General features: G+C 71.9%; 43 protein-coding genes and 1 tRNA gene (1 of these 44 running past the window's edge). 30 read left to right on the top strand and 14 right to left on the bottom strand.

All coding sequences use genetic code 11. The annotated features are described in order from the left end of the window. Positions 1-696: 696 nt before the first annotated feature. The 5 genes from ABEE00_RS30945 to ABEE00_RS30965 form a co-directional block, all read right to left on the bottom strand. The gene (locus ABEE00_RS30945; protein ID WP_345749068.1) at positions 697-2,970 is read right to left on the bottom strand and encodes a heavy metal translocating P-type ATPase; all 2,274 of its coding nucleotides are present in this window, start codon (positions 2,968-2,970) and stop codon (positions 697-699) included. Further along, entirely contained in the window at positions 2,967-3,185 is a 219-nt protein-coding gene (locus ABEE00_RS30950) for a heavy-metal-associated domain-containing protein (RefSeq protein WP_345749069.1), read from the bottom strand. The genes ABEE00_RS30945 and ABEE00_RS30950 overlap by 4 nt, the downstream gene beginning before the upstream one ends. Positions 3,186-3,437: 252 nt before the next feature. Beyond that, positions 3,438-3,632 carry a helix-turn-helix transcriptional regulator gene (locus tag ABEE00_RS30955; protein ID WP_345749070.1) on the bottom strand — a complete coding sequence of 65 codons (195 nt, stop codon included), beginning with the start codon at positions 3,630-3,632 and terminating at the stop codon, positions 3,438-3,440. Between the two features lie 192 nt (positions 3,633-3,824). Continuing rightward, positions 3,825-4,850 carry a Gfo/Idh/MocA family protein gene (locus ABEE00_RS30960; RefSeq protein WP_345749071.1) on the bottom strand — a complete coding sequence of 342 codons (1,026 nt, stop codon included), beginning with the start codon at positions 4,848-4,850 and terminating at the stop codon, positions 3,825-3,827. Between the two features lie 159 nt (positions 4,851-5,009). After that, on the bottom strand, positions 5,010-5,927 hold the full coding sequence (locus ABEE00_RS30965) for a sugar phosphate isomerase/epimerase family protein (protein ID WP_345749072.1): 918 nt from the start codon (positions 5,925-5,927) through the stop codon (positions 5,010-5,012). A 224-nt stretch (positions 5,928-6,151) separates the two neighbouring features. On the opposite strand from ABEE00_RS30965, the gene iolC reads away from it, so the two are divergent. From iolC to ABEE00_RS31000, 7 genes are all read left to right on the top strand, one after another. Further along, on the top strand, positions 6,152-7,123 hold the full coding sequence (gene iolC, locus ABEE00_RS30970; protein ID WP_345749073.1) for a 5-dehydro-2-deoxygluconokinase: 972 nt from the start codon (positions 6,152-6,154) through the stop codon (positions 7,121-7,123). Positions 7,124-7,261: 138 nt separating this feature from the next. Beyond that, positions 7,262-8,143: a Cgl0159 family (beta/alpha)8-fold protein gene (locus ABEE00_RS30975; protein WP_345749074.1), complete on the top strand. Its 882-nt coding sequence runs from the start codon at positions 7,262-7,264 to the stop codon at positions 8,141-8,143. A 37-nt stretch (positions 8,144-8,180) separates the two neighbouring features. Continuing rightward, complete coding sequence (gene iolB, locus ABEE00_RS30980; RefSeq protein WP_345749075.1) at positions 8,181-9,092, top strand: 5-deoxy-glucuronate isomerase; 912 nt, start codon at positions 8,181-8,183, stop codon at positions 9,090-9,092. Continuing rightward, positions 9,089-10,972, top strand: a complete 1,884-nt coding sequence (gene iolD, locus ABEE00_RS30985) for a 3D-(3,5/4)-trihydroxycyclohexane-1,2-dione acylhydrolase (decyclizing) (protein ID WP_345749076.1) — start codon at positions 9,089-9,091, stop codon at positions 10,970-10,972. The genes iolB and iolD overlap by 4 nt, the downstream gene beginning before the upstream one ends. 85 nt (positions 10,973-11,057) lie before the next feature. Continuing rightward, positions 11,058-11,780 (top strand): ABC transporter ATP-binding protein, encoded by a 723-nt coding sequence (locus tag ABEE00_RS30990; protein WP_345749077.1) that lies wholly within the window; start codon positions 11,058-11,060, stop codon positions 11,778-11,780. Beyond that, positions 11,777-13,414 carry a hypothetical protein gene (locus ABEE00_RS30995; protein WP_345749078.1) on the top strand — a complete coding sequence of 546 codons (1,638 nt, stop codon included), beginning with the start codon at positions 11,777-11,779 and terminating at the stop codon, positions 13,412-13,414. Before ABEE00_RS30990 ends, ABEE00_RS30995 begins: the two co-directional genes overlap by 4 nt. A 175-nt stretch (positions 13,415-13,589) precedes the next feature. Beyond that, positions 13,590-16,031: an FUSC family protein gene (locus ABEE00_RS31000; protein ID WP_345749079.1), complete on the top strand. Its 2,442-nt coding sequence runs from the start codon at positions 13,590-13,592 to the stop codon at positions 16,029-16,031. A 69-nt stretch (positions 16,032-16,100) separates the two neighbouring features. Here ABEE00_RS31000 and ABEE00_RS31005 read toward each other — a convergent pair whose 3' ends face one another. Next, positions 16,101-16,700 carry a superoxide dismutase family protein gene (locus ABEE00_RS31005; protein ID WP_345749080.1) on the bottom strand — a complete coding sequence of 200 codons (600 nt, stop codon included), beginning with the start codon at positions 16,698-16,700 and terminating at the stop codon, positions 16,101-16,103. Between the two features lie 143 nt (positions 16,701-16,843). Between ABEE00_RS31005 and ABEE00_RS31010 the strand changes: the two genes are divergently transcribed. After that, the gene (locus ABEE00_RS31010) at positions 16,844-18,169 is read left to right on the top strand and encodes a DUF4185 domain-containing protein (RefSeq protein ID WP_345749081.1); all 1,326 of its coding nucleotides are present in this window, start codon (positions 16,844-16,846) and stop codon (positions 18,167-18,169) included. Between the two features lie 4 nt (positions 18,170-18,173). Here the strand turns inward: ABEE00_RS31010 and nhaA are convergent, their stop codons facing one another. Together nhaA and ABEE00_RS31020 are read right to left on the bottom strand one after the other, a co-directional pair. After that, positions 18,174-19,598, bottom strand: coding sequence for a Na+/H+ antiporter NhaA (gene nhaA / locus ABEE00_RS31015; protein WP_345749082.1), 1,425 nt, complete (start codon positions 19,596-19,598; stop codon positions 18,174-18,176). Between the two features lie 183 nt (positions 19,599-19,781). Beyond that, positions 19,782-20,597, bottom strand: coding sequence for a class I SAM-dependent methyltransferase family protein (locus ABEE00_RS31020; protein ID WP_345749083.1), 816 nt, complete (start codon positions 20,595-20,597; stop codon positions 19,782-19,784). Between the two features lie 280 nt (positions 20,598-20,877). On the opposite strand from ABEE00_RS31020, the gene ABEE00_RS31025 reads away from it, so the two are divergent. Beyond that, complete coding sequence (locus ABEE00_RS31025; RefSeq protein ID WP_345749084.1) at positions 20,878-23,265, top strand: protein kinase domain-containing protein; 2,388 nt, start codon at positions 20,878-20,880, stop codon at positions 23,263-23,265. Positions 23,266-23,314: 49 nt separating this feature from the next. Here ABEE00_RS31025 and ABEE00_RS31030 read toward each other — a convergent pair whose 3' ends face one another. Beyond that, positions 23,315-28,045 (bottom strand): FtsK/SpoIIIE domain-containing protein, encoded by a 4,731-nt coding sequence (locus ABEE00_RS31030; RefSeq protein WP_345749085.1) that lies wholly within the window; start codon positions 28,043-28,045, stop codon positions 23,315-23,317. A gap of 278 nt (positions 28,046-28,323) precedes the next feature. Between ABEE00_RS31030 and ABEE00_RS31035 the strand changes: the two genes are divergently transcribed. From ABEE00_RS31035 to ABEE00_RS31060, 6 genes are all read left to right on the top strand, one after another. Then, positions 28,324-28,623, top strand: coding sequence for a WXG100 family type VII secretion target (locus ABEE00_RS31035; RefSeq protein ID WP_345749086.1), 300 nt, complete (start codon positions 28,324-28,326; stop codon positions 28,621-28,623). A 205-nt stretch (positions 28,624-28,828) separates the two neighbouring features. Beyond that, entirely contained in the window at positions 28,829-29,125 is a 297-nt protein-coding gene (locus ABEE00_RS31040) for a hypothetical protein (protein ID WP_345749087.1), read from the top strand. A gap of 95 nt (positions 29,126-29,220) precedes the next feature. Beyond that, positions 29,221-30,459, top strand: a complete 1,239-nt coding sequence (locus tag ABEE00_RS31045; protein ID WP_345749088.1) for a hypothetical protein — start codon at positions 29,221-29,223, stop codon at positions 30,457-30,459. 44 nt (positions 30,460-30,503) lie between these two features. Continuing rightward, on the top strand, positions 30,504-30,938 hold the full coding sequence (locus ABEE00_RS31050; protein ID WP_345749089.1) for a hypothetical protein: 435 nt from the start codon (positions 30,504-30,506) through the stop codon (positions 30,936-30,938). Then, a complete protein-coding gene (locus ABEE00_RS31055) occupies positions 30,935-31,621 on the top strand; it encodes a hypothetical protein (protein WP_345749090.1) in 687 nt (228 codons plus the stop codon). Before ABEE00_RS31050 ends, ABEE00_RS31055 begins: the two co-directional genes overlap by 4 nt. Next, positions 31,608-32,240 (top strand): hypothetical protein, encoded by a 633-nt coding sequence (locus ABEE00_RS31060; protein WP_345749091.1) that lies wholly within the window; start codon positions 31,608-31,610, stop codon positions 32,238-32,240. Before ABEE00_RS31055 ends, ABEE00_RS31060 begins: the two co-directional genes overlap by 14 nt. A 219-nt stretch (positions 32,241-32,459) precedes the next feature. On the opposite strand, the gene ABEE00_RS31065 is transcribed toward ABEE00_RS31060, so the two are convergent. Both ABEE00_RS31065 and ABEE00_RS31070 read right to left on the bottom strand, forming a co-directional pair. Beyond that, entirely contained in the window at positions 32,460-33,506 is a 1,047-nt protein-coding gene (locus tag ABEE00_RS31065) for a hypothetical protein (protein ID WP_345749092.1), read from the bottom strand. Next, complete coding sequence (locus tag ABEE00_RS31070; RefSeq protein ID WP_345749093.1) at positions 33,503-34,156, bottom strand: hypothetical protein; 654 nt, start codon at positions 34,154-34,156, stop codon at positions 33,503-33,505. Before ABEE00_RS31070 ends, ABEE00_RS31065 begins: the two co-directional genes overlap by 4 nt. Before the next feature lie 499 nt (positions 34,157-34,655). On the opposite strand from ABEE00_RS31070, the gene ABEE00_RS31075 reads away from it, so the two are divergent. The 10 genes from ABEE00_RS31075 to ABEE00_RS31120 all read left to right on the top strand — a co-directional run bounded on the left by ABEE00_RS31075 (position 34,656) and on the right by ABEE00_RS31120 (position 44,977). Next, positions 34,656-35,351, top strand: a complete 696-nt coding sequence (locus tag ABEE00_RS31075) for a hypothetical protein (RefSeq protein WP_345749094.1) — start codon at positions 34,656-34,658, stop codon at positions 35,349-35,351. 29 nt (positions 35,352-35,380) lie between these two features. Continuing rightward, complete coding sequence (locus ABEE00_RS31080; RefSeq protein ID WP_345749095.1) at positions 35,381-36,592, top strand: hypothetical protein; 1,212 nt, start codon at positions 35,381-35,383, stop codon at positions 36,590-36,592. Continuing rightward, positions 36,589-37,899 carry a TadA family conjugal transfer-associated ATPase gene (locus ABEE00_RS31085; RefSeq protein ID WP_345749096.1) on the top strand — a complete coding sequence of 437 codons (1,311 nt, stop codon included), beginning with the start codon at positions 36,589-36,591 and terminating at the stop codon, positions 37,897-37,899. The genes ABEE00_RS31080 and ABEE00_RS31085 overlap by 4 nt, the downstream gene beginning before the upstream one ends. 5 nt (positions 37,900-37,904) lie before the next feature. Continuing rightward, positions 37,905-38,837, top strand: a complete 933-nt coding sequence (locus tag ABEE00_RS31090) for a type II secretion system F family protein (protein WP_345749097.1) — start codon at positions 37,905-37,907, stop codon at positions 38,835-38,837. Further along, positions 38,834-39,763, top strand: a complete 930-nt coding sequence (locus ABEE00_RS31095) for a type II secretion system F family protein (RefSeq protein WP_345749098.1) — start codon at positions 38,834-38,836, stop codon at positions 39,761-39,763. Before ABEE00_RS31090 ends, ABEE00_RS31095 begins: the two co-directional genes overlap by 4 nt. A 102-nt stretch (positions 39,764-39,865) precedes the next feature. Further along, positions 39,866-40,120, top strand: coding sequence for a hypothetical protein (locus ABEE00_RS31100; RefSeq protein ID WP_345749099.1), 255 nt, complete (start codon positions 39,866-39,868; stop codon positions 40,118-40,120). Between the two features lie 164 nt (positions 40,121-40,284). Continuing rightward, a complete protein-coding gene (locus tag ABEE00_RS31105; RefSeq protein ID WP_345749100.1) occupies positions 40,285-40,662 on the top strand; it encodes a TadE family protein in 378 nt (125 codons plus the stop codon). Next, complete coding sequence (locus tag ABEE00_RS31110) at positions 40,659-41,087, top strand: TadE/TadG family type IV pilus assembly protein (RefSeq protein WP_345749101.1); 429 nt, start codon at positions 40,659-40,661, stop codon at positions 41,085-41,087. The genes ABEE00_RS31105 and ABEE00_RS31110 overlap by 4 nt, the downstream gene beginning before the upstream one ends. Before the next feature lie 83 nt (positions 41,088-41,170). After that, a complete protein-coding gene (locus tag ABEE00_RS31115) occupies positions 41,171-41,653 on the top strand; it encodes a Tad domain-containing protein (protein ID WP_345749102.1) in 483 nt (160 codons plus the stop codon). A gap of 123 nt (positions 41,654-41,776) precedes the next feature. Further along, positions 41,777-44,977: an AfsR/SARP family transcriptional regulator gene (locus ABEE00_RS31120; RefSeq protein WP_345749103.1), complete on the top strand. Its 3,201-nt coding sequence runs from the start codon at positions 41,777-41,779 to the stop codon at positions 44,975-44,977. A 124-nt stretch (positions 44,978-45,101) separates the two neighbouring features. On the opposite strand, the gene ABEE00_RS31125 is transcribed toward ABEE00_RS31120, so the two are convergent. Both ABEE00_RS31125 and ABEE00_RS31130 read right to left on the bottom strand, forming a co-directional pair. After that, on the bottom strand, positions 45,102-45,863 hold the full coding sequence (locus tag ABEE00_RS31125) for a transglycosylase family protein (protein ID WP_345749104.1): 762 nt from the start codon (positions 45,861-45,863) through the stop codon (positions 45,102-45,104). Between the two features lie 338 nt (positions 45,864-46,201). Further along, positions 46,202-47,110 (bottom strand): cation diffusion facilitator family transporter, encoded by a 909-nt coding sequence (locus ABEE00_RS31130; protein ID WP_345749105.1) that lies wholly within the window; start codon positions 47,108-47,110, stop codon positions 46,202-46,204. Positions 47,111-47,403: 293 nt separating this feature from the next. On the opposite strand from ABEE00_RS31130, the gene ABEE00_RS31135 reads away from it, so the two are divergent. Next, the gene (locus ABEE00_RS31135) at positions 47,404-48,450 is read left to right on the top strand and encodes a baeRF2 domain-containing protein (protein ID WP_345749106.1); all 1,047 of its coding nucleotides are present in this window, start codon (positions 47,404-47,406) and stop codon (positions 48,448-48,450) included. A gap of 286 nt (positions 48,451-48,736) precedes the next feature. On the opposite strand, the gene ABEE00_RS31140 is transcribed toward ABEE00_RS31135, so the two are convergent. Beyond that, a tRNA-Arg gene (locus ABEE00_RS31140) sits at positions 48,737-48,812 on the bottom strand. Between the two features lie 350 nt (positions 48,813-49,162). Between ABEE00_RS31140 and ABEE00_RS31145 the strand changes: the two genes are divergently transcribed. From ABEE00_RS31145 to ABEE00_RS31160, 4 genes are all read left to right on the top strand, one after another. Beyond that, on the top strand, positions 49,163-50,905 hold the full coding sequence (locus tag ABEE00_RS31145) for a dynamin family protein (protein ID WP_345749152.1): 1,743 nt from the start codon (positions 49,163-49,165) through the stop codon (positions 50,903-50,905). Positions 50,906-51,718: 813 nt separating this feature from the next. After that, the gene (locus ABEE00_RS31150) at positions 51,719-53,818 is read left to right on the top strand and encodes a GTPase (protein ID WP_345749153.1); all 2,100 of its coding nucleotides are present in this window, start codon (positions 51,719-51,721) and stop codon (positions 53,816-53,818) included. A gap of 728 nt (positions 53,819-54,546) precedes the next feature. Continuing rightward, positions 54,547-55,584, top strand: coding sequence for a single-stranded DNA-binding protein (locus tag ABEE00_RS31155; protein WP_345749107.1), 1,038 nt, complete (start codon positions 54,547-54,549; stop codon positions 55,582-55,584). 552 nt (positions 55,585-56,136) lie between these two features. Then, positions 56,137-57,671, top strand: the 5' portion of a protein-coding gene (locus ABEE00_RS31160) for an LAETG motif-containing sortase-dependent surface protein (protein ID WP_345749108.1). Its footprint extends 127 nt past the window's final position; 1,535 of the gene's 1,662 nt are visible here — the first part of the coding sequence; the start codon lies at positions 56,137-56,139; its stop codon lies beyond the right edge, outside the window.

Consider the following 57,671-nt stretch of genomic DNA (forward strand, 5'->3'; position numbering starts at 1 on the left):
AGCCCCGCTGCGGGGCTCCAACTGAGGTGGCGAGCGCCGATTCGGGTCACGTATGGGCCCGGTCCTGTGGGACCGGGCCCTTCCGTATGTGCAGATCTGTGAGGAGACGTAGGTCACAGCAATCGAGGGGTAACCATTGCGGGGGGTCGAGGGTCTAACCGGGTGGCGTGGGCCTCCCGGCGGAGGCCTTCGCCACTCGCCGAGTGCGTCTTTGGGGGACGCGCCCGGCGGCAGCAGGGGTGAGCGTGCAGCACGGGGAGCTTTGAGCGGCCCTCCCGCGTACGTGCAGCCGGCAAACGCCCGGCCAGGATCCCGTGGGGGGAATCCATGACCGGGACAAGAAAACGCCCCGTCGCCGGGCCCGTGGGGGGACCGCGAGCGACGGGGCGTTTTCCCTTGCGGGTCGTTGCGCTTTTGCCCTGCCGGGCCGTTGCGCCTGTGGTCGTCTCAGCCTTTGACCGCCGGTCGGCTGCGCTTCTTGTTGCTTCCCGCTGCGGCGGGATGTGTGTGGGTGGTTGCGACTGCCTTGTGAGTCTCCGGGCTGCCTCCGACGCTTCGCGCCTGCGGCTGCCAGTGCCCCCTTACGAGCTGTGGGCAGTCGTTCCGCAGGGGCGGAACGGGTTGGCACAGCGGACCGGCAGCCGCCGCACCTGCCCCGCCCCGCACCCGACGTGGCACCGGGGCGGAGCCCCGGAGTCAGCGGAAGCGGCGCAGGCGCAAGCTGTTCGTGACCACGAAGACCGAGGAGAACGCCATCGCTGCGCCCGCGATCATCGGGTTCAGCAGGCCCGCCGCCGCCACCGGCAGCGCCGCCACGTTGTAGCCGAAGGCCCAGAAGAGGTTGCCCTTGATCGTGGAGAGGGTGCGGCGGGAGAGGCGGATCGCGTCCGCCGCGACCCGGAGGTCGCCCCGTACGAGCGTGAGGTCGCCCGCCTCGATCGCGGCGTCCGTCCCCGTACCCATGGCGAGGCCGAGGTCCGCCTGCGCCAGGGCGGCGGCGTCGTTCACGCCGTCGCCGACCATCGCCACCGTGCGCCCCTGCTCCTGCAGCTTCCGCACCTGCGCGACCTTGTCCTCCGGCAGTACCTCGGCGATCACCTCGGGAATCCCGACGGCACGCGCCACGGCCTCGGCCACCGCCCGGTTGTCCCCGGTCAGCAGCACCGGCGCCAGCCCCAGCGCACGGAGCCGCTCGACCGCCTCGGCGCTGGTCTCCTTCACCGCGTCGGCCACCGTGAGCACGCCGCGCACCGCGCCGTCCCAGGAGACGGTCACCGCCGTACGCCCCTCGGCCTCGGCCGCCGCCTTCGCCTCGGCCAGGGAGGACGGGAGCTCGCCCGCGCCCCGCCCGACCTGCACCTCGTGACCCTCGACCGTGCCGCGTACGCCCACGCCCGCCGTATTGCGGAAGTCCTCAGCCGCGGGGAAGTCCCCCACCCGGGAGCGCGCACCCTCCGCGATCGCGCGGGCGATCGGGTGCTCGGAGGCGTCCTCCAGCGCGCCCGCGTACCGCAGCAGCCGCGACTCGTCGGTGCCCTCGGCCGCGTACACCTCGCTCAGCGTCATCCGGCCCGTGGTGACCGTGCCCGTCTTGTCCAGGACGACGGTGTCCACCCGGCGGGTGGATTCGAGGACCTCGGGGCCCTTGATCAGGATGCCGAGCTGGGCGCCGCGCCCCGTGCCGACCATGAGCGCGGTCGGCGTGGCCAGCCCCAGCGCGCAGGGGCAGGCGATGATCAGTACGGCGACGGCCGCGGTGAAGGCGCCGGTCACACCGCCGGAGCCGAACAGCAGCCAGCCCGCCAGCGTGCCCAGCGCCAGCAGCATCACGACCGGTACGAAGACGGCCGACACCCGGTCGGCGAGCCGCTGCACCTCGGCCTTGCCGCTCTGCGCGTCCTCCACCATCCGCGCCATGCGCGCGAGTTGGGTGTCCGAGCCGACGCGGGTGGCCTCGACCACGAGGCGGCCCGAGGTGTTCACCGTCGCGCCCGTGACCGTGTCGCCCGCGCCGACGTCCACCGGCACCGACTCGCCGGTCAGCATCGACGCGTCGACCGCCGAGGAACCCTCGACGACGGTCCCGTCGGTGGCGACGGTCTCGCCGGGCCGCACCACGAACCTGTCGCCGACCGCGAGCCGTTCGACGGGGACCCGGGTCTCGACGCCGTCCCGCAGCACGGCCACGTCCTTGGCGCCCAGCGCCATGAGCGCCCGCAGGGCGGCTCCGGCGCGCCGCTTGGAGCGGGCCTCCAGGAAGCGGCCGAGCAGGATGAACGTGGTGACGCCCGCGGCCACTTCGAGATAGATCGCGGAGGACGCCTCGCCCGGCGAGGCGGTGAGGTCGAAGCCGTGCCGCATGCCCGGCATCCCCGCGTCGCCGAGGAACAGCGCCCACAGCGACCAGCCGAAGGCGGCCATCGTGCCGACCGAGATCAGCGTGTCCATGGTGGCCGCGCCGTGCCGCGCGTTGGTCCACGCGGCGCGGTGGAAGGGCAGCCCGCCCCACACGATGACCGGCGCGGCCAGCGTCAGCGAGAGCCACTGCCAGTTGTCGAACTGGAGGGCCGGGATCATCGCGAGCAGCACCACGGGTACCGAGAGCACCAGGGAGACGAGGAACCGCTGCCGTACGGCGGCGAGTTCACCGTCCGGCGCCTCTCCGCCCTGCTCGCCCGCGGTCTCGTCCGAAGGGTCCGCCGCCTCGGGGGGCGCGGGCGGCGCCGGCCGCTCCGCGGAGTAGCCGGTGCGCTCCACGGTGGCGATCAGGTCGTCGACGGACACCCCCGCCCCGTACGCCACCTTGGCCTTCTCGGTGGCGTAGTTGACGGTGGCCGAGACGCCGTCCATCCGGTTGAGCTTCCTCTCCACGCGGGCCGCGCAGGAGGCGCAGGTCATGCCGCCGATGGACAGCTCGACATCCGCGGTCTCCCGCTCCGCACCCGCCGGTGCCTCCGGCGCGGTCGTCATGACCGGCCTGCCAGCTCGAAGCCCGCCTCGTCCACGGCGGCGCGCACCCGCTCGTCGTCCGGCTCGCCGGCCGAGACGACGGTGACCTCGCCGGTGGCGGCGACGGCCTTCACCGACTCCACGCCCTCGATCGCGGAGATCTCCTCGGAGACCGCGCCCTCGCAGTGCCCGCAGCTCATGCCGGTGACCTTGTAGGTGGTGGTGACGTTGCTCATGGGTCATCTCCTCACGCTCGTGCTGCCCTGCGTATCTCTACGAGGGGAACACTATACCCCCCCTAGGTATTCCCGGGACCCCGCTCGGGTTCCCGCGCGCGGCCCTCGTACACGGGTGTCCCGAGGTCCCGGCGGGCCGCACGCGAAGCGGCTCCGGCCGCCTCGCGTGCGGGGGTGCGAGGCGGCCGGAGCCGGTTGGGGCAGCGGTGTGCGGCGGGGTATTCGGTGACCGGGGTTCCCGGCTGACACGGGCTAGCGTCCGCCGCGGTGGCCGGGCCTGCGGGCCACCCAGTCGCGGATGGTGTCAGCGAACCAGTACGGCTTTCCGCCCTCCACCAGGTCGGGTTGGGGCAGCAGACCGTGTTTCCGGTACGAGCGCACCGTGTCCGGCTGGACGCTGATGTGCGCGGCGATCTCCTTGTACGACCAGAGCCTTCGGTCGGCCATGCTCAGCACCTCCCACAGGGGTGGCTTGATGATCAAACACCCTGTGCTCGGTGAACGACGGAGCGTGACAGGAGGGAGGGGCTGTTGAACGCCTGTGACGCGGCGCCCGAGTAATGGTGACGGTCGTGACGGTTCTCCTACGCTCGCGAGGGGGCGGGAGCGCCGTTCCAGCCCGCCACGTACGCTCAGGCGTCAGGCGTACAGGGACGGGCGCTCCGTCATGGAGACCGGCGTGCGCTCGCCGGAGGACTGGGCGCGCACGCCCGCCTCGCACACCGCGGCGGCGGCGTAGCCGTCCCAGGCGCTGGGGCCGCGGGTCTCGCCGCGGCGCGCGGCGTCGGCCCACTGCTGCACCTCCAGGTCGTACGCCTCCTCGAAGCGGGCGACGAAGTCCTGGGTGATCTCGCCGCCCCAGCGGCCCCCGGTGTTGGTCATCAGCGCGTGGCCCTCGCCGATGCGGGCCGTGCCGCCCTCGCAGACGGCCTCGACCTGGACCTGGTAGCCGAAGCCGCAGGTCGCGAAGATCTCGGTGTTCACCAGGGAGCCGCCGTCGGTCTCGAAGACGACGAGCTGCGGATCGCTCAGGTCGCGCGGGGAGTTGGCTGAGGGCTTCGGGCGCAGCACGGTCACCGAGGTGATCTCCTGCTCCAGCAGCCAGCGCGCGCAGTCCATCTCGTGCACGACCGAGTCGTTGATCAGCATCTCGTTGGTGAAGTAGTCGTGCACCGAGACGTTCCTGTGCCGGCAGTGGAGCATCAGCGGGCGGCCCAGGGAGCCGCCGCCGAGGAGCTTCTTGAGCTGGACGTACTCCTTGTCGTAGCGGCGCATGAAGCCGACCTGGATGCGGCGGTGCCCGAGCTTCTCCTCGGCCTCCAGCACGCGCAGCGCGCTGTCCGCGTCCGGCGTCAGCGGCTTCTCGCACAGCACGGGCAGGTCGCGCTCCAGCGCGTCGAGGAGCTGGGCCTCGTGCGCGGGTCCTGGGGATGCGAGGAGCACGGCGTCGACGGCCGGATCGTCCATCGCCTGCCGGTGATCGGTGTACGGGGTGCACCCCGGGGTGCCGTCGGCCAGCTCCTTGGCGCGGCCCTCGTCGATGTCCACCACGGCGGCCACACGGGCCCCGCTGACGACGTCCCTGATCCGCCGCACGTGATCGGCCCCCATCTTCCCGGTACCGACGACGGCGACGCCAAGTGTGGTGGTGCTGTGCTGAGTCATGTGGTCCCTCGACTGTGAGAGTGGAGCGGCTTGCCTGGTCCGGCTGCTTCGGGTCCGCTGCGGCGGAAGGGGGTTTCGCGGCGTGCCGTGTGCCGCGCCCGGCGGGGACCGAACGGGCCCGGCCGGGCGGGTGGTTGCCGGCTTGGGGCGGAGCGGGACTCACGCCCCGCACGTGCGCAGAAAGCGCCGCGTGCGTTCCGCGATCGGGAGCGGGGTGTCCGGGGCGCACGGGTACATGTCCTGTTCGACGATGGCGAAGAGGTCGACGCCCAGGCCCTGCGCGGCCCGGAGCACCGGCTCCATCGCGGGGACGCCCAGGGGCGGTTCGCACATGACGCCCTTCTTCACCGCGGGGCCGAAGGGGATGCCGTCCCGTACGACCTCCTCCAGGATCTCCGGGTCCACCTGCTTGAGGTGCAGATACCCGATCCGCTCCCCGTACGTCTCGATCAGCTTCACGCTGTCGCCGCCGCAGTACGCGTAATGCCCGGTGTCCAGGCACAGGCCCACCGCGTCGGAGTCGGTGCCGTCGAGGAAGCGGGCCACGTGCTCCTCGGTGTCGATGTGGGTGTCGGCGTGCGGGTGCACCACGATGTCCAGCCCGAAGTCGTCCCGCACCCGGCGGCCCAGCCGGTCCATGCCGCTGGTCAGATGCCCCCACTGCTCGGCGGTCAGCTCGCGCGGCTCCAGCTCCTCCGCGGTCTTGTCGTCCCTCCAGAAGGAGGGGATGACGACGAGGTGCCCCGCGCCCATCGCCCGTGTCAGCCCGGCCACTTGGGACACGTGCTCCCACGTGGCGTCCCACACGCCGGGCCCGTGGTGCAGCGAGGTGAACACGGTGCCGGCGGAGACCTTCAGGCCGCGCGAACCGGTCTCCTCGCGCAGCGCCGCGGGGTCGGTGGGGAGATAGCCGTACGGGCCGAGCTCGATCCACTCGTACCCGGACTGCGCCACCTCGTCCAGGAAGCGCCGCCACGGCACCTGCCGCGGGTCGTCGGGGAACCAGACGCCCCAGGAGTCGGGCGCCGAGCCGACGCGGAGGCGGTCGAGGGAGGGGGACTCGGTCGGTGCGGGCATGGCGGATCTCCTCGGGGAGTGGTGGGGAGGCGGCCGTCGCTGTGAGCCAACTCGCCGCGCACGGCGACTGTCAAGGGTTTGTCAGGACAACACTTCATCCGCACGTGGCATGCCTCGCGTGGCAGTCAGTATGTCCAGACAAAGTCTTGACAGGCTTTCGCGGCGGCCACAACGATGAGGGAACCGCCGAGGCACCGCCCCGCCGACGAAAGGGCACCGCACCCATGGCAGCCGACCGCAGCAGCGCCCCGTACAGCGCGCCGTACGACGTACTCACCATGGGCCGCATCGGGGTGGACATCTACCCACTGCAGACCGGTGTTCCGCTGCCGCAGGTGGAGACCTTCGGGAAGTTCCTCGGCGGCACGGCCACCAACGTCGCGGTCGCCGCCGCCCGGATGGGCCACCGCAGCGCGGTGATCAGCCGCACCGGGGACGACCCCTTCGGCACGTACATCCACCAGGCGCTGCGGGAGTTCGGGGTGGACGACGGGATGGTGACGGCGGTGCCGGAGTACCCGACGCCTGTCACCTTCTGCGAGATCTTCCCGCCGGACGACTTCCCGCTCTACTTCTACCGGCAGCCCAAGGCGCCCGACCTCGAAATCCACCCGCACGAACTGGACCTGGGCGCCGTGCGCGGGGCCCGGGTGTTCTGGATGACCGGCACGGGGCTGTGCGAGGAGCCCAGCCGCTCGGCGACGCTGGCCGCGCTGGAGGCGCGGGGCGGGGAACGGTTCACGGTGTTCGACCTGGACTGGCGGCCGATGTTCTGGGACGACCCGGAGCGCGCCCGCACCGCGTACCGGCAGGCGCTGGAGCACGTCACCGTCGCCGTCGGCAACGTGGACGAGTGCGAGATCGCCACCGGCACCCGCGACCCGCGCGGCTGCGCCGACGCGCTGCTGGAGGCCGGCGTCGAGCTGGCCGTGGTGAAGCAGGGCCCGAAGGGCGTGCTCGCCGTGCACCGCGACGGGAGCAGTGCCGAGGTGCCGCCGCACCCCGTGGAGGTGGTCAACGGCCTGGGCGCGGGCGACGCGTTCGGCGGCGCGCTGTGCCACGGGCTGCTGGCGGGCTGGGACCTGGAGCGGCTGATGCGGTACGCGAACGCCGCGGGAGCCCTGGTCGCGGGGCGGCTCGCCTGCTCCTCCGCGATGCCCACGGAGGACGAGGTCGCCGCGCTGCTGGACGGCTGACCGGCCCTGTGCGGCTGGCCTGCTCCGTACGACTGGCCTGCTCCGTACGGCCGACCGGCCCTGGACGGCTGACCGGCCCGTGGCGCCGCCTCGCGAAGGGCCCTTCCCTCCCCTCAACTGCCATGAAAGCGAGCCCCCTTGAGCAGCATCAGCATCCCCGGACTCGTCGAGGTGCGTGCCCGGCATCCGGAGGCGATCGCGGAGGCGGCGGCGCGGCGGGCGCGGCGCCCGCTGGTCGGTGACGGCGGGCGGCTGATGATCGTCGCAGCCGACCACCCGGCGCGCGGCGCGCTCGCGGTCGGCGGCGAGAAGCTCGCCATGGCCAGCCGCATCGACCTGCTGGAGCGGCTGACCCTGGCGCTCTCGCGGCCCGGCGTGGACGGCGTGCTGGCCACCGCCGACGTCCTGGAGGACCTGCTGCTCCTGGGCGCGCTGGAGAACAAGGTGGCGATGGGCTCCATGAACAGGGGCGGTCTCGCCGGCGCCTCCTTCGAGCTGGACGACCGCTTCACCGGGCACCGCGCGCAGGACATCGAGCGGCTGCGGTTCGACGCGGGCAAGCTGCTGCTGCGGGTGGACTACGACGACCCGGGCTCGCTGAGCACGCTGGCCGCCACGGCGCGCGCCGTGGACGAGATGGCGGAGCGGCGGCTGCCGGTGTTCGTCGAGCCGTTCATCTCGCGGCGGGTGGACGGGGCGGTGCGCAACGACCTGAGCGGCGAGGCGGTGGCCCGCTCCATCGCCATCGCCTCGGGGCTCGCCGGGACCTCCGCCTACACCTGGCTGAAGCTCCCCGTGACCGAGAATCCGGACGACATGGCCTGGGTGTGCGAGACCTCCACGCTGCCGGCGGTGCTGCTGGGCGGCGAGGTCGGCGGCGACAGTGACGGGACGTACGAGAAGTGGCGCAAGGCGCTCCGGCTGCCCACGGTGCGCGGCCTGGTGGCGGGCCGCTCGCTGCTGTACCCGGCGGACGGAGACGTGGCGGGCGCGGTGGACACGGCGGTCGGACTGCTGTGACCGGGCTGCTGTGAGGACGAGTGGTGAGGGGCGAAGCATGACGGACAGTGAGTTCTACGTACCGGCGGGGAGTGCCGCTTCCGGCCCGTACGCGCTCGACATCGACCCCAAGCGTGCCGGGTGGGGGTATTCCTCGCTGCGCGTGCTGGAACTGGAGCCCGGCGGCGCGCACACCTTCGCCACCGGCGAGAGCGAGTGGATCGTGCTGCCGCTGAGCGGCGGCTGCACGGTGGAGTGTGACGGGGAGCGCTTCGAACTGCGCGGCAGGGAGAGCGTGTTCAGCGGGGTCAGCGACTTCGCGTACGTGCCGCGGGACGCGCGGGTGACGGTGTCCAGCGACGGGGGCGGCCGCTTCGCGCTCACCGGCGCGGTCTGCTCGCGGCGGCTGCCCGCGCGGTACGGGGCGGCCGAGGGCGTGCCTGTGGAGCTGCGGGGGAGCGGGAACTGCTCGCGGCAGGTCAACAACTTCGGCGCCGCGGGCGTCTTTGCGGCGGACAAGCTGATCGCCGTTGAGGTGCTCACCCCGGGCGGCAACTGGTCCTCGTACCCGCCGCACAAGCACGACGAGTGCCGGCCCGGCGAGGAGGCCGAGCTGGAGGAGATCTACTACTTCGAGATCGCCCCGCACGACGGCATCCCGGGCAGCGGCTACCAGCGGGTGTCCCCGTCCGGGCGCGGCCGCAACACCGACGTGCTCGCCGAGGTCCGCACCGGCGACGCCGTGCTCATCCCGGACGGCTGGCACGGGCCCTCGATGGCGGCGCCCGGCAACCACATGTACTACCTGAACGTGATGGCGGGCCCCGCCGAGGAGCGCGCCTGGCTCATCTGCGACCACCCCGAGCACGCCTGGATCCGCGGCAGTTGGGAACAGCAGCGGGTGGACGCGCGACTGCCCCTCTACACCGCGCCGGACAGCGCGCAGACCCCGGAAGGAGAGGTCCGTTGACGACCACCAGGCGGCTGACCGTCGCGCAGGCACTCGTACGGTTCCTCGGCGCGCAGTACACCGAGCGGGACGGGCAGCGGCACCGGCTGGTCGACGCGTGCTGGGGCATCTTCGGGCACGGCAACGTCGCCGGGCTCGGGCAGGCCCTGCTGGAGAACGGCCAGGGCCCAGAAGCACCGCTCCGCTATCTCCAGGGCCGCAACGAGCAGGCCATGGTGCACGCCGCCGTCGGCTACGCGCGGCAGAACAACCGCCTCTCCGCGCAGGCCGTGACCACCTCCATCGGCCCCGGCGCCACCAACCTCGTGACCGGCGCCGCGCTGGCCAGCGTGAACCGCCTGCCGGTGCTCCTGCTCCCCGGCGACATCTTCGCCACCCGCGTCGCCGACCCCGTGCTCCAGCAGCTCGAAGTCCCGTACGCGGGCGATGTGTCGGTGAACGACGCGCTGCGCCCGGTGTCCCGCTGGTTCGACCGCGTCATGCGGCCCGAGGCGCTGATGACCGCCGCGCTCCAGGCGATGCGGGTGCTGGCCGACCCGGTGGACACCGGCGCCGTGACGCTCGCGCTGCCGCAGGACGTGCAGGCTGAGGCGTACGACTGGCCGGAGGAGTTCTTCGCCGAGCGGGTGTGGCGGGTACGCCGTCCCGTACCGGAGTCCGGGGAGACCGCGGAGGCGGTCACCGCGATCCGCGCGGCACGCCGTCCCCTCCTGATCGCGGGCGGGGGCGTGCACCACAGCGAGGCCGAGGACGCGCTGCGGGCCTTCGCGGAGGAGACCGGCATCCCCGTCGCCTCCACACAGGCGGGCAAGGGCTCGCTGCGCCACGACCACCCCTGCGACGTGGGCGGCATCGGGCACACCGGCACGGCCGTCGCCGACGAACTCGCCCGCGCCGCCGACCTGGTGATCGGCGTCGGCACCCGCTACACCGACTTCACGACCGCCTCGGCGACCCTCTTCGCCGAGCCCTCGGTCCGCTTCCTCAACCTGAACATCGCGGGCCACGACGCGCACAAGCTCGGCGGCGCGACGGTGGTGGGCGACGCGCGGGCCACCCTGGAGACGCTCCGCGAGGCGCTCGCGGGACACCGGGTCCCGGAGGCGTACGAGGAGAAGTACGCGGCGGGCAAGGCCGCGTGGGAGCGCGTCGTGGACTCGGTGTACGCCGCCGAGGACCCCGCCGTGCGCCCCACCCAGACCCAGGTGCTCGGCGCCCTGGACTCCGTGGTCGGCGACGCGGACGTGGTGATCAACGCCGCGGGCTCGCTCCCGGGTGACCTGCACAAGCTGTGGAGGGCGCGCTCGCCCCGGCAGTACCACCTGGAGTACGGCTACTCCTGCATGGGCTACGAGATCCCCGCCGCGATCGGCGTGCGGCTCGCGGCGCCTGACCGCCCGGTGTGGGCGCTGGTCGGCGACGGCACCTATCTGATGCTGCCCGGCGAGATCGTCACCGCGGTCCAGGAGGGCGTGAACATCAACGTCGTGCTCCTCCAGAACCACGGCTACGCCTCCATCGGCGGCCTCTCCGAGGAGACGGGCGCCGAACGCTTCGGCACGGCCTACCGCTTCCGCGATCCTTCCGACGGCACGTACACCGGCGACCCGCTCCCGGTCGACCTCGCCGCGAACGCCGCCTCGCTGGGCATGGACGTGATCCGCGCCGAGTCGGTGGCCGAGCTGCGCGAGGGCTTGGCCGCCGCCCGCGCCTCCTCGCGCCCGACCTGCGTTTACGTGGAGACCGACACCTCTCCGACGGCGCCGCCGCCCGAGGCGTGGTGGGACGTGGTCGTCGCGGAGACCTCCGAGCGCCCGGCGGCGCGCAAGGCCCGCGAGAACTACGAGCGGCACGCGGCGCAGAGGCGGCGCCACCTCTGAGCTGAGGCTGAGCCGAGGCTGAACGGAGGCGGGTATTCCGGGGGTTGCCGGACACCACAGGCCAGGTGCCCCTTAGCCTGCCGTAATGCCCGCCCCCGCCTCGTCCGCCCCCGTCTCACCTGACCCTCCGATACCCGCTCCCGCGCTGCTCGCCGTGGAGCACGTCGCGCACGGCTACGGCCCCCAACAGGTGCTGCACGGCGTCTCGTTGAGCGTCGCACCCGGCGAGTGCGTGGCCGTGACCGGGCACAACGGGTGCGGCAAGTCCACCCTGCTGCGGCTCGCGACCGGCTCGGAGCGGCCAATGTCGGGGAGGGTGCTCTTCGACGGCGTACCGGTGCGCGAGGACCACGCCGCGACCCGCGCCCGCATCTCCGCGGTGCTGGACAGCGCCTCGTACTACCCGGATCTGACGGTGCGGGAGCACCTGATGTTCGTGGCGGTGGCGCACGGTCTGGGCGACGGAGCGGGGGAGGCCGTCGACGAGGCGCTGTCCTCGCACCGGCTGACCGCGGGCGCCGATGCGCTGCCCGCCGCGCTCTCCTCGGGCCAGGCGCAGCTCCTGCAACTGGCCGCCGCGCTGCTGCGCCCGCACGACCTGCTGGTGCTCGACGAACCCGAACAGCGCCTGGACACACGGGCGCGCGCCGAGCTCGCGGCGCGGCTGCGCGCGCGGAAGGAGGACGGCGCGGCCGTACTGCTCGCCACCCACTCCGGCGGACTCGCGGAGGAGGTGGCCGACCGCACCCTGCGGCTGGAGTCCGGCAGCCCGGCGGAGGGCGGGGCCGGCGCGGGGGAGGAGGCGTGACGCGCACGGAGGCCGCGGCCCGGGAGGGCGGCGGTACGTGGGAGGAGTCCACCTCCGAGGCGCTGGCCTATCTGCGGGCGACGCTGCGCGAGCGCGGCGGCCGCGGCAGGCTCCGTGACCGGGCCACCACGCTCTACACGCTCGCGCTCGTCGCCGTCTTCCTCGGCGTCCCCTACCTCGCCTCGGCCGCGCGCTCGGCGCCGGACGGCCCCTGGCGGCGCGGCATCGCCGAACACACCCTCGCCGTCCTCCCGTCGGCCGCGCCGCTCCTGCTGCTCACGCTGCTGTACGCGGCGCTGCGCAACGCCCGGTGGCAGGGCCCCGTCGCCGTGGACGCGGCCACCGCGTCCTGGGCGCTGCCCCAACCGCTGCTCAGGGAGCGCCTGTTGCGTCCGCGCCTGCTGACGGCCGGGGCCCTGTGGGGCGGGCTGGGCGCGGTGGCCGGCGCGGTGTGCGGCTTCCTCCTGTCCACCCAGGGCAACGGCGCCCGGCCCGCGACCACAGCGGCGGGCGCGTGGGCATGCGGAACGGTCCTGCTGCTGGCAGCGGCGTGCGCCACGCTGGCCCAGCGGTACGAGCGCACCGTGCCCCGCGCCTTCGCGCTGCTCCTCGCCGGGCTGTACGCGGTGCTGCTGACCGGCGCCTTCGTGCCGTGGACGCCCTCCTGGTCCACCGGGCTCGTGCTCTGCTCGGGCCCGTGGGGCTGGGCGGCGCAACCGCTGGCCGCGGCCGCGGGAGCGCCCGGCATCTGGTCCGCGACCTGGCCGTACGCCGTCGTGCTCCAGCTCGTCGCGGTGGCGGTCGCGGCGCGGGCCGCCTGGCGCGCCGCCCCGTACATCCCGGCCCCCGTGCTGGCCCGTAGCGCCCGCATCCGCCGGACCCTCGCGGCATCCCTGGTCACCCTGGAACTCCGGCAGGCCAGGTCGGCGCTCCCCGGGCCCCTCCACCGCGGCGCGCGCCTCCGCCTCCCGGTCCCCGCCTCGCCCCGGCTGCTGGTGCCCTGGCGTGACCTCACCGCGCTGCTCAGGGCGCCGGCGCGCCCGGTCCGCGCGCTGTTCTGGCTGGCCGCGGCCCTCGCGCTGACCGCCGCCGCTCCCGCGCCCGCTCCCCGTACCGGTGCGCTCTGCGCGGTGCTCGCGCCGGCCGCCGCATACCTGGCCGCCGCCCAACTCGCCGAGCCCGCGCGCCTGGACGCCGACGATCCGCGCCGTGCGGCGGCCCTCCCGTACACCCGCGGCGCGCTGGCCCTGCGGCACACCGCCGTACCCGGCGCCCTCCTCCTCGCCGGGCTGGCCGGCGGCGCCGCAGCGCTCGCCGCGGCGGGGCTGTGGCATCCCGCGCTGCTGGCCCTGTGCTGCTGCGCCCCGGCGCTGCTCGGCGCCGCGCTGGTGAGCGCCTACCGGGGCAGCATGCCGCCGCGCGTCGCCATCGGGACCGAGACGCCGCTGGGCAACACGGCGCCCGCGCAGATGGCGGCGTGGTACGCGCGCGGCCCCCTGACGGCCCTGGCCTGCGCAACGCCCGCGCTCCTGGCGACACTCCACGCCGGAGCGCCGCTCCTCCCCGTCTGCCTGTGGCTCCTCGCCGCGGGAGCGGGGCTGCTGTGGTGGGGGTGGCGGAGGGCGGGGAGGTAGGCGCGTACGGCGTGGAGCGGCAGGCGCTTGCGGTGCGGGGCAGCGCAACGCGGCGATGGGGTGCGGCGCGGAGGCGTCGGGCGGTGCGGCGCTGTGGGGGCACATTCCGCTCTGCGGAGAACGGCCCGCGCGCGGGGTTCCCGCACGTCACACGCGTCCCTTTATTCTCGGGGGCATGACGCCGCTGCCCTGGCTCCGGGCGCTCAAGGAGACCGCGCGTTCCGGACTCATGATCGAACGCGCCGCGATGACGCCGCTGCTGGCGCTGCGCGGCGCCTGCGGTGTGGCCATCGTCATCGGGCTGGCGCTGGGGCTGGGGTCACCGCAGCTCGCTGTGGCCTCCGCGTTCGGCGCCTTCGCCTCGGGCGTGGCCACGTTCCAGCGCAGTTGGCGCCCGCGCCCCGTGCTGGCGCTCGCCGCCGCCGCAGGACTCGCCGTGTCCACCTTCCTCGGCTATCTGCTGGCGGCCTGGCCGCCGGCCTTCGTGGTGCTGCTCGCCGTGTGGTCCTTCGGCGCGGGCATGGCGTGGAGCGTCGGGCCCACCTCGGGGGTGGTCGCCGCGCTGACCATCGCGGTGATGCTGGTGACCGTCACGCTGCCCACCACGGTGGCGGGCGCGCTGGTGCACGCGGCGCTGATCGCCATGGGCGGCGTGGTGCAGGCGCTGCTCATCGTGCTGTTCCCGATCAGGCGCTGGGGCGACGCGCGGGACGCGCTGGCCGACGCGCTGGCCGGGGTCGCCGACTACGCGCGCAGGCTGCGGCACGACCCGACCGCGCCCTTCGACCCCGAGCCGCTCATCGAGGCGCGCAAGGCGGCGGCCGTCACCCCGCGCCAAGCGCGGCGCAGGCCGCGGCAGTTGCGCGGCTACCGCGCGATGGCCGAGCGCTTCCGCCCCGTACTCGCCTCGCTCGCCGACCCGGTGGTGGGCGGTGCGCCCACCGAGGGCCCGGAGCGCGACCGGGTCAGGGAACTCCTCGCCGCCGCTGCCACCGTGCTGGACGCCACCGCGCACGCCATCCGGCACGGCGAGCGGGTCAGGGTCCCCGAGGAGGCGCTGAACGTGCTCCAGGTGCCGGAGTCCGGACCGGTGCTCAGCGGCCCCGCGCGGCGCGCCGCGATGCGGCTGATCGCGCTCACCGACGACGCGGTGGACGCGGCGGAGGAGCCGGTCGAGGTGACCAGGCCCAACCCCGTGCTCCCCAACCCGATCCCGCAGCGCAGCGCTTGGCACACGCTCTCGGAGACCTCGGGCATCGACCTCACCGCGACCGGCGGACTCCGCAAGCTGGGCAAGAACGAGAAGGGCGGCCACGGCGACGGGTCCAGCGGCAGCAATGGCAAGGCCGGCGACGGCGGGAAGCCCAGGAACACCGGCAGCGTCGGCGGCGCAGGCCGCTTCGACAGCAGCGAGACCACGGGCTCCATCCCGCTCCCGCCCAAGGGCGCCGCGCCCGCCGAGGGCGCCTCGGCCGAGGGCTCGGCCAACGGTTCGGCCGACGGCTCGACGACCGGTTCGCACCGCGCCGTACGCCGTCCCCGGCACCTCTACAGGCCGACCCTCGCCGGCATGATCCCCGTCGCGATGCGCGCGTACCGCCGGGAATTCCGGCTCTCCTCGCCCATCTTCCGGCACGCGCTGCGCACCTGCGCCGTCACGACGCTGGGCTGGATCATCGGCAAGCTGCTGCCGCCCGAGCACGGCTACTGGATCGCGCTGACCGCGGTGATGGTGCTGCGCCCCGACTTCTCCCGCACCTTCGAACGCGGGGTGGCCCGCTTCGCCGGGACCCTGGTCGGCGTGGCGATCGGCGCCGCCGCCACCGCGCTGCTCGCCCCCGGCGCCTGGGCCAGCGCGGGCCTCGCCGTGCTCTGCCTGGGCCTCAACTACCTGCTGATGAAGGCGGGTTACGCGATCAGCTCGGCGTGCATCGGCGCGTACGTGGTCTTCCTGCTCGGCATCGCGGGCTCGGTGTGGTCGCAGACCGCCGTGGAGCGGATCGGCCTGACCGCGCTCGGCGGAGTGCTCGCGATGCTCAGCTACGCGGTCTACCCCGCGTGGGAGACGCCCCAGCTCAGGGACCGCCTGGCCGACTGGCTCGCGGCGAACGGGCGGTACGCCGTCGCCGTGCTCGACCGCTTCGCCGACCCCGCGGGCGGCACCTCGCGGCAGGTGCGGGAGGCGCTGCTGGACCAGCGCGCCGCGCGCCAGGAGTGGGACCAGATGCTCTCGCGCGCCGACGCGGAGCCGGTGCGCCACCGCGGCCGCCTCTCGCACCGCGCGGCGGCCGAGGCGCAGTCGGCGATGCTCACGATGGGCCGGGTGACCATGCTGCTGGAGCCTCACCTGCCGGGCCGCACCGCCGAACCCGACCCGGACGCGGAGGACTTCGCCGCGACCTTCGGTCCCTCGGTCGAGGAGGCGGCCCGCGCGGTGCGCGAGGGCGGCGCGGTGGACTGGGCCCCCGTGCACGAGGCGCTCCAGCGCTGGTGGGACCGCGTGGAGGAGCCCCCGCCCGTGGCGCTGCGCACCGCCGACCTGCTCGCCGACGCGCTGGACGACCTGGCGGGGGCGGTCAACCCGCGCACCCGGACCGAGTCCCGCAAGGACGGCTGAGCCGAGTCCCGCAAGGGCGGCGGAGGGCCGGGCCGTCCAGCGGCGTCGTGTGTGCTGTACTGCCTGCGCTCAGTGCTTGAAGCCGACGTTCACGCAGGCCAGCCGGTCGCCGGCCTCGCCCGCTTGCCCTGGCCCCGTGTGCGTGCGGTGCGCGTGCAGCACGACCGACTTGGCCTGGCCAGGACGGAAGCGCCAGTTGACGTCCGCCGAGCTGCGGCCGTTCCCGTTCGGGTCGGTACGCAGGTCGAGCCACACCTCGTTGCGCGGGTTCGCGTACGCGGGATTCGTGGACGGCTTGCCGTGCGCGGCCGCCGGGTCCTTGCGGTTCTGGTAGTGCGGGCCCGAGGCGTCCGGCTTGGCGCCGCAGGCTTCGGAGTGCACGTGCGCACCGAAGGCGCGGTTCGGCTGGAGCTCGTGCACCCGGAGGCCGACCTGCGTACCGCCGTTGCCCGCGCGGCCCCCGTGGGTGCGCTGGGTGACCTGGATGCGGCTGAACTCCGGTACGGCGGCGCGGTCGTACGTGACGGCCGCGGACCTGGCGTTGTGTGCGGGGGACTGGAAGACGCCCTGGGTGACGGTCACGGAGGTGGGGGAGGGGGCGAACGCCGTCGTCGCGGCGATCGCTGCGGCCACGGCTGTGGCCGCGGCGGTTCTCATGGCGATGGACATGCGCTCAAGGTAAGGAGCGCCGCGCGGGGCCCCGCCGCACCACGCGCGCACCGGTACGAACTACCGCCCGCACGGCCCCGTAAGGGCTCCCGAACCCGTAAGGGCCAGGACAGAGGGGACGGACTGTTCCTAGGGTGGCGCCCATGGAGGAGCACAGGCCGCGCGGTGCGCGCGTGCGGAGGCGTCGCGGCGCGGGGATCGGCCTGCTCATCGGCCTGGCGGTGCTCGCCGCGCTGCTCGTCGTGCCGGGCGACGAGGGCGGCGAGGAGGGCAAGGGCCCCTCCTGCGAGGGGGTGCGCGCGGTGGGCTGGCGCCAGGACCCCGCCATGACGGAGGAGTTCGCGCGCTACGGGGACGACAACGGGCGGCTCGACGACTGGACCGGCGGCGACGGCACCCGCTCCGTCCGCCTCCCCGACGGGCGCACCCTGTGGATGTCGGCCGACACCTTCCTGGACCAGGTGCACGGGGGCCGCACCCGTAACGGCAATCCCGTATGGGTGCGCAACGCCGGGCTGGTGATGTCCCCTCAGGGGCGCATCGAGCGCACCCTCCTGGGCTCGGCGGGCGGCCGCCCCTCCGCGCTGTTCCCCGGCTCCGCCACCGCCGACGGCCGGGAGATCTGGCACTGGCCCGTGCAGGCCGTGGTGGAACCGCGCGCCCCCGGCAGCTCGGAGAAGGTCGTACGGGTGCTGCTCTGGCAGCGCGAAGCGGGCTCGGGGCCCTGGGTGTTCGGGGTGCCGCGCGCCACCGAGGTCGCCACGCTCTCGCTGCCCGACCTGCGCGTGGAGAGCGTGCGCACGGTGCACTCCGCCACAGACCAGCCGAAGCTGGAACACCGCGTGCTGTACGGGACGTCGGCCGTCACCCACGACGGCTGGACGTACGTGTACGGCGCTGACGAGGGCAGCGTGCGCGGTCAGGCGTCCCGCGCACACCTCGCGCGGGTGCCGGAGGGCAGGCTGAGCGAGCCCGGCGCCTGGCGGTTCTGGGCGGGCCGGCACCACGGGGGCTGGCAGCGCGATCCGGACCGCTCGCGCCCGATACTCGTCGGCGGCACCTCGCAGCGCGGCGCCACCGGCACCTATTCGGTGGTCCGCGACGCCGGCACCGGGAGCTGGCTGCTGCTGACCATGGACGCGGGCGGCCCGCACGGACAGGGCATGTCGGACGTCGCCTCGTACTGGTCCTGCGGCCCGACAGGCCCCTGGCACGGACCCTCACGCGTGGCGAAGCCGCCGCTGCCGAAGGGCGGACAGCAGGCGGGCGCCGTCCCCTACAACCCGCAGGGGCACGGGGAGTTCGGCACAGGCGCCGTGGGCGCCACGGGCGCGGGCGGCTCGGGCGGCGACTCGCTGCTGATGAGCTACGACGTGAACGTGCTGGACGACACCTCGGCCATCCACCGCGACGTGTCCCTCTACCGGCCGCGCTTCCTGCGGCTGCGGCTGGCGCCGGCCGGGAAGTGAGGGGTCAGGTGCTCGGGTCTTCCCGCTCCGCCGTGCGCCGTGCCGCCTCGGCCGGGCGCCGCAGGGAGTCCTCCGGCTGGTCGATGTCGGGTACGGAGTCGGCGTCCTCGTCCCGTGTCTCCTCCTCGCACAGCGCCCGGTACTTGGCGTCCCGCAGCTTGAGCAGCACGCACGCGACCAGCGCCGAGAGCAGGGAACCGATCAGCACCGCGGCCTTCACGTGCTCGGTCGTCCCCGCGTCGTCGAAGGCCAGCTCCGTCACCAGCAGCGAGACGGTGAAGCCGATCCCCGCGAGCATGGCGACCCCGGCAAGGTCGGGCCAGGTCAGATCGTCGCTGAGGCGGGCGCGGGTGAAGCGCGCGGTCAGATACGTACCGCCGAAGACCCCCAGGAACTTGCCCGCGAACAGGCCCACCACGACCCCCAGCGCCTCCGGCTGCCGGAAGGTCCCGGCGAGCGCGGGCCCCGACACCGCGACCCCGGCGGAGAAGAAGGCGAAGAGCGGCACCGCCACCCCGGCGGACAGCGGCCGCACCAGATGCTCGACCCGCTCCGCGACGGAGGGCGCGTCCTGCTCGGGGTCGGGGCCGGCTCCGTTCTCGCCGTCGTCCCCGTCGCGGCTCTCGTCGCTGCTCCCGTCCTTCTTCCGGTCAGGCAGCACCCGCAGAAGCATGCCCATCGCCACTCCGGAGATGGTCGCGTGCACGCCGCTGTTGTACATCAGCGCCCAGATGACCAGCGCCAACGGCACGTACACGTACCAGCCGCGCACCCGCAGATCGACGTGCAGCACCCGGAAGAGCACCAGGCCGGCGAACGCGCCCGCCAGCGCCCACCAGTTGAGCCCCGAGGTGTAGAAGACCGCGATCACCAGGATCGCGCCCAGGTCGTCGACGATGGCGAGGGTGAGCAGGAACGCCCTGATCCCGGACGGCAGGTTGGTGCCGATCACCGCGAGCACGCCGAGCGCGAAGGCGATGTCGGTGGCCATCGGCACGGCCCAGCCGTTCAGCTCGCCGTCCCCCGCGAAGGCCGTCCCCGCGTAGAACAGCGCGGGCACCGCCATCCCGCACAGCGCCGCCACCACCGGCAGCGCCGCGGCCGCTGGCTTGCGCAGCTCGCCCGCCACCAGTTCGCGCTTCAGCTCGATGCCGGCCACGAAGAAGAACACGGTCAGCACGCCGTCGGACGCCCAGTGCGCCACGGACAGATCGAGCCCGAGCGAAGGGAGGCCGAAGTGGAAGTCCCGCACGGCCGCGTACCACTGGCTGAGGACCGGCAGGTTCGCGCAGGCCAGCGCCAGTACGGCGGCGACGAGCAGCACCATGCCGCCCGCCGTCTCTGTGCGGAGCACGTCGGTGAGGTGTCTCCGCTCCCGGGCGGAGGGCCGGGCGAAGAGGCGGCGGGGCCGCGGTGCGGAGGGGGTCATGCGGGGGCGCTCCGGGTGTGTCTGGGCAGGCTGATCGGTCCGCCGACCAGACTTCCCGGCACGCCCTCAGCGCCGGCGACCACACGCCGGGGGGAAAGCCGGATGGATCTTGACGCTTCCCTGACACCCTAACGCGGTGGCCCGGGGGCCCTCGTGCCCGGTTCCGGGGGTTCCGTCCCCCGCTCAGCACTCCGTGCGCGTGCACCGGGTGACCGCGAAGTGCCCCGTGCCCTCCCGCTCACTGCGCACCGCGCCGGAGCCGAAGCCCGCCTTCTCGGCCCAGCCCTCCATGTCCTCCAGGGTCCGGCAGACCGGCGCGGGGTCGCCGTCGCGCCCGGCCAGCGCGGCGAAATCGGGCTCCGCGTGCCGCAGCCGCGTGGTGAACAGCAGCACCCCGTCCGGCGCGAGCATCCCGCGCAGCCGCTCCAGCGACTCCCGCACCGCCTCGTCGTCCGGCACCAGCTCGTACAGCCCGGAGGCGATCACGATGTCCGGCGCGGCGCCGCCGGGCAGCGGCGCGGGGTCGAGCGCGTCGCCCCGCTCGTACGTGACGGAGTCCTCCGGCAGCCCGCAGCGCAGCGCCAGCCGCCGCCCGGCCCGCAGCGACTCCGGAGCGAGGTCCCGGCACACCACCCGGAGCTGCCCGCCGGGCTGCTCCTCCACGAGGAGGTCGAGCAGATACCGCCCGGGGCCCGAGGCCACGTCCAGCACCCGGATCTCCCCGCCCCTGCAGGCGATCTCCTCGCGCAGCACCCGCCCCAGCAGGTCCCGCCGGGAACGCAGCGCGCTCCAGCACGGCTGCTCCAGGAAGCGCCGGTCGGCCAGTCTGCCGAGGAGCGGCAGGAGCGGGTGCGGCTGCGGTACGGCGCGGTACGCGTAGTCGGCCATCACGCCGCTGCCGAACCCGTGCCCGAGCCCGGTGCGCACCCCCGCCGCGGCCCGGCCGGCGGTGCGCAGCACCAGCCCCCGCGCCCGGCGCCCCACCGTGCGAACAGTCATCGCCGCTTTCCCCTCACAGTCGTCCTGCGAACTGTCTGCACACCCGCACCCCTCACCACACGTAAGCCCACTCGTCCGGCCCTGGGGGGTGGGGCGGCCCGGTCGCGTACGACGGGCCGGCTCCCGCCCCCATCACGGTGCCGTGCGGGGCGCGGCCCGGCATCGGGGGCGGTGCGGGGGTGCGGGTGAGTAGGCGGGGCGGTGGGGGAGGCGAGGGTACTCAGGCCGAAGTCGGGGAAACGGCCCTGTGGTTGAGTGGCCTGTGCGTCCTCTGGGGGCGGTGAGGCGCAGAAACGGGACGTACGCGTCCTCGGACGCGGACCACGGCGCGTACGGCAGACCACACGGGAGGGCACTCGGCATGGAGCCGCTGCACACGGACGACCCACGGCAGCTCGGCAGTTACCGGCTCCTGCGGCGCCTGGGGGCCGGCGGCATGGGCCGGGTGTATCTGGCCAGGTCGCCCGGCGGACGCACGGTCGCGGTCAAGGCGGTGCGCGCCGAACTGGCCGAAGACGCGGAGTTCCGGCGCAGATTCCTGCAGGAGACGGAGGTGGCGCGCGCGGTCTCCGGACGCTTCACGGCGCCCGTCGTGGACGCCGCGGCCGGTGCGGACGTGCCGGTGCCCTGGCTCGCCACCGCCTATGTCGCGGGCCCCGCGCTGGACTCGGTGGTCGCGCGGCACGGCCCGCTGCCGGAGCGCACCGTACGCGCGCTGGGCTGCGGTCTCGCGACCGCGCTCCAGGAGGTGCACGCGGCCGGCCTGGTGCACCGCGACCTGAAGCCCTCCAACGTGCTGCTGGCGGCCGACGGGCCCCGCGTCATCGACTTCGGCATCGCACGCGCCGTGGACGGCGACCGGATGACCAGGACCGGAGCGGTGGTCGGCTCGCCGGGCTACATGTCTCCCGAACAGGCGCAGGGCCAGGAGGTCGGGCAGCCGGGCGACGTGTTCTCGCTCGGCGCGGTCCTCGGCTACGCGGCGACCGGGCGGCACGTGTTCGGGCGGGGCGCACCGGCGGCTCTGCTGTACCAGGTCGTCCACGAGGAGCCCGACCTGACCGGCGCCCCTGAGCCCCTGCTCGCCGCGATCCGCGCCTGCCTCGCGAAGGACCCGGCCGAACGCCCGGACCCGGCGCGGGTGCTGGAGAGCCTCACGCCCGGCGGCACCTCCGTCTCCCTGGACAACGCCTTCACCGACTGGCTCCCCGGCACGGTCTCCTCCACCATCGCCACCAGCGCGGCGGCGCTGCTGGACCTGGACACTCCACCGGGTGACCAACCACCAGCCTCAGCGCAGCAGTCCGGCGAATTCGGGCCGCCGCCGGCGCCGTACGGGAACGGCACCGGCCCCGCTGCCACGGGCACGATGCACCTCGGGAGGGCCGACGGGTCGGCGCACCTCGGGAGGGCCGACGGTCCGGCGACGGCAGGCACGGGGGACGCCCCCGCGACCGGTCAGGCCGGAACCGCGAAGCGCCCGTCACGCCGGGCCTTCATGGGGATCGCGCTGGCGGCCGCGGGAGCCGCGGCCGGGACCACCGTGGCAGTGGTGTCCGCGTCCGGCTCCGGCTCCGACTCCGACGACGGAAAGCGGCCCGCCCGCGGCGACACCTTCACCACCCCGCCTCCCGGCGTCGCCCCGCAGCCCCTGTGGCACAAGTCCCTCGGCGACGCCGGCGACCCCTATGACACGGAGCTGCTGGTACAGGACGACTCCTTCTACGTGGCCGGTGATCCGGTCCGCGCTTTCGACGTCCGCACCGGCAAGCGGACCTGGCAGAAGGGGCTCACCGCGCCGGACGGCAACGCGATGGTGGCCTCGGGCGGAGTCCTCTACTTCGGGAGCGGCGAGTACGACGGCGCTCTGGTCGGCATCGACTCCCGGACCCACCGCGAGGTGTGGCGCGCCCGGCTCCCCGGGAGGCTGGAGGCGGAAGCCCCGCTCGCCACGGACGGCAAGCTGCTCTTCGCGCTCGCCGACGTCGAGTCCCCGGGCTCCGGCGACGACACCAACGCCATCTGCGCGATCGACCTGAAGACCCGGAAGAAGCTCTGGCACGAGGTACGGGACAAGGGCACCCGCTCATGGGACAACCTGCGCGTTCTGGCCTCCCCCGGCCACCTCGTCTACGCCGACGACATCAACGTCACCGTCCGTGAGACGGCCCACGGGCGCCAGCTGTGGACCAAGCGCCTCGGCAGCACGTACTCACCGGCCAACCCCACGATCGTCCCGGGCGGCACACTCCTCGTCGACGGCAGCACACTGCGCGCCTACGACCTGCGCACGGGCAAACCCAAATGGGAGCTGAAGCCCGCCGGCCGCCGCGGGTTCCGCCGGCCCAGCCTCTTCGACGGAAGGCTCTACGTCTTCGACTTCGACAACGGACTGTGGGCGGTGGACCCGCACAGCGGCAGAAAGCTGTGGATGCGGGAAGAGCTGCCCTCCACCCGGGGCGGCGACGAAATGCGCCGGCACGGCGACACCATCTATGTGGCCTCCAGCCTGGACCGGGGAGTCACCGCCTTCCGGGCCAAGGACGGCAAGCACCGCTGGACCTTCACCGACAGCACGGATGCGACGGGGCCCTGGCACATCGTCCGCGCCGGTGACCGCCTCATCGCCCGTCATGGGACGGAGCTTTACGGGCTTCCGGCGGTGTGAGACGAGGGGCCCGGGATACCCCGGGCCCCTCGCCGGGCTGCGGGTCCGGTCACATCGGCACCGTCACGGTGAACGGCTCACCGTCGCCCAGGTGCATCAGACCCTTGCCAGGCACTACCGGGCCTCCGACAGAACCACGGGAGATCCGGACGCCGATGAGCTCTCCACTGGAGGAGTCCTGCGGAGAGAGAAGGATGCCGCGCTTGCCCTTGCGGAGGTCGGCCTGCCAGCCGCTGAAGCCCGAGCAGACATCCTCCTCGTCGCCGGCGATGACGATGCCGATACCGCGTTCGGAGCCGGTCTGGATGAGCTTCTTGAACTCGTCCTCGGCGTCACAGTCCCGGAGCATCTCCCCGTCGTCGATGACGATCACGATCGGCTGCTCGGGGGAGGCGCTCTCGACGGCTCCCGTCAGCTCGTCGTCCTCGATCTCGTCCTCGGTGAAGACCTCCAGCACCCCTTCCTGGCCCTGCAGTTCCCGCAACGGCGAACTGCGAGGCGCGGCCACGACGAGCCGTACGCCGCGAGCGAGGTAGGTGCGGGCCACGTTTATCAGCACCGTGCTGCGCCCCGAACGGGACGGTCCCGCGATCACGAAGCTGGGAATCCCCTGCGAGAGGTCGGGGCCGAAACCGGTGAGCTGGTCGCCGCCCACACCGATCAAGCTCCACAGCGGAGACCGGGCGGCCTCCGCGTCGCGCAGTTCCCACGCGTCCGCGAACGAGATCCGGCTGGGCAGCGAGTCGACGCGGAACGGCCGCCGAGAGGGCGCAACCTCCGCGTCGCGCTGAGCGGCCGCCTCACCGATCGCGGCCAGCGCCGCGTTCTGCCCCTGCCCCGAGGCGTCCTCGCTGAGCAGGGCGAACTGGGTCTCCGTTGCCGTCTCGCTGTAGAAACCGCGGCCCGGCGGGATCTCGTCCGGAACCTTGCGCGCGGCGATGTCGATCAGGGAGAAGTCGCCGCGATCGGCCAGCCGCAGCGCGTACTTGTCTTCGGTGAGCGAGCTGATCCGGCCCGCGAAGAGCTGGCGGTCACCCGCGATGACCAGGTGGATGCCGACGCTCGCACCCTCTCGCATCAGCGTGGTGAGCTCGTCTGTCAGCTCTCCGTGGTTCATCTCGCCCAGAGTGGGCAGCCAGCCCTCCCAGCGGTCAAGGAAGATCACGATGTGCGGGAGACGCTCGTCCTCGGGCGCCGCTCCGCGCTGCTCACCGATGTCGGCGAAGCCGTGCTCGGCGAGCAGTTCCTGGCGCCGTGTGGTCTCGCCGCTCATCCTGTTGATGAAGCGCACGGCGCGCTCGGTCTGGTTCCGCCCGATGACGGCCCCACAGTGCGGCAGCTTGGTGAACGCGTTGAGCGCCCCGTTGCCGCAGTCGATCCCGTAGATGTGCACGTCGGCGCAGGAATGTGTGCGAGCGAGGGAACCGGCGATGGTGCGCAGGACTTGGGAGCGGCCGCTGCGCGGCGCGCCCGCGAACAGCAGATGCCCGAAGGTCGCGAAGTCGATCACGACGGGGCGACGCGCCTGGCTGGCGGGAAGGTCCTCGATGCCGTACGGAGCCGGAGGGAGCTGGCCCGCGCCCGCGCCGCTGTCGAGCTCGTCCAGCAGCACGGTCTCTCCGAGAGCGGGCAGCCAAGGACTGTGCTGACGGGGAATCCCGAGCCGTGAGTTGGCCTCGCGCACAGCGTCGACGAGGACCTTCAGGTCGGTGATCTCCTCCTCTTCCGGCGCCTCCGACGGCGGTCGGTTCACCTGGGCCCTGCCGAGCTCGTGCCAGCCCAGCAGCCCTGCCCACGGCGCGGTGGCCTGCGGATTCTCTGCGCCTGGCCGCCGTCCTCCGACACGTCCCGACTGGAAGGGAATGAGCGAGGCGGCACCGGTGCGCACATAGGCCCGGCCCGGAGTGTTCTTGGAGATGTTGCCTGCTTCGGGGGAGTCGATGACGTCGGCGGACTCCGCGCCGTCCGTCACCCGCAGGGCGATGCGCAGGTTGGTGTTGGCGCGGATCTCCGAGGACACCACACCGCTGGGCCGCTGGGTGGCGAGCATGAGGTGAATGCCCAGCGACCGGCCACGTTGTGCGATGTTGACCAGCCCCGTCACGAAGTCGGGCAGGTCCCGCACCATGGACGCGAATTCGTCGATGACCAGCAACAGCCGGGGCACCGGTTGATGGGACGGGTCGCGGCGTACCAGGTCCTGGTAGTCCTCGATGTCCTTGGCGTCGGCCGCCGCGAGGATCTTCTCGCGGCGGTGCAGCTCCGCGCCGAGTGACTCCAGTGCGCGCTCCACGAGATGGGCGTCCAGGTCGGTGACCATGCCGACGGTGTGCGGCAGGTTCACGCAGTCCTTGAACGCCGAGCCGCCCTTGTAGTCGACGAGGACGAACGTCATGTTCTCCGGCGTATTGGCCACCGCGAGCGCGGCGACGATCGTCTGCAGCAGTTCGGACTTGCCGGAACCCGTGGTGCCTGCGATCAGCCCGTGCGGGCCGTCCTTGCGGATGTCGATGCCGAAGGGACCGTCGTACGACTCCCCGACGACCGCGACGGTCGACTGCCCGCCGAGCTGCCAACGGGCGCTCACCGCCTCGCCCGTCGGTGGCTCCATCTCGATGACGTCGAGCAGCCTGCTCGAGGCGGGCAGCGCCGCGTCCTCGGTTTCGCCGCTGATGTCCCGCAGCGGCGACAGTGCGCGCGCCACGCGGGTACACCAGGACGGCGAAACGAAGTCCGGTCGTACGCCCATGATCCGGGCCTCACGGACCTGCTCCACCCGCAGCCGTAGGAGGGGCTCGCCCGCCTCGGTCTGCTCGGCCGGGGCAGAGGCGGCGGAGGCGCCCCAAGCGTCGAACGAGGGGAAGGCGCCGTACGGCAGGGGCGGATGCGTGGCGGCTGCGCCGACCTGCTGCTTACCGGAGTGCTTCGTGCTGTCCGAGCGTCCCTCCCGCCGCCGTTCCCGCCGCGTCTTCTTCTTGCTGCTTCCGTTCTCGTCCTTCGCCGGCTCGGAGGCAGAGTCGTCCTTCTCGTGCTCAGCGTGCTCCCCGGTGCGCGGCTCCGCGACGACGACGCCCTTGCATTCGCTGGGAAGGAAGCGCTCCTCGGCATCGACACAGACCGCGTACATCGAGTAGGTCGGCCCCTCCTGGAAGAGGCGCACCACACCCGGCATGGAGCGCAGCCGGCGCGAACCGTCCCAGACGACCACGATGTCCGGGTCCGCGAAGGAGGGCTTGTCGCCACGGCCTGCCTTGTTCTCCTCGGCCGCCTTCTTCCGGGCGTCCAGGATCTGGACGAGTTCGCCGATGCGCGCGCCCACGGTCTCGGCATCGTTGCCGAGGAGCACATTGGTGTCGTGGCCGCCGGACGGGCCGGTGTGCGGCAGCCAGCGCACCCACTCCCAGCCCTCCCGGCCCTCCGCGTCGGTGAGCACGTAGAACTGCACGTCCAGAGGGCTGTGCAGCACTGCGCTCTGCGCAACCACCCACCGTGCGAGCGACTGCGGCGTGTCATCGGGGCCGGCGAGGCCGACGACCCCCAGCTCGGCCAGGCTCAGGGTGACCGCGGTGTCCTGGATGTTCCAGGTCACCTGCCGCTTGTGATCGTCCCGCTCCGGGTCGTCGAGCACGACGGTCGAGGGCAGCTTCCCCGTGCCGAACCGCAGAAGCAGGTGGTCCTCGTCCGAGCGACGCCGCTCCCACAAGCGGGTACGCGGGCCCGAGCCGACGGAGAGCACAGTGCCCGGATCCGGGTGGCTGTGACGCCGGTCCAGCCGCTCCAGCACGAGGGCTTCCTGGGCGTCACGCTCGATGCGCTCCTTGTGCTCGTTGTACTCCTTGAGCTGTTTGGTGTGTGACTTTCTGCCGTGGCGCTTGTCGTAATAGTGGTTGGCGAAGAAGATCAGCGGGCTCAGCACCGCCATGATCAGGTAGTACCAGCGCCCCATCACCAGCGCCATGGTGACGGCCATCACGAGCGGGGAGAGCGCCATCAGCCACGGCAGGGGGCGAGCTTCGAATTCGCCGGGGGGTGAGGGCAGGGTGAAACGGGTCGGGCGCTGGGGCGGGCGCAGCCGGGGAGGCCGGTTGTAATCGAGGCCCGCGCCGTCTTCGGACCACTTCAGCGCAGCGTCGGGCGGGGTGTACCGGGCGACTTCGAGAAGCGTGTTGCCGACGGCGAGCTGCGCACCGAGGGGCAGTTCGTCCGTCTCGAGTGGCTTTCCGTCGACACGTACCTTCTTCTTGGCCTCCTCGTCTCCGTACACCAAGACGCTGCATGTCCCGTCCGGGGCGATGGAGAGGCCCAGTGCACGCTCGGGCATCTCCGGTTCGTCGATGCGAATGGGGCAGGCGGGGCTGCGGCCGATGTCGTAGCGGCCGGGGCCGAGGCGGTGCACCGCGCCTGCCTGGGGGCCGCCCGCGACGCGCAGTTCGGCCAGCCCGAACGGCTCGCCCGGCAGGCTGCCGACGGGGTCGTGGAGGCTGACCACGGCACCGTCCCTGAGCGGCGAGGCAGCCACGGCCATCGCAGGGTCGACGTGCGTCCCGTCGACGTAGAGGGCGGGCGCTGACAGGTCCACGGCGTTCGGAGCGCCTGGCCGGACCATGGGAATGACTTGTGCGCCGCCACTCGTGTTCGGGTCGGGGGCCCCGCTTCCGCCAACCGCACAGCGGGAAAGCTCTCGTGCCACATCGCTCATACGTGACTCGGGCGCGGCATCGAGTACGAGGTCGGCGCTGCTGCCGGCGAGCGGATCGACGACGGTCAGGTTCAGGCGCACGGGATCCTCCTCGGCCTCCAGAGCCGAGGCCTCGTCGGACCTCTGGCGTATGGAGTGGTCAACACGGGGGCGGCAGCGGACGCTTGGCCTCACTCAGGGCGCCGGGCGATGCCGTGTACCGGTCCGCGGACCGCCCTGGATCGCATACTTGTGGATCTGCTCCAGCGGTCCATGACACCCTAGGGTTCGTTAGTACGGGGGATTATCGCATCACCCGCCTTGAGTTTTGCCACGGGGGAAGGTGCCCGCGGCGCCGACAAGCAGGAGGAGAGCGAAGCGTGGGTAAGTACAACAAGGGCGACATCGCGATCGACTACCAGGAGATGAAGACGGTCGCGGACAAGATGCGAAAGGACAAGGAGAGCATTGACAACAAGCTGGCCAAGATGAAGCAGTTCATCGACCAGCTGCTCTCCGAAGGCTTCGTGACCCAGCATTCCTCGAAGAAGTTCCACGAGGACTTCGAGGACTTCAAGCAGGGCATGTCCAAGACCAACGACGCTCTCGATGATCTCAGCAAGTCCCTCGACCAGTCGGTGGAGCGGTTCCAGCAGGCGGACAAGCCCGGCAAGGGCTGAGCCCCGCCGGGGCGCGAGTGATAGGCCGCGGCGGAGCCGACCGACTCCGCCGCGGCTTGTGTGACGTGCCCGGTGATGTGCTTACTCGAATCTCGGCTTCCGCCTGGAGGTCGTGCATCGCGAAAGGTCGCAGGGAGCTGCGGGTCCAGCCGAGGACGAGAACACCCGGAGAACCTGGATCGCTACCCGTCAAGGAGCATCACACGTGGTTGATCTCAAGGTCGATTACGAGCTGTTGAAGAAGTCCGAGAAGCAACTCGATGATCTGCGCAAAGTGTTCCAGAACATGGAAGGACACAAGGACGATGTCAGTGACATCTGGGGCGCTGTTCAGATCCGAGACAAGATGGGCTCATTCGTAGACAACTGGGACAACTACCGGAATCAGCTCCTCAAGGATATCGGCGCCACATACGACAAGGTGCGGAAGGCCAAGCAGCGATTCCGGGCTGCGGACAAGCCCGATGAGAAGGGCAAGAACTCAGGAAAGGGCGGTAGTTGATGGCCGGGGGGAAGCGCCGGAGGGACTGGCAGCCGCTCTGCGAGGACGATCCGACCCCTGGCGACCCGGCGGCCATCCGCGAAGAGGTCGCCAAGATGCGCCGGACCGCCGAGACGCTCCGCGAGCAGTCACGCGCGATGAAGACCATGGCCCAGGGGGAAGGCCTCAAGGGCAACTACGCGGACGAGCTGAAGGAGAAGGCGGGCGGCCTGGAGAAGCGCCTGCGCGAGGTCGCCGGCCGCTACGAGGACGTCGCCGGGATCAAGGGGCAGAATCAGGGCCCCCTGCTGGGCTGGGCGGACGAACTCGAGGACTTCCAACGCGAGGCCAACAGGCTCTGGCGGCAGGCGCACGACGAGAAGAAGACCAAGGGCGAAGAGGGAGACAAGGGGCCCAAGTCCCCCGGCTCCGGGATGGAAGAAGACCCCCTGGCCAAGCTCCAGTCCAGATACAACGAGCGGGCTGGACACTACGCGGGGCAGATCGACGACGCGATCGGCGACGTGGTCAAGGACAGCGCCTGGGAGAACTTCAAGGACGGCGTTGGGGCGGTCGTCAACAACAAGTGGGTCAAGATCGCCTTTGAAGTGGCGGGCATAGTTGCCATGGTCATCGGCGTAGTAGCGCTCTTCTGTACCCCAGCAGGTTGGCTTGTCGGTCTCGCTACTGCGATCACCTTTGCGATCGCGGCCAAGGACGTGCTGGCCCTGGCTACTGGACATGGCAGTTGGTATTCCGTCGGCTTGGATGTCCTCGCGATCGCCACCATGGGGGCCGGTAGGGCCGCGGGTTCCGCGCTCAAGGCGACCCAAGCATCGACCAAGGCTGCTGCCAGCACTCAGTCCGGGTCGAGAGCGGGGCGCGAGGTGCTGCGAAACAGCCGAGGTGGCTCCAAGCTCGACGTGCTCAAGTCGCTGCAAAATCGCAGCGATGTCCCTGCCTCGGTAAAGGCCAGGGCCGCGGACCTGCATGGCAAGATCGGTAGGCGGGCCCTTGAGGCACGTGCCAGGGGTACGATGAATGAGTTCCAGAGGACAACCCAGGCGACTAAGCGTGATGCCCTTCGTTACGGGGGCGACACCGACTTCGCGGCTGGTGTGAACGACATCAACCGCATGCGTGGTGCGTACCCGGACTCCTCTGCAGTCCAGAACGCCAGTGCCCCTACGGGCGCGCTCCAAACGGTCAATACGGGAAGCTGGGCTGCGGGCACGTCTCTCGGCGTAGTGCCGAGAGGGCTGGGTCCCAGCGATGCGGCACCGAACAAGCCATATTCTGAAGGTTACGTGCAGTGGAAGAGTCAATTCGATGAGCCATTCGCGGTCGGATACTGACATTCATTGCTGCGCATCATTCATGGCGCTATCAAGGAGACCTCTTGCTCATTCCGATCCATAACCCTGACGACGATCCGGTATTGCGCCGTGGAGAGCGATTGGTGCGTTATGGGGGGATGCTTCCCTTGGTGGCGGTGCTCGCATACATCGTTATCGGTGGCATCGTTGGCCAGCTACTGAATGTCGATAAGGATCTGTGGCAGAATATCCACTATACGTGGGTTTCAGTGGTCGTCGGTCTGGGGCAGATTGCAATCTGGCTCGGGATGTACTTCGTGCAGCGCTCTCGAGGCTGGGAAAGCAATGTGCTCACATATTTCTGGGTTGGCGGGATTGTCAACACGATTGCTGTGGTGCAGCTTTTCGTGATGGGTTTGCTCTGGATTCCGTGGGTTGCACCGGTCGTGGCTACTATCGCAAAGCGGCGTTCTGTCAAGCGACGAATGGATCTAGAGGGCGAGGCCGCCGCGTCATGAACACCTCCGAGAAGAGGGGTGCCAGGGAGTATCCTACCGGCTACCTGATTACCCTCCCCCCGGACTGGATCAGAATCCCCCTGCGAGCGGGAACCGGCGAGGCGCTCGATGCGCTGTTGTTCTCCCGACTCAAGGAATTGCCTCCCGAAATCCCAAAAGACCAGGGTATGTCCTACCGGATAAGGGTGCGTCGGGCCATCGAGCAGCAAGTGAAGGCCGCCCAGGACGCCAATGGAATCGACCTCTATGTTCCTGTGGAGTCGAGCAGGCCACGTTACGGTATTCCGCTGGCTGCCTCGTTCGTCGTCGCCGAGTTCTCTACCACGGAAGAAGATCCGGGGCCCGAGGTGATATTGGCCAGGCTGGCAGCCGCAGATGTGGACGGAGCGGAATCTCAGACCCTGGAGCTGGCTGACACGCTCGCGGTGCGCCGTGCCTATACTCGAGCGCCCGCACCGGAAAAGGACATGCCATTGGCCGCCCGGCATGTCGATTACGCCCTAGCAGTGCCGTATGCGCCTCGAAGCTTTATCTCCGTTTCCTTCTCTACGGCGGGCGACGGCGATCCGGAGAGTGAGTTCACTGAGGCGGTCACTGAACTCTTCGATGCAACGATGATGACATTCCGTTGGACGGGCCTCGAGGCCGAAGAAAACGTCAAGGGGTCACATGAGCACGGATGACGTCTTCCTCAATCTCGATAGTGATTTGGACATGTCCGTATGGGTCGATATCCCAACGGAGTGGCCTGTTCCGGGAAAAGAAGACCTGATGCCTGACATCCCTACCTGGGCGAATGTGGCGGCCAAGGTAATCTGGGATGACAGTCCGACTGAGCCCACGCCGCAGCACATTGATGTGCTCACCGAAATTTTGGCTTATGCTGCGGAACACTTTCCGAAGGCGTATCCGGGTTTCGAGATTCTTGCGCACCTTCCGAACCCCACAGATCCAGTGCTCCCCGTCGCTATCGGAGACTTTGATGTGAGCGAACTCAGCCCCGAGGAGGCAGAGACGGAGGTTCGCTTGTGGTCAGGGGTCGATGACCCTAATGCCGTGGAGCCACCGATCGTGGAGGATTTTTTTTCGCAGCACCTTGGATCGGGAAAGCGCGTGCTCCGATATGTCATCAATGACGATGACGGAAGAGTGAACACGGCTCTGCGGTACGGTTGGTACATTCCCCAACTCGGTCGGCAGACTCACCTTTTTGCGTATACGACGGACCCGGCGCATCTGATCTCGGCCTTGGACGACCTGGACGCGTTGGCTCGCTGTATTCGTTACGACCCCATTCGCTGAGTAGGCGGTTCGGGCAACCTCCCAGGTGGCCCGGAGCCCGAGCAGCCCTGGCTGGTTCCCCTGGGGTGGAACGTGGGATTCGGTTGAGGAGCCAGGGGTGCTGCCAGCCTCCGGTCTCCGGGGGCACGAACAGTTGAGGGAGCCGGGGAGCGGGCCCAGCGTCTGCCTCCGCGTGTTCGGTGAGCCTTTTAAGTTCATCGAGTGGCTGGTTCTACGTGGTCAGTTGATGGACTGGACCTCTTGGACCGGGATGTTCTGGGTGGTGTCGAAGGCGCCGTCGGGGAGGTTGCCGCCCTCGTTGTTGGGGCCCTTCCAGCTGATATCCCAGGTGACCGTGGCCTTGAGCTGGTGGGGCGGGGCGTTGGTCGTGGCGTGCTCGTAGGTGACGCCGCACGGGGGGTTCTTCTTGGAGTTGCCCTTTGTGTAGGGCTTGCCGATGGTGCCGTCCTTGTTGACCGGGCACTCGCCGGTGGAGGGGAAGACCTTGGCGTCCGGGGTGCCGGGGTCGAGGTGGAGCGACTTGGGCTTGGCGGTCGTGGTGGCGGAGAGCCCCGTGCCGGGGAGGGTCGCGGTGACCTCGACGGGCTTGAACTTGGCCTTGTCCAGCCACATCCAGGTGGGCAGGTTGACCGTGCTCTTGCCCTTCGGGTTCAAGGTGACCTTGGTGTCCGGCACCTTGATGGAGTCGTAGGCGTAGCCGGCGAGGACCTTGGGTGAGATGCCTGCGGCCTTGGGCGCCTTAGTGGGCTTGGCCCAGAAGATGAGGTCGCCGCACCCCGATCCGTCCCTGAAGAAGTTGAAATTCTTGGCGCGGTTCGGATTGACTACTGCTCGCCACCACTTTCCCTTGCCTTGTTTGTCAAGGTTGTAATTCTTGTAGGCTGGCCCTCCAAGGACATCCTTGTTGTCCTTGTATTGCTGCCTCATGCCCTCCGTGTTCGTGTTGAGGCCCAGTGACGGCGTCGGGATACGCTTTTCTTTCTCGTAGCTGTCGACCTCGTGCTTGAACTGCTTTGGTGTGGCGAACGGTTCGTACCAGCAAGCAGGTGGTGTCCAGTCCGTGTCCACCGGAGTGATCGGCGCCCCCTTGTCGGGAACCCCTGTCTTGTCCAGCTTGACCTGCGTCTGAGCCGACGCGCTCAGCTCGGTGCCTTGGTTCCGCCCTTCCGTCTTGTGGTCCTTGTAGCCGGCGTATGCCGCAGTGGGGAAGGACAGGCTGAGTATGACCGTGATCGCACCGACCCCCGCAACGCTCTTGGTTCTCACGGCTTGCATCCCCCTGGCTTCTCGGTGGTGTCGACCGTCTGCCATACGCCCTGCTTGTTCAGCTCAAGCTTGTGCTCGTAGAGAATGTAGTCATCCGCAGAGGCGGGCTGCCGGTCGACCTTCTTGGTCTTGAGGTCCTTCGTGAAGCCCTTGCTGGTGTCGTTGCAGTACTTGAGCTCTGCTGACTTCTTGCCGTCCAGCTTGACTTCGGGGTCGTAGTACCGCGACTTCCCCGTCAGGGTCTGGTTTTCATCCCTGAATTGAGTCACCCAGTGCTTGCCCATGTAGAGGCCGGCCCCCTTTGAGTGGAACTTGAGGGAGTCGAGTTCCTTGTCTTGCAGAAGGGCCGAGTGGAGCGAACGCTCGCGTTCCTTGCCGTCGTTCAGGATCGCCTGCTTTGTGGGATCGCTGTCCGTCCAGCCGTCGAACTGCATCGTGAAGCCGGGAGTCTCGAACTTGGGGCGGTCTCCGCCGGCTGACGACTGGCTCGGGGTCGGGTCCTTGTGTGTGCCCTTGATGTCGCCCGAACCGGAATCGGAGCCGCAGGCGGTCAGGCTCAGGCCGGCGGTGAGGAGGAGGGCGGTGGCCCGGGGCCAGGTTCGCTGTCGCATCGTCAACTTTCCGATGTGGTGGGGGCAGGTCCGGCTCATGCAGTCGGCGATGATGCCATCAACAGGTCTACCAAAGCAGGCGGATAGCCACGGCCGGTGCCAGTTGTGTCCGGATTAGCGCGCTTTGCGCTTGCGGGTGATGGATGCGTGAATCGCCATCGCCGGGAATGTGGGTGAGGGGTGCGAGCGTGTTTCATCTGGAGCCCGGCATTCCCTTAGTGGAGGGCGGAGCACGTACGGATCGATGATCTTGAGTGTTCGCGCCGGAAGTTGCGGTATCAACTACATTCCGAACTCCGCACAACTGCATTCGCGCTCCCGGCTGTTGGATGCACCCAACGGATATGCGAGCGAGTTTGGGCGTGTGACCTCTGTCCTTGTGTGCGGGATGACAGAGGGCTCGCCTTGAGGGGGGCGAGGCACATTGATACGGTGCGGTGGATTTTGCTCGGCCTAGCCCTAGTCGGAATACCGGACCATGTCCGACTTGATGGGACCTAGAGGTACTTGATGCTTTACGGGGAGCGGGGGCGGTGACGTGAAGACCCAGGAGCGGAACGCTGCGGGCGCGAATCGCGGTGTTGCAGGCGGATCGCCGGGCGGTGAGCGGCTGCCCACGGCGTCCCGTGAGCGCAAGCCCGCCCTGGCCGCGCTCGCGGTGCTGCTGGTGCTGTTGGGCGCGCTCGGGACCACGCTGCTCGTGATGCGGGCCGGTGACCGCGAGGAGGCCATCGTGATCACCAAGCAGGTGCCGCGCGGCCAGCCCGTACCGGAGTCCGCGATCAAGTCCGTGATGGTCGCCAAGGACGAGGGCGTCAACTACGTGCGCTGGGACCAGCGGAGCCAGCTCACCAAGTTCCGCGCGGCGACCGACCTGCTCCCCGGCACCGTGATGGTCGGCGGCATGCTCTCGGAGGACCGCGGACTCAACAGGGGCCAGGTCGTCGTCGGGCTCTCGCTGAAGGCGGGACAGTACCCGGCGGGGCTGCGTGCGGGTGACAGCGTCGCCGCGTACCGGTCCAGCACGACGGGCAGCTCCGGCGCCTCGGCCGGCGCGAAGGAGCCGATCACCGACAGCGCCACCGTGCAGTCGGTCTCCGGCGGCGGAGAGGGCGTCGGGGCGAGTGGCACCAAGACGGTCTCCGTCGTGGTGAACGAGAGCGCCGCCCCCGATCTGGCCTCCGCGTCGAACGGCGGGGTCTCGCTGGTGATCACGCCCGGCTCCGGCGGCTGAGCAGTGAGCAAGAAGAAGGGCATGCGTCAATGGCGCTGATCGCACTCGCTGCGGACAAGGGGTCTCCGGGAGTCACCACGGCGGCGGTCGCGCTGTCCGCCGTGTGGCCGCGCCGTGCGCTGCTGGCCGAGGTGGACATGGCAGGGGGCGACCTCGTCTACCGGTGTTCCGGAATCAACGGCGGCCCCCTCGACCCCAACACCGGCATGCTGTCGCTGGCAGCCATGTCCCGTCGTGGGCTCGCCGCCGAGCAGCTGTGGGACCACTCGCAGCGGATCTCCGGAGGGATGGACGTCATCGTCGGGCTCGGCGCCGCCGAGCAGTCGGCCGGGCTCGCCGGGCAGTGGGGCACGCTGGGCCGCGCCTTCGCGGCGCTCGCGGACTCCCCGCACGCTGGTTCGGCCACCGACGTCCTCGCGGACTGCGGTCGGATCGGCCCCGACAGCGCGAACATCGACCTCCTCCAGCACGCCGACCTCGTACTGCTGCTGTCGCGCGGCGAGCCCGAGCAGATCTCCCGCGTACGGGACCGTGCCGCGGCACTGTCCGCGCGGCTGCACGGCGGCCAGCACGGCGTCACCGAACTCGCGCAGCCCGCGATCGGGGTGCTGCTCGTGGCCGACCCGCAGGGCGGTTCCAAGGTCGCCGGGCAGGTCAACGACATGCTCGTCGCCTCGCGTACGGGCGCGCGGGTCATGGGCGTGATCGCCCACGACGCCGTCGGCGCCGAGCAGTTGGCCGGTCGCCGGCGCGGCCGCGTCGAGAAGTCCCTGCTCGTACGGTCGGTGCGGCGCGTCGTGTCGGACCTGCACGCGCAGTACGGGACGGGCTGGACCGCCGGAGGCGCGTCCGCTCCCGTCGCACCCCAGCGGCAGGCCGCCCCGCCACAGCAGCCCGCGCCCCAACAGCAGGCTGCACCGCAGCAGCCCGGCCCGCAGCAGCCCGGCCCTCATCCGCAGGCCCCCGCGCCCGCGAACCACCCCGGCCAGCACCCGAATCAGGGTCACGCCCCCGCGGCGCCCACGGGCCCGCCGCCCGAAACGCCGCACGGGCAGGGCGGGTTCGGCCCGGCGGCTCAGCCCGCCGCGCACCCGCAGCAGGGCGGTGCCCCGTACCCGCAACAGGGCGGCACTCCGTACCCGCAACAGCCGGGCCAGCAGGGCCAGCACCCCCAACCGCAGCCGCAACCCCAACCTCAGCCCCACCCCCGCCAACCCGGCAGTGAGCGGGGTGGCTCGTGAGCGAGAGCGTTGACCATCAGCTGGTGAAGCGGTTCCGGCAGGAGGCCGGTGACCGCATCGCGGAGCAGCGGCGCATCGACCACGCCAGCGGCATCGCGCCGATGACGACCGAGGACGAGCGGCAGTTCGCGCGTGCCGTCATCGCGCAGATCCTTGAGGAATACGCGCGCGCCGAGGTCGCTGCGGGCCGTACGCCGCCGGACGCGCAGGGCGAGGAGGCGTACGCGGCCGCCGTGCACGCCGCCCTCTTCGGCGTCGGGCGCCTGCAGCCGCTGCTGGACGACCCGGAAGTCGAGAACATCGACGTCAACGGCTTCGACCAGGTCTTCATCGGCTATGCGGACGGCCGCGAGGAGCGCGGCCAGCCGGTGGCCGAGAGCGACGAGGAGCTCATCGAGCTGATCCAGGTGCTCGGCGCGTACTCCGGGCTGTCCTCGCGTCCCTTCGACACCGCGAATCCGCAGCTCGACCTGCGGCTTCCCGACGGATCCCGGCTGTCGGCCGTGATGGACGTGACGCGCAGGCCCGCGCTGTCGATCCGCCGTGCCCGCATGGGCAAGGTGACCGTCTCCGACCTGGTGGGCAACGGCACCCTCACCCCGGAGATAGGCAGCCTGCTGACGGCCGCCGTGCGGGCGCGCAAGAACATCATGATCGCGGGCGCGACCAACGCCGGAAAGACCACGCTGCTGCGCGCGCTCGCCAACGAGATCCCCGCGTACGAGCGGCTGATCACCGTGGAGCGGGCGCTGGAGCTCGGGCTCGACCAGTTCCCCGAACTCCACCCGAACGTCGTCGCGTTCGAGGAGCGGCTGCCCAACTCCGAGGGCCAGGGCGCCATCACCATGGCCGAGCTGGTCCGCCGCTCGCTGCGCATGAACCCCTCCAGGGTCATCGTCGGCGAGGTCCTCGGCGACGAGATCGTCACCATGCTCAACGCGATGTCCCAGGGCAACGACGGTTCCCTGTCGACGATCCACGCCAACAGCTCGCACGAGGTGTTCAACCGCATCTCCACGTACGCGCTCCAGGCGAACGAGCGGCTGCCCATCGAGGCGAGCCAGATGCTGGTGGCCGGCGCGATCAACTTCGTGGTCTTCGTCGAGCGCCGCACAGCGGCGCAGGGCGCTGGGCGCCTCAGCCGCACGGTCACCTCGGTGCGCGAGATCAACGGCGTGGACGGCCGGGTGCTGTCCAGCGAGGTCTTCGCTGAGGTGCCGGGCGGTCAGGTGGTGGCGCGCGCGCCGGTCTCCTGCGCGCAGGAGCTCTCGATTTACGGATACCAGCCGACCGGGAACTGGGGGTGACGGACGTGCCCGGAGCAAGCGGCTTCTTCTCGCTGGAGACGCTGTACGCGCTGCTGGCCGGCGTCGCGGTGGGCGGGGGTATCGCGCTGCTCGTCGCCGCTCTGCGCGGACTGCCCGTCAAGAAGCGGCCGAAGAAGAGCGGCTCGGAGGACCGGGCGGCGGAGCTCGCGCGGTTCGTCAGCCGGCGCGGCAGCATGGCGATCGGCGCGGGACTGGTCGTGCTGCTGCTCACCCGATGGCCCGTGGCGGCCATCGCCACCGGCGTACTGATCTTCGTCTGGGACCGCCTCTTCGGCGGGGCCGCCGAGGAGCGCGCGGCGATGCGGCGCGTCGAGGCGCTGGCCGCCTGGACCGAGTCGCTCCGCGACACCATCGCCGGTGCGGTCGGTCTCGAGCAGGCCATTCCCGCGTCGGCGCGCGCCGCGGCCCCGCAGCTCCGGCCCCATCTGGAGGCGCTGATCGACCGGCTGCGCGCCCGTACGCCGCTGCCCGACGCGCTCCAGGAGCTCGCCGACGAGCTGGACGACCCCTCGGCCGACATCATCATCGCCGCGCTGATCCTCAACTCGCGGCTGCGCGGCCCCGGTCTGCGCGAGGTGCTCGGCGCGCTCGCCAAGTCGGCCCGCGAAGAGGTGGACATGCGGCAGCGGGTCATGGCGCAGCGTGCCTCGACCCGGCGCAGCGTGCAGATCGTCGTCGGCGTCAGCGTCGCCTTCGTCCTCGGCCTCGCGATCTTCAACCGCGACTTCGTCGCCCCCTACGGGACGCCGGTCGGGCAGCTCGTACTGGCCTGCGTGTGCGGCATGTTCGCGTGCGGCTTCTGGTGGCTGCGCAAGCTGTCGCGCGTCGAGACCCCGGACCGCTTCCTGGTGCGCGCCGAGCAGCCCGTGGTGCAGCAGCCCCGTGAGACGCACCGCGAGGAGGTGCTGCCGCAGTGAACTCGATCACACTGACCGTCCTGACCGGCGCCCTCGTGGGGCTCGGCGTCTTCCTGCTCGTACGCGCGCTCCTGCCCGGCAGGAAGGGAGCCGTCGCCTCCGTACGGGAGATCGACCGGCTGCGCGCGCAGGGGCAGCAGCACGCTCCGGCCGGGTACGGGGCCAACGAGCCGGTCTCCGGGGCCGCGGGGCTGCGCGCCCGCGTCGGCGCGCGCGTCGCCGGGCTCTATCTGCGCCAGGGCTGGGAACTGCGCTCCCTGCGGGCCGACCTGGCCCTGCTGGAGCGGAGCTGGGAGGGCTTCCTCGCGACGAAGGTGATGCTGGCGGCCGTCGGCCTCTTCTTCGGCCCCTTCCTCTTCGGCGTCGCCTGGGTCATCGGCTTCGGCGGCAGCCCCGTGATCCCGGTGTGGCTGGCGCTCGCCTTCGCCGCGGGCTTCTTCATGCTGCCGGACCTGGAGGTACGCAGGGACGCTGCGGCCAAGCGGCGGGACCTGCGCCGCGTCGTCGGCGCCTATCTCGACCTCGTCGCGATGAACCTCGCCGGCGGACGCGGCCTTCCCGAGGCGCTGAAGGCGGCCAGCGAGGTCAGCGACGGCTGGGCGCTGCGCCGCATCCACGACGCGCTGTCCGACGCGCGGATCACCGGACAGAGCCAGTGGCAGGCGCTGGGGCAGCTCGGCGCGCAGCTCGGCGTGGAGGAACTCAAGGACCTGTCCGCCTCGTTGGCGCTGGTCGCCGACGACGGCGCGAAGGTGCGCGCCTCGCTCGCCTCGCGCGCAGAGACGATGCGGCACAGGGAGCTGGCGGAGATCGAGGGCAGCGCGGGCGAGAAGTCGCAGTCGATGCTCGTGGCGCAGCTCATGCTGTGCGCCGGCTTCCTGGTGTTCCTGATCTTCCCCGCCGCCATGCGGGTGTTCCAGATCTGACCGAGGGGCGGGGCGCCGCAGGACCGCGCTGAGTGCGCGGCCCGCGCCCCGTTCCACCCCCACCTCACACAACTTCACTGCTTCTCGAAAGGACTCAGTGCGATGCCCAAGAACCCCTTCGGTGGCTTCAGCCACCCCGCGGTGGACATGCTGACCGCCTTCGTCCGCGCCCGTGTGGAGCGCGCCCGCTCCGAGGAACTCGACCGCGGCGCCTCCGCCGTGGAGTGGGTCATCATCTCCGCGGTCGTCGTCGCGATCGTGGGCGTGGTCGCCGCGGTGCTCAACGCCGCGCTCAAGGACGGCGCGGACAAGGTCGGCGACTGCATCAAGGGCGCGAAGGCCGACAGCACCTGCTGAGGTGCGGGCACGGGGACTGCTGAGGGCGACCGATGGGGAGACGAACGGTGCGGGGTACGACGCGAGCCGCCGCTGGGCGGGGCTGTGCCGCGTCCGCCGCCGCGTCCGCCACGGCGTTCGTACGCCGCAGGCGCGAGGCGGTCTCGCGCTCCGGTGACCGCGGGATGACCGCGATCGAGTTCGTCGTCCTCACGCCGCTGCTGTTCTTCATGATCTTCGCGACGGTGCAGTTCGCGCTGTACTTCTTCGCCGATCACGTCGCGCAGGCCGCGGCCCAGGCGGGTGCGCGGGAGGCGCGCGCCGAGGCGCAGGACGACCCCGGCGGCTGGTCGGGCAAGGCCAAGGCGAAGGCCGACACGTACATCCAGCAGCTCGGACCGCAGCTTGTGGTCTCGCCGGACGTCCGTACGGTCCGGCCCCAGGAGGACTCGGTGGGCGTGGAGATCGACGCGCGTGTGCCCACGGTCTTCCCCGGCCTGGACATGACCGTGCACTCGGTCTCGGTGGGACCGGTCGAGAGGTTCGTGGAGGACACGGGGTGAATCCGGTGCGGCGGCGCCTGCGCGGGCTCCGCGGGGACGCGGGGCTGTCCACGGTCGAGGTGGTGATCCTCGCGCCGGTGATGATGCTGTTCATCCTGGTGCTGGTCGCCCTCGGCCAACTCGTGGACGGCCGCGGCGCGGTGGACGGCGCGGCGCGGGACGCGGCGCGTGCGGGCTCGATGGCGCACGGGGACATCGGCCAGGCGATGGCCGCCGCGCAGCGCTCCGCGCGCGCGAGCATCGGCGACACGTGCGTGAACGGGGTCTCGGTACGGGACGCGGGCAGCTCCTACCGTGCGGGCGGCATCTTCACCGTCGAGGTCACCTGCGAGGTGCGGGGGCTCGGGATGCTCGGCCTGGACATCGGCAAGGACATCACCGGAAGGTCGAGCGCGCCGATCGACCCGTTGAAGCGCACCCAATGAGGTCCCGGCCGCGGGCCGGGCAGGCGGGAGACGGCGGGAAACCGCAGGAGACGGCGGGACTGAGGATGAGGCGGACAGAGGCGATGACCCGGAGCGGCGCGGCACCTTCACGCCTGCGCGCGGCGGCGGCCGCCGCGCGGCGCGTCGTACGCGACGACCGCGGCTCGGGCGCCGGCGCCATGCTGATCTTCGCGGTGCTGTTCATGGCGCTCCTCGGCTTCGTCGTCGACGGCGGCCTGTCGATCTCCAAGCGCGAGCGCGCCGCTGACATCGCCGAACAGGCGGCCCGCTACGCGGCGCAGGACATCGACACCGAGAAGCTCCGCGAGAACCCCGGCAAGAACGCGCCGATCATCTACAAGAACTGCCCGCAGCGCGTGGCCCGCTTCGCCGAGCAGTCCGGCCTGAGCGGCGCCGACGTGGCCGCCTCCGGCTGCCTCTCGGCCAACGCGCAACAGGTCCAGGTCCGCGTACGCCTCACCTACCGGCCCGTGCTGACAGGCATGTTCTACAACGCACCACTCGAGGTCTACGGTACGGCGACGGCCGAGTCGGTGACCGGGTAGCGGCCGGACGGCCGGACGGGGCGAGGACGGAGACCGTGCGGACCCGCACCGCGCCCCGGAGCCGGCGAGCTGTCACCGGACACTCTCGGACCCTCACGACGACGAACGCATAGGAACCCATCGATGCCACGCACCCCCAGCAACAGCCCGGCTCCCGGAGGGCCGCGTAACCGGACGCCGGTGGCGGTGCGGACGCGGCGTACGCCCGGGGACGTCCTCAAGGCGGTGCTCGCGTTCCTCGCGCTGGCCGCGCTGGTGGCGGGGGTGCCCGCGGCGCTGGCGTACTTCGTGGGGTGGCCGCTGCCGAGCGGCATGGTGTCGCTGGACACGCTGCAGGAAGAGATCAGCGCGCGGACCTTCGTCAATGTGCTGGCCGTCGTGGTGTGGATCGCCTGGGCGCAGTTCGCGGCGTGCGTGCTGGTGGAGGTCAAGGCGGTGGTCACCGGTGTCGGCATGCCCGCGCGGGTGCCCGGCGCAGGGATGAGCCAGATGATGGCGCGGCAACTGGTGGCCGCCATCCTGCTGCTGGGGTCGACGGCGGCGAGCTTCACCCCGGGGCTGGCCCAGCTCGGCCAGGCCTACCAGCACCAGTCCCAGCCCCCGGCCGCCGCCGCGCAGCAGTTGCCGGGGCAGCACGCGCAGGGGCAGCAGCACGGGGGAGCGGGACAGCAGGCGGACCGGGCCCACGACGAGGGGGAGCAGGGGTCGTCGTCCCGTATGGACAAGGCCCACGACGGGGACAAGGCCGAGAAGGACACCAAGTTCTACCGGATCCAGCCGCCCGAGGGCCGCCACCACGACTCGCTCTGGGACATAGCGCAGCGGCACCTGGACGACGGGCGGCGCTACAAGGAGATCTTCGAGCTCAACAAGGACCGGGCGCAGCCTGACGGTTCCAAGCTGAGCGAGGCCAGTCTGATCCGCCCGGGGTGGATCCTGGAGATGCCGGCCGACGCGCACGGCGGCGACCTGGTGGAGATGCCGGACGACGCGCCGAAGGTGGACCAGGACCTGCGCGACCAGATCCAGGACTACCAGGGCGCGAAGGACACGGCGGCGGACGAGGACGGCGGCGCCGGCCAGGGCGACCAGGCAGGACAGGCCGACCAGGCCCGGCAGGACGGCGGGGCCGGACACGGCGAGCAGGCGGGCGACGGCGGCGAGCGGGCCGGCGACGGCAGCGAGCAGGGCGGCGGCGAGCAGGACGGCGCGCAGCACCCGGGCGCGGGCGCCTCGGAGGAGACCCCGCACGAACAGGGCCCCGGCACCGAGGTCACGGACGGCTCCGAGTCCGGCGGTTCCTTCGGCTGGGCCGAGTCCCTGGTGGGCGCCCCGCTGCTCGCCGCGGGCGTGCTCGCCGCGCTCGGCAGGCGGCGGCGCGCCGCGCTGTGGCAGTCGGCGACCGGCGCGGTACGCGGTGCGCGCGGCGGCGCGGGGCGCGAGCCCGCACCGCTCTCCGACCCCGCGGCGGCCGCGCGGGACGCGCTCCTCGTGGGCGCCGACCCGGGCGCCGTACGCTTCCTCGACCGGGCGCTGCGCGGCCTCGCCGCCGAACTGGCCGCCCAGGGGCGCACCCTGCCCACGGTGTACGCGGCCTGGCTGACCGACGAGGGCCTGCACCTCCAGCTCGCGCAGGAGGCGGGGGATCCGCCGCGGCCGTGGACCTTCGGCCAGAGCCCGTCCTTCTGGTCCGTCGAGCGCGCGCGGCTGGCGGAAGCGGAATCGGAATCGGCGGAGGGGACGTCCGGGGGCCCGGCAGGAACCGCTGCCGCGTGGCGCCCGGACGCGTCCGACCCCGAGGAGGAGACGACCGCCCCGTACCCCGGCCTCGTCAGCCTCGGCCGCAGGGACGACGCGCGGCTGCTGCTGAACCTGGAGGCCGTGCCAGGACTCGTCTCCGTCACCGGCGGCGCCGAACAGCGCCAGGACGTGCTGGCCTCCGTCGCCGCCGAGCTGGCGACCAGCGGCTGGGCGGACCGCATGGCGGTCACCCTGGTCGGATTCGGCGAGGAGCTGACCGCGCTCGCTCCCACCCGGGTGAACCACGTGGCCGACCTGCCGGGCCTGCTCGACGCGATGGAGGCGGAGACCGAGCGGCGCCGCGGCTCGCTGCGCACCGCGGGCCGGAGCACCGTGCTGACCGGCCGCACCGCGAGCCCGGGCGGGCAGCAGCAGTGGGCGCCGCACCTGGTGCTGATCGGCACCGAGCCCGGGGAGGCGGAGGCCGAACGGCTCGCCGCGCTGGCCGCCGGCGCCGACGCGCTGGGCATCGGCTACCTGGTCGCGACCGGCCGTACGGAACTCCCCGGCGCGGTATGGGAGTTCGAGGTCACCGGCGACCACACGCTGAAGGCCCCGCTGATGGGCCTGGAGCTGGAGGGGCAGCTGCTGCCCTCGCGCCTCCGTACGGCGGTCGCCGAGCTCTTCGCCTCGGCGGACGCGCACGCGCAGCCCGACCCGGGCCCCGGTTCGGGCGGCGGGACCGCGGGAGCCGATGCGGGGCCGCGCTTCCGCGTCGACCTCAGCGACCGCGGACGGCCCGATGTGTACGTACGCCTGATGGGCCCGTACGAGATCATCGGGCTGGACGAACCGGAGGGCGCCCGCAGCGTCCTGCTGCGCGAGGCCCTCGCGCTGCTCCTGCTCAAGAGGGAGGGCGTGCACCCGCGGGTGCTGGCCTCCGCGCTGTGGCCGAAGGGCGTCACGGCGGATGTGCGGGACGCGCTGATCGAGCGGCTCACCCGCTGGCTGGGGAACGGGGCCGACGGCACCCCGCGGCTGCGCACCGACGACGACGGGCGGCTCGTGCTGCTCGAATCGGTCGTCTCCGACTGGGACGTGCTGCGCACCCTGCACCACGGCGCGACCGGCGAACGCGGCGCGAAGCTCTCGCCCGCCCTGCGGCACCGGCAGCTGAGCGACGCGCTGGATCTCGCGCGCGGACCGCTGCTGTCCGAGCGCCCCGAGGGGCGGTACGGCTGGCTGGCGCACGAGCTGGCCGACTCGCAGCAGCCCCTTCTCGTGGCCGAGATCGGCCTCGAACTGGCCGCCGAACACACCGGTCAGGACCGCCCGGAGCGCGCGGCCGAGGCGGTGCGCGGCGCCCTGCGCGCCGCGCCGGGGGACGAGCGGCTGTGGCACGAGCTGCTGCGTACGGAGCACGCCACGGGCGATCCTGAGCGGCTGGACGAGGCCATGGAGTGGATCACCGAGCAGAACCGGGCCCTGCACGGCCCCGGCCGCGGACTGCCGGCGCGCACCCAGGCCCTGCTGGAGGAGCTGGCGCCCGCCAAGCCGGGGGCGCGCGGCAAGGCTTCGGGCTGAGCCGCTCGCAGAGCAAACACCGCGGCCCGCGTCCTCGGGGGTAGGGACGCGGGCCGCGGTGGCTTGCTGGCGGAGCGCGGTGGCTCCGGGTGGAGCCCTGTGGGGCTCCGGGGTCATCCGGGGATCAGATGTGGAGCTGCTGACCCGGCAGGATGAGGTTCGGGTCGCCGCCGATGACGGACTTGTTGTTCTGGTACACGGTCTGCCAGTTCGTGCCGTGCGCGGCCGCGATCTTGCCGAGGGTGTCGCCGGACTTCACGGTGTAGTTGCCGCCGGAGGACTGCTGCGGCTGCTGCACCGGGCGCTCCTGGCTGCGCTGCGCCGGAACGTGCTGCTCCTGACGCTGCGTCTGCTGCTGCGGCTGGGCCTGGCGCTGCTGCTGCGGCTGCTGGGTCTGCTGGCGCTGCTGCGGCTGGGCCTGCTGCTGGCTCTGGCTCTGGCTGTGCTGGTTCTGGGCCTGGCTGTGCTGCTGGGTGCCGCCGCCGTTCGGGTTCACGTTCGCCGAGGGGCCGCCCGCGCTCAGGTTGCCGGCTCCGGCGCAGCCCCAGGCGCCCGGGCCCTGCTTGGCGAGCAGCTTCTCGGCGGTGGCTATCTGCTGCGACTTCGACGCCTGGTCGGCGCGCGGCGCGTACTGGGTGCCGCCGGCCGCGGCCCAGCTCGACTGCGAGAACTGGAGCCCGCCGTAGTAGCCGTTGCCGGTGTTGATGGACCAGTTGCCCCCGGACTCGCACTGGGCGACCTTGTCCCAGGTGTCGACGGAGGCCGCCTGGGCGCCGGTGGCGGACATCAGCGGGATGGCGACGGAGGCGCCGGCGAGACCGGTCACCGCGGCGATGCGAGCGGTCTTGGTGGGGCGGCGGTGACGGCCCTTGCCGGAGAACTGCATGGTCTTTCTTCCTTACGGTCGCGGCTGCTCGCCGTCGGGGTTGCGGCGAACGGGGTCGAGCGGGATGGACCGTAAGCAGAAGCCACGTGAAGGTTCAAAAGGCGCCAGGGGAGATCAAATTGGCGAATGAGGCGACCAGTTCGCTTCATCGCCGCAGGTCAGACTGCATGCGAACAAAACGGACAGGGGGCGCATCAGCGGACGAGCGGGAGAGAAGCGTCACACGTGACGGAGTGCCAGATGACGGTTGGTACGCACGTCACCACGCTCTCCGCGCCCCTCGCGCGCCGGCCAACATCCGCCCGGCGGGGGCCGGGTGGCATGTGCTAAGGGCCCTGCTAATGGTCCGGATGCGCGGGACTCCGGTCCCGCCGCTCGGGCCCTTCGATCTGGATCGTCGCGTGTGAGATCCCGTACGTGTCGTCCAGCAGCCGCAGCACCCGGTCGAGAACCGCTTCGGGATGCGCGCCCCGCTCCGGTACGACGTGACCGCTGGCCGAGTCCATGCCGGAGGTGACCGTCCAGATGTGCAGGTCGTGCACCTCCGCCACGCCGTCCAGCGCCGCGATCTCCGCCTCGACGGCCGCCACGTCGAGCCCCGGCGGCGCCGCCTCCATCAGGATGCGCACCGCCTGCGCCATCAGCTTCCCCGCGCGCGGCAGGATGAACAGGCCGATCGCCACGCCGAGTACGGGGTCCACGTACCGCCACCCCGTGAGCTGGATGATCCCGGCGCCCACGATCACGGCGACCGAGCCCAGCAGGTCGCCGAGGACCTCCAGGTAGGCGCCCTTGAGGTTGATGCTGTCCTTGGCGCCCGCGTACAGCAGGCGGAAGCTGATCAGGTTCACGGCCAGGCCGCCCGCGGCGACCAGCAGCAGCGGCAGCCCCGGCACTTCGGGCGGCGAACCCCACCGGCGTACCGCCTCGACCAGCACATATCCCGCGACCGCGAACAGCAGCACCCCGTTCGCGAGCGCCGCCAGCACCTCCAGCCGGTAGGTCCCGTACGTGCGCTGCCGCGGCCCCTCGCGCGCCGCCAGCGTGATCGCGGCCAGCGCCATGCCGAGCCCCAGGACGTCCGTTCCCATGTGCGCCGCGTCGGACAGCAGCGCCAGCGAACCGAAGGCGATGCCGCCGACCAGCTCGGCGACCATGTACAGCGCCGTGAGCACGAAGGCGACGACGAGCGCCCCGCGGTGCCGCGCCCCCGCGGACCCGCCTCCGGGCCCATGGTCGTGTCCCATGAGCCGAAGCTAGCAACTCCCCGGGCAGGCTCCGGCGCATTGCGCGCCGGGGGCGGGAGTGTCCCGTGCGGGGGTCTGCGGGCGGCGCGCACTGGGGCCTTCGCGGGCGGCGCGCGCCCGGTCCGGTGGGTGTGGCGTGGTCGGTCCGGCGGGTGGCGCGCACCGGGCCCTGCGTGTGCGGCGCGCGCGTGGCGCGTCCCGCCCGGTGGCTTGCGTTCACCGTGCCGACCTGCGGATTCACCGGGATCTGTACGGGTACGCGGGACGGACAACCGCTTGGATTGGGGTAGATCATGGAGCTGAACGAGCTGAAGCCCGTGTACGCCCACGAGGGGCCCTTCGCGACCGTCTACCTGGAGGGGCGCTCGCCCGGGGAGGACGCGGCGAAGCAGATCAGGCTGCGCTGGGGCACCCTGCGCGAGCGGCTGGAGGCCGAGCACGCCCAGAGCGCGGCCCTGGACGCTGCCGAGCGTGCGCTCACCCGCGCCGAACGCGGCGAGGAGCAGGCCAACGGCCGCGTACTGGTCACCTCGGCGACGGACGGCGTGGTGCTCGACTCTCCCTGGGACGCCGCCATGGGCACCGGCGACGACGCCCACTGGAGCATGCTCCCCGAGCTGGGCGCCTTCGTGCGCGAGGCAGCGCACGCGGTCAGGGTGCTGCTCGTCGTCGCAGGTCAGGAAGAGGCCGAGCTGCGCCGCCTGGTCGTCGCCCAGGAACACGCCCCCGCTGAACTCGCCCGCGAGGCCGTCTCCGGCAGCGCCGTGGAGCGCCCGCACCACATCCGCGAGGGCGCGCTGGCGCACCGCAGGATCCAGCGCCGCGCCGACGAGGCGGTTGACCAGAACGCCCGCGACATCGCGCAGGCGGTGGACCGCGCCATGGCAGCCCTCCACCCGGACGTACTGATCCTCGCCGGCCCCGTGCAGGGCCGCACCGCCGTCCGCGAACAGCTCTCCTCGGGTCCCGCCGGGATCCTGGTGGAGACCGACCGCGGCGGCCTCGGCCGCTCCGGCGCCGAGGAGGCGCTGACCGAGGAGGTGCTGCGGATCGCGGGCGAGCACAGCGCCGAGGCGGCCCGCCACGCCGCGGCCCGCGTGGACGAGGGCCTGGCCTACCAGCGCGCGGTACGCGGCGACCCCGACGTCCTCAAGGCAGCCGAGACGGGCGCTCTGGACACGCTGGTCTTCGAGGACGGCACCCAGGCGACGGGCGAGGCGCTGCTCCTCAAGTCCGCGGCGGAGACGGACGCTTCGTTCGCGCTGGCCCCCGCGGGCACCGAATACCCCGACGGCGTCGGCGGCGTACTCCGCTACGCCCCCACGGGCCCGAGGGGCTAGGAACTCCCCATTCCTTTCCCGCTGGGCGGGCGCCCCGTGCCGTACGGGGCGCCCGCCCGCGTACGTCTAAATCCCCGCCCGGGGAGCCCCGTTGGCGCCGCGAGGGTGCCGCGGAAGCACTTCGAAGGCGCTGTGGCCAACGGGCGCCGCTCGGGCGGCAACGGTGCTTCCCCGCCGGGCGATTCGGAGGCCCGGCCCCGGCGTGACCCGGCTCGCGGAACACAAAGGCCCGTGTCCATGTGAGTCACGGGCCTCCGCCGGGTACGCATCCGTCGGACGGATGAGATGGCGCCCCCGGCAGGACTCGAACCTGCGGCCAAGCGCTTAGAAGGCGCCTGCTCTATCCACTGAGCTACGGGGGCCGGCTCTCGGTCGCGGATGGGCGGGCGCGTCCTCCGGTGACCTTGGCCCGGTCAAGGATAGGGGTCCGTCCGACGCGCATCCCTCGCTTCACGCCCGCGACACCATGTGGAGGTTCAGTGAAGCGGTCCCGATAATCGCAGGCGGGTGCGATTTGTGCAGCGGTTTTGGCCCTGTCCGGTGAGGGTGTTGCGCACTCGTTATGGGTGCGGCCGGTGCGCTGTGGTCGATCTGTGGGCCAGATGGGGCGAATGGGGCTAATGGCGAGCGAATGCCGTCGTTTTCCTCGCGCAGTGCCGTGGATGCGCTTCAAAAACCCGACACAGTTGGGCATTCTTCCCGTGTGGCGATCTTGGACGTACGGCCCGAAGTACTCGACGCGCTGACCGCGCTCCGCGGGCGCGTCGCTGCCGCACGGTTTCCGCTGCCGCTGCCGGGCGCCGAGCGGGCGCGGCGATCCCGCGACGAACTGCTGGCGCAGCTCGACGACTATCTGCTGCCGCGGCTGCGCACCCCCAGGGCGCCGCTGCTCGCGGTGGTCGGGGGGTCGACGGGCGCCGGGAAGTCGACGCTCGTCAACTCCCTTGTGGGGCGCCGTGTCAGCGAGGCGGGCGTGCTGCGCCCGACGACCCGCGTCCCCGTGCTGGTGTGCCACCCCGGGGACCATCACTGGTTCGCGGGGCAGCGCGTACTGCCCCGGCTCGGGCGGGTGTGGATGCCCCGCCAGGAGGGCGGCCCCGCGGGGGTGCAGGACGAGTCCGCCGCCGACGGCGAGGAGGCCGAGGAGAGCGGCTACGAGGAGGGCGAGGACGGCGCCCCGATGCGCGCGCTCAGACTCGAGACCGACGCTGCGCTGCCCGAGGGACTCGCGCTGCTCGACGCCCCCGACATCGACTCCCTGGTGGCCCGCAACCGCGACCTCGCCGCCGAGCTGATCTGCGCCGCCGACATCTGGGTCCTGGTGACGACGGCGGCCCGCTACGGCGACGCCGTGCCCTGGCACCTGCTGCGGACCGCCAAGGAATACGACGTCACGCTGGCCACCGTGCTCGACCGGGTGCCGCACCAGATCGCTCCCGACGTGGCGCGGCAGTACGGACTGCTGCTGGACAGCGAGGGGCTCGCCGAGGTGCCCCGCTTCACCATCCCCGAGCTGCCGGAGTCCGCGGGGGGCTCCGGGCTGCTGCCGCTCACCGCCGTGGCCGGGCTCCGCGACTGGCTGACCCGCCGGGCCCAGGACCCGGCCGCGCGTGCCGTCGCCGCCGAGCGCACCGCCGCGGGCGCGCTGGACTCGCTCCGCCCGCGCGTCTCCGCCCTCGCCGCCGCGGCCTCCTCGCAGCACGCGGTGGCGCAGCGGCTGATGCAGCACGTGGAGGAGGCGTACGAGGCGGCCGGCGCCAACGTGCGGAAGCGGATCGCGAGCGGCGAACTCCTCGGCGGCGACGCCGCCGCCCACTGGCGCGGCTTCCCCGTGGACAGCGGCGCCGCCGAACTCCTCGACGCCTTCGAGGACGGCCTCATCGCGCTGCTGGTCGAGGCCATGGCCACAGCGGACGAGCGGGCGGGCGCAGCCTGGAGCAAGGAACCCGGTGCTCCCGCCAGCCCGTTGACCATGGCCGGCGGCACCAAGACGCCCGACGGCACCGACGGAACCGAGGGCCGCGGCCGAGCCGGCGTCCTCGTACGGCGCTGGCGCCGCTGCCTGGAAGAACTCGCCGAGGAGGAGGCGCGAGCGGCCGAACGCCACTCGCCCGCCGACCTGGAGGGCCTCATGGGGCTGCTCGCCGCCGCGCTGCTCGGCGGCGGCCGAGCGGGCGACGCCCGCGCCGCGCTGACCGGCGCCCTCGGGGTGCGCGCCGCGAAGCAGGCACGCGGACGCGGCCAGCGGCTCCTGACCGAGTGCGTGGAGAAGGTGCTGTACGGCGAGCGCGACCGGAGGCTCGCACCGCTGGAGAAGCTCGACGCCAGCCCCGACCCGCAAGTGGAGCTGATCGCCGCGTACTCGGGGCTCCTCCGGGCCCGCCAGGAAGGCGCCGAAGCGGAGTTGACCGAGGTGTCCCAGTCCCAGTTGACCCAGCCGCAGAAGGAGAGGTGACCGGGGGTGTCGTCCGCCGGGGAGGCCGAGGGCCGGGAGCAGGAACACGGAGCGGGACCCAGCAACGGTCCGGACTCCGACTGGCACGCGGACGCGGAGCCCCGTGTGGGCGCCGGGCTTCGCGAGGGCGCTGAGCACCGCGCCGGGCTTCGCGAAGGTGCTGAGCACCGCGCCGGGAGTGAGCGGCCGCGGATGACCCGTGGAGCCCCGGCCGAGTCCGACGAGCGTGCTGTGGGCTCGACTGAGGTGCCGGGTGCCGATGCCGCGCCGGGGCACGAGGTGTCCGCCGTGCCGGAGAACCAGGACCGAGCCGCGGCGGAAGGTGCGGTGTGGGGCGACGGCCTGATCGCGCGCCGTGCCCCGGAGCGGGTGCGGCAGGCCGTCCACGCGGAACACGACGAGCTGGACGCCGGGGTCTCTCCTCCGTCGCACGGACTGCGGCATCACGAAGCTCTGAGCGCCGAGACCACGGGCCGGGAACCGGTGCGCCACGAGCCGGTGGCTGCTCCAGGCAGGGGCAGCGAGGGCGCGTTCGCCCAGGCCCGGCACTCCGAGCAGGGGCTTTCCATGGTGGAGCGTGCCGAGTTCGGGCGGGCCGAGGTCGGTGACTCCGGGTTCGGCGGTGCCGGGGTCCCGCTCTCTGAGGCCGCGCGTCACGAGATCGCGCGCTCCCATGCGCCCGAGCGCGAGTGGGAGCGGGAACATCCGGGCGGTGCTCCGGGGCAGCCCGCCACCGCTGCCGCCACTCCGCTGGGCGCCGGTGCCAGAGCGGGCAATGGGGGGCCGAGGAACGGTGGTTACGGATCCGCCGGGATGCGGTCCCCGTACCGCGGCACCGCGGCGCAACGGGAGGCCGACATGACGGATGACGCTTTGCGGCAGCGGTTGGGCGCGCTCCGCGAGCTCGTCGGGCTCTCGCGTACGCGTCTCGCCGAACGCGAGCTCGCCGAGGCCGGCAAGGTGCTGGAGCAGGCACACGCCCGCGGACGGCTGCCGCGCGACTTCACCACCGTCGCCCTCGCGGGAGCCACCGGCAGTGGAAAGTCCTCCCTCTTCAACGCCCTTGCAGGCGCCAAGCTTTCGGAGACCGGCATGCGCCGGCCCACCACCGCGGCGCCCATCGCCTGCACCTGGGAGGCAGCCGGTGGACCCGAGGGCGGAGCCGACGGACTCCTTGACCGGCTGAGCATCCCCTCGTCCGCGCGCCGCCGACTGCGCGTACCGGCGCCGCCGACCGGGATGGGCGGGGCAGCGTCGGGGGCTTACGGCACGTACGGCACCGGGCAGGACAGCCACGGCGGGGCCACCGGTGTCACCGGCGGATTCGCGAACGGTGGCGATGCGCGCGGGGGCGACCTGCGCGGGCTGGTGCTGATCGACCTTCCCGATCACGACTCGGTCGCCGAGGAACACCGCGAACAGGTCGACCGCCTGCTGCGCCTCGTGGACGCGGTGATCTGGGTCGCCGATCCGGAGAAGTACGCGGACGCGGTGCTGCACGAGCGCTACCTCCAGCCGCTGGCCGGATACGCGGAGGTCACCTTCGTGGTGCTCAACCAGGTCGACCGGCTTCCCGGGGAGGCCGCCGCCACCGTCCTCGACGACCTGCGGCGGCTCCTCGACGAGGACGGCATGGCCCTGGGCGAACACGGAGAGCCTGGCGCCCGCGTCCTCCCGGCCTCGGCCCTCTCCGGCGAGGGGGTGCCCGAACTCCGCGAGGAACTGGGCACCTTCGTGGCCGGCCGGCGTGCCGCGGCGCTGCGGCTGACCGCCGACCTCGACGGCGCCGTGCAGAGGCTGCGCCCGGTCTATGCGGAGCCCGGCCCCGACGCCACGGTGGAGACGCCGGCCGGCCTGACGGAACACGCGCGGCAGGACTTCGAGGAACGGCTCGCCGCCGCGGTGGGCTCGGACGCGGCGGGCCAGTCCGCGGAACGTGCCTGGCTGCGGCAGGCGGAGCACGCGTGCGGTACGGCATGGTCGAGGATCGCGCGGTGGCATTCCGCGCGGCGCGACGATGACACGGGAAGGCCCGCGGACACGTTGCTCGGACTGCGTGCGGGAACGGCCCTGCCGGGCGCCGGAGCTGGGGCTGGGGTCGGCATCGGGGCTGGGACTGGGGCCGGTGTCAGTGCCGGAGTCGGAGCCGCGGAAGGTGTGACCGGTGGGATTGGCGGGGGGAAGAACGCCGGGGTTGAGAGATCGGGGAAGCAGGGTGAGCGGGGGAGTGCTGCGTCTGTGAGCGGGAGGGGCGGTGCTGGTGCTGGCTCCGGTTCCGGTTCCGGCTCCGTCCAGCCTCGGGGCTCGGGGCGTGCCGGAGGCGCGGGCGCTGTCCGTGAGCAGGCCTACGTGGCGCGGCCCGTGGTGGATCTCGCCGTACGGGAGCTGACGGACCAGGCCACGGACGGCCTCCCGGAGGCGTGGGCCGACGCCGTACGAGAGGCGGGCCGGCGCGGCGCCGAGGAACTGCCGGATGCGCTGGACACCGCGCTGCGGGAGGAGTCGGAGGCGGACGAGGCAGTCGTGGGCCCGGACGGTACGGAGCAGGGGCTGCCGCGGCCGACCTGGTGGAAGGTGGCCGCCGTGACGCAGATCGTGCTCCTGGTGTTCCAAGTCCTCGGCATGTGCTGGATGTTGGGAGAGCTGGTCGGACTGGTCGGCGGCGTCGGGTGGCTGCCCATGGCGCTGGTGGGCTTCGGCGCGGCCGGCGCTCCCGTCATGGCCTGGGGCTGCCGCGCCGCGGCACGGGGCCCTGCTCGCGCGTACGGGATGGAGAAGGAACGCAGGCTCCGCGAGGTTGCCGCGTCCCTGGGCCGTACGCGAGTGCTGGAGCCGGTGGCGGCCGAGCTGCTGCGGTACCGCGAGGTGCGGGAGCAGTACGTGATCGCCGCTGGAGGCGTGGACAGGGCCTAACGGCGCGGGTGGGGGCGGCGCGGCGGGGTGTTCATGGCTCGCGCGGGAGTGGAGGTCGGGGCTCGGTTGTGACCGGCCATTCGTGGCGGCCCTTTCGACCTTCTTGGGCCTGTTGGACTGGTTGGCCCTGCGGGGCCTGTCCGTCGTTTCAGCCCTGACGGCTTGGTGCTCCATGAGCGCCGTTGAATGTGTGCTGCGCTGAGCGCGATTCTTGCAGTTCATCAACTTCCTCACCTGGAACCTTTCTTGATTCTGGAGCGGTAGGGGAGCCTTGCTCACGGCCAGGGATGCTGGATCCGCGGTAATTAATCCTTGACCCGTGATCCCTGGTCCGTGAATTCGCGAGCGGTCGCCTTGTCGGTCGCTCGACCAGATCAGGAAGAGGAGAGGCCGCAAGGCGACATCAGAGCCAGCTCGCAAGCGGTCTCCTGCGGCTGCCCGTCGATCGCGATGTGTCGACTCTGCCCCGGCGAGCGGCTGGTGGGAAGGGCGGACAGGCACAACCCCTCTATCGGGTAGCGGAGTTATCCACAGGCGGTGAGTTGTCCACAGAACCGGCCCATGATCAGCGGGGATTCGCCGTTCGCTGCAGGCTGTTTTCCGGCTCGGGGCGTCGTTGACCCTCCCCGGACCGACGCTCCGGGCCGCCTGACTCTGGAGCTTTGGCAAGCTACCCGGCCTTTCCATCCCGCCCGTCGGGTCGGCCACTCTCAATCAAGGGGGAAATCGTGTACGAGACTCATGTGACTGCCGTTGGAAACGTCGCCACCGAGGTCCGCTGCGGAATTTCAGCGAACGGCCATCCGCTTGCGCGCTTCCGACTCGCCAACACCGCCCGACGGTTCGATTCCGAGAAACAGGCATGGGTGGACGGTGGCACCAACTTCTTCACGGTCTGGGCCTGGCGGACCCTCGCGACGAATGTCGCTTCATCGGTCAGCATCGGCCAACCGGTCATTGTGCAGGGCCAGTTGCGAGTCAAGGAGGTGGAGAAGGAGGGAAAGAAGTTCTTCGCGGCCGATGTGATCGCCACGTCCGTGGGGCATGACCTCTCCCGCGGTACGGCGGCATTCGTACGCGGCGGCACGATGCGTTCGCTGTCCGACACGGCCATCACGGGCGTTCCCGCGACCGACCCCTGGGCCGTGCCCGCGGCCTCGGCCGACCCCGTGAACTTCGTGGGGGTGGCGGCCTCGGAGAGCTCGAAATCCGCCGAGGTTTCGGTAGGGCCCGAGGGGTGGAGCGAGAGCGGCCTCCCGGTCGGCCCGAGTAGCTCGGGCAAAGCGACCTCGGGGCAAGCGGCCAAGGAGGGCCCTCACCCAACGCCCGTCAGCGCCGGTGCCGGTGCCGGCGCCGCGACCGATGCCCCGACCCACGCGGGAGCCGGCGCACAACAGACCGCCACCGACGGCCCCGACCAGCAGCCCGCACCCACCAAGAAAGCAGCCACCCGAAAAGCCCGCGAGTCCAGCTCTGTTACGCGCGCCAGCGCTGGAACCGGAGTCGGACCCGCGCCCGGATCCGGCACCGGCATCGACACCAAAGAGGACCGCTATGTCGATATGACGCTCAAGAAAGACCCCACACAGGACCGAAGCACGCCAGACGCCCCGCGAGCCAAGCCCAACCCTCGTACAAACAAGGCAACTTCACGCGCCCACAGCGGAACGCCGAAACCAGGAACGTCAGAAACCTGGCCCACCGAGACCCGGGCCCAAGGCCAGCAGGCACCCCAGCCCACCGCAGCCCCGGCCTCTACCGGCTAGCCAGCGCTGCCCCCAACTCCCGGGCAGGGCCGCCCACATCCACCCACGCGACCACCCACGCGACGCAGCGCCCCGCGCACGCACCCAGCCACACCCGCCACCATCCAGCCCCGCCAAGCCGCTCACCCACAACAACCAGCCGACCACCCAACTGACCAGCCAGGTGCGGGACATGACCCCGCCCCACCACACACAATCCAAGTTCATCGATCAACCACCGCTCCCCGCCCCGTCGTGATCATCCCGGTCCGCCGGATTCCCTGATAACGATTCAGCGTCAGAACGCGTGTGCGGCGGGGTTCGAGGGGAAGGCGTTACGCCTGCTCTCTAGCATCCTCCGGGTAGCTGAGTAGCCGACGGGGGTTGAGAGCTCGACCGGCGAGGCGGACAGACACCGACCACCCGATCGCACCCACCGCACGCGGTACCGACGGCACAGCGAGGCCGTGCCGCACGTGTCCCACGAGGAGCACGTGCGCGGTACAGCGACAGCGGCGGCACAGCGATCGCACCGACCACGCAGTCTGTCCGCCCCGTCCAGAGGGGAAGACCATGACCTTTGTACGCAGTCGGGGGGCCGCACGCCGTGCCGTCGCGGCGCTGGCCTCCGTACTGCTCGCCGCAGTTCCGATGGCAGCGGCCACGCCGGCATCGGCCGCGGGCGAAGAGGAGGTGCCGTACTCCGGTGGCGCCACCGCCACGCTCGACGGGCTGAGACTCTACGGCCAGGCCGTCGTGCGCGAGGACGGAAAGACGCGGCGGACCGGGGCCGGGCTCTTCCAGATGGGGGTGGACGGCGGTGGCACCTTCCAGACCTACTCGGTGGACCTCGACAACCCCGTTCAGCAGCAGGCGCGTTACGAGGAGGCGCCCGCAGTCGCCACGCCGCTGCACGCCAACCGCTATGCGGGGAAGATCCGTTGGATCCTGCGGAACTCCTATCCGCAGGTGAACGACCTCCAGAAGCTGGCGAAGGAGGCGGGCGCGCGGCAGTTGACGCCGCGTGCCGCGGCGGCCGGGACCCAAGTGGCGATCTGGCGGTTCGCCGAGCGGGCGCGGCATCAGAGCGGTGCCGCGGCCCCAAGGATGGAGACCCACTCCACGCCCTCGGGCGCAGGCGGCGGGGCCGGGGCGACCGCCGGTGCCGGGGCCGGCTCCCACGAGGACGGGGCCGGAGGCAAGGGTGCCGCTCAGGGCGCCCAAGCTACCCAACGCCCCAGCAAGCACGTCACCGTGGAGGCCGCTGACCCCTCGGCGGAGAAGCTGGCCGACCATCTGGAGAAGGTCGCGCGCCAGGTTCCCGAGCCCGGTGCCACGCTCCGGCTGGACCGGACGGGAGTGTCCGGCAGGGCGGGCGGCAAGCTCGGTCCCGTGACCGTCCACACCAGGGAGCCGAGCGTCACCGTGGCGCCGGGGCCCGACGCGTCGGCGCACGGGGTGCGGATCGTGGACGCCAAGGGCAAGCCGGTGAAGACGGCCCACAACGGGAGCAAGCTGTACTTCGCCGTCCCGGAGGGTGTTGAGCCGGGCAGCACGTCGGTCACCGTGCAGGCCGCCACCAAGCTGCCGGTCGGTCGGACGCTCTCCGGCGCGGCGGGGGACGTGCGCAGCCCGACCCAGATCGTGGCCGGTTCGAGCTGGTCCACGGTGATCGCGCGGGCCGAGGCGTACTGGGCGGATCACGGCGCCATACCCGCGGCCACCGCGCAGAAGAACTGCGAGCAGGGCGTCGTGGAGACCACCGTCCACAACGGCGGTGACCGGCCCTTCAGCTTCGGGCTCGCAGGCGGCAAGCACTACGTGGCGGCGGGGGCGACCACCACGGTGCAGGTGCCGGTGCGGGAGGACCAGCCGTATCGGATAGCGGTCTCAGGGCCGCATGGTTACGAGCGGACGTTCAGCGGGGTGCTCGACTGTGCGACGGCCAGTTCGACGGCCAGCGCCGCGGGGCACGAGGCGACGGGCGGCGGCACCGGCGCCGTTCCGCAGATGACCCGGCCGGCCACCGTCGGCGGGGCGGGGAAGCCGGCGGACTCCGTGGACCTGGCGGAGACCGGAGGTTCGAGCAGCACTCCGGTGATCATCGG

It is taken from the genome of Streptomyces odontomachicola (assembly GCF_039605595.1).
GTDB lineage: Bacteria > Actinomycetota > Actinomycetes > Streptomycetales > Streptomycetaceae > Streptomyces.

Excerpts from the sequence above, each read along its gene's own strand:
- ABEE00_RS30945 (WP_345749068.1), bottom strand. The coding sequence starts at position 2,970 with ATGACGACCGCGCCGGAGGCACCGGCGGGTGCGGAGCGGGAGACCGCG.
- ABEE00_RS30950 (WP_345749069.1), bottom strand. The coding sequence starts at position 3,185 with ATGAGCAACGTCACCACCACCTACAAGGTCACCGGCATGAGCTGCGGG.
- ABEE00_RS30955 (WP_345749070.1), bottom strand. The coding sequence starts at position 3,632 with ATGGCCGACCGAAGGCTCTGGTCGTACAAGGAGATCGCCGCGCACATC.
- ABEE00_RS30960 (WP_345749071.1), bottom strand. The coding sequence starts at position 4,850 with ATGACTCAGCACAGCACCACCACACTTGGCGTCGCCGTCGTCGGTACC.
- ABEE00_RS30965 (WP_345749072.1), bottom strand. The coding sequence starts at position 5,927 with ATGCCCGCACCGACCGAGTCCCCCTCCCTCGACCGCCTCCGCGTCGGC.
- iolC (WP_345749073.1), top strand. The coding sequence starts at position 6,152 with ATGGCAGCCGACCGCAGCAGCGCCCCGTACAGCGCGCCGTACGACGTA.
- iolB (WP_345749075.1), top strand. The coding sequence starts at position 8,181 with ATGACGGACAGTGAGTTCTACGTACCGGCGGGGAGTGCCGCTTCCGGC.
- ABEE00_RS30990 (WP_345749077.1), top strand. The coding sequence starts at position 11,058 with ATGCCCGCCCCCGCCTCGTCCGCCCCCGTCTCACCTGACCCTCCGATA.
- ABEE00_RS31000 (WP_345749079.1), top strand. The coding sequence starts at position 13,590 with ATGACGCCGCTGCCCTGGCTCCGGGCGCTCAAGGAGACCGCGCGTTCC.
- ABEE00_RS31005 (WP_345749080.1), bottom strand. The coding sequence starts at position 16,700 with ATGTCCATCGCCATGAGAACCGCCGCGGCCACAGCCGTGGCCGCAGCG.
- ABEE00_RS31010 (WP_345749081.1), top strand. The coding sequence starts at position 16,844 with ATGGAGGAGCACAGGCCGCGCGGTGCGCGCGTGCGGAGGCGTCGCGGC.
- nhaA (WP_345749082.1), bottom strand. The coding sequence starts at position 19,598 with ATGACCCCCTCCGCACCGCGGCCCCGCCGCCTCTTCGCCCGGCCCTCC.
- ABEE00_RS31020 (WP_345749083.1), bottom strand. The coding sequence starts at position 20,597 with ATGACTGTTCGCACGGTGGGGCGCCGGGCGCGGGGGCTGGTGCTGCGC.
- ABEE00_RS31045 (WP_345749088.1), top strand. The coding sequence starts at position 29,221 with ATGCGCCGGACCGCCGAGACGCTCCGCGAGCAGTCACGCGCGATGAAG.
- ABEE00_RS31055 (WP_345749090.1), top strand. The coding sequence starts at position 30,935 with ATGAACACCTCCGAGAAGAGGGGTGCCAGGGAGTATCCTACCGGCTAC.
- ABEE00_RS31060 (WP_345749091.1), top strand. The coding sequence starts at position 31,608 with ATGAGCACGGATGACGTCTTCCTCAATCTCGATAGTGATTTGGACATG.
- ABEE00_RS31070 (WP_345749093.1), bottom strand. The coding sequence starts at position 34,156 with ATGAGCCGGACCTGCCCCCACCACATCGGAAAGTTGACGATGCGACAG.
- ABEE00_RS31080 (WP_345749095.1), top strand. The coding sequence starts at position 35,381 with ATGGCGCTGATCGCACTCGCTGCGGACAAGGGGTCTCCGGGAGTCACC.
- ABEE00_RS31100 (WP_345749099.1), top strand. The coding sequence starts at position 39,866 with ATGCCCAAGAACCCCTTCGGTGGCTTCAGCCACCCCGCGGTGGACATG.
- ABEE00_RS31105 (WP_345749100.1), top strand. The coding sequence starts at position 40,285 with ATGACCGCGATCGAGTTCGTCGTCCTCACGCCGCTGCTGTTCTTCATG.
- ABEE00_RS31115 (WP_345749102.1), top strand. The coding sequence starts at position 41,171 with ATGACCCGGAGCGGCGCGGCACCTTCACGCCTGCGCGCGGCGGCGGCC.
- ABEE00_RS31120 (WP_345749103.1), top strand. The coding sequence starts at position 41,777 with ATGCCACGCACCCCCAGCAACAGCCCGGCTCCCGGAGGGCCGCGTAAC.
- ABEE00_RS31125 (WP_345749104.1), bottom strand. The coding sequence starts at position 45,863 with ATGCAGTTCTCCGGCAAGGGCCGTCACCGCCGCCCCACCAAGACCGCT.
- ABEE00_RS31130 (WP_345749105.1), bottom strand. The coding sequence starts at position 47,110 with ATGGGACACGACCATGGGCCCGGAGGCGGGTCCGCGGGGGCGCGGCAC.
- ABEE00_RS31135 (WP_345749106.1), top strand. The coding sequence starts at position 47,404 with ATGGAGCTGAACGAGCTGAAGCCCGTGTACGCCCACGAGGGGCCCTTC.
- ABEE00_RS31150 (WP_345749153.1), top strand. The coding sequence starts at position 51,719 with ATGCGGTCCCCGTACCGCGGCACCGCGGCGCAACGGGAGGCCGACATG.